The organism is Gordonia sp. IEGM753 (genome assembly GCF_050321825.1).
Classification (GTDB): domain Bacteria; phylum Pseudomonadota; class Gammaproteobacteria; order Pseudomonadales; family Pseudomonadaceae; genus Aquipseudomonas.
Map to the genome: position 1 here is coordinate 225298 of NZ_JBNQGB010000007.1, position 56709 is coordinate 282006.

Consider the following 56709-nt stretch of genomic DNA (forward strand, 5'->3'; position numbering starts at 1 on the left):
GGCGATGATCTGGACCGGCAGTGTCGTGGCGTTGTTCATCGTTGCGAGCCTGATGCGCATGTTCATGAACGCTGCAGGTTTAACCACCCACTGATCCCGTGATTCCCGTCCCGGTGATGGGTGCCGGGAATCAAACCCTCCTCGCTGGAGGGTTTTTTTTTGCGTTATTTGCGTGCTTTGAGAATGACGAACTTGGGCGTTGCCGCCACTTGCTCGACGCCACGGAACAGGCGCGCAAGCTTGCTGTGATAGCCCAGGTGACGATTGCCGACGATGTACAGTGCACCACCAATAACCAGTGCTTCGCGAGCCTGCTGGAACATGCGCCATGCCAGGAAATCGCCGACGACTTGCTGCTGATGGAACGGTGGATTGCACAGTACTACGTCTAGCGATTGCGCTTCCTGACCGGCCAGGCCATCGCCGGCCCGCAGGATCACTTCCCTGTCACCGAGCGCGGCTTGCCAGTTTTCGGCGGCCGATTGCACCGCCATGAACGACTCGTCCACGAGCGTGTAGTGCGCCTCGGGATTTTGCAGGGCGCTGGCGATGGCCAGCACGCCGTTGCCGCAACCCAGATCCGCTATTCGCGCGGCGCCAAGATTTCTCGGCAAGTGCGGCAAAAACGCTCGGGTACCGATATCCAATCCTTCGCGGCAGAACACATTGGCATGGTTAAGCAGTTCGATGGCCGGCTCGTCGAGCGTGTAGCGGGTCGGGTAAGGCGATGTGGCGGGCGTTTTGGGCTGCGCGGTAGCGATCAACAGCCGCGCCTTTTTCACGGCCAGGGAGGCCTGTACGGGACCGATATAGCGCTCCAGCAAATCACCGGCAGCACGCGGTAGATGCTTGACCATGGCGCCCGCGATCACTTGGGCGCCCGGTGCCAAATGACCTTGCAGACGAATCAGTTGCTCTTCGAGCAATGCCAGCGTCTTCGGCACGCGCACCAGAACCCGGTCGAAGAGACCGGCGAAGGTGTGATTGGCGGGCACGCCGGGCACGGCATCGAATGCCATGCCATTACGAATCAAATTCTTCTCCAACCCCTGAAATGCCAGGAACGAGTCGCCGCTGCTCGTCACTTGAACCTTGCCAGCCACGCTTGCAGCCAATGCGCCAAAGCTATCGTTGAGTACCAGCACTCGGCAGTCAGCGGCCGGTTGTTGTTCGGCCAGATAAGCGAGCAGGTACTCATCGGCCGCATCGAACGCCTGCAGCGGTTCGTTGGGCTGTTCGGGCTGGCGAATCAGGTCGAGGTGGGCGAAGGGCGTTTCGAGCAAAGGCATGGGGTGGGGCTCTGGGGTTATCAACAGGTATCCCGCAGCCATGAAGGCGTGCTAACGGGCGGGACCGACCGAGTGGATTGCATCGCGCGTGAGAGTTCACACATCCACACTCGGGAGGGACCGCAAATGTTACGTTTTTTTCTTTTGGATTACTCGCAGGTTTTCACATCAGGGAAAGATCAAGCCTGCTTTCATGGCAGCCATGACCGCAGAAGTCTTGTTATTGACCCCGAATTTCAAGATTGAGCTTTGCATATGAAAGCTGACCGTACGCGGGGTGACGTTGAGGATTATCGCTGTCTGCCCAGCAGTTTTACCGTCGGCTGCCAGCGTCAATACGTCGATTTCTCGTTGTGAAAGATGCGGAGGCCCCCTGCCGGCGGCGAGTTTGGGCTGTTGCTGTACATTCAACAGGTGCAGATGTCGCCCAATAAGTCCTGAAAATCCGAGGGTTTCATACAGCTCTATGGCCGTGATTGGACAATGGCTTCTCGCGAGGCTGAGGATGCTGCAAAAACCAGTGACCTCATCATGGATCGACTGTGACCACCCGTGCTGTAAACCTTGATTTTCCAGCGACTCCCATAACCATGGGGTCTTGGAAAAAAGCTCTCGATGCCACAGAACAGGCATCATGCTTTGATTGCATTGTGCTACTACTGGGTCGATTGAAATTGACTGCTTCTCTTCATATTCCTTGCTGAAAATCGCCGGGTAATTATTGAATTGCATTTTATTTAGCGGCGGTGAAATATTGATGAAACTTGTTGAGAAGGCGAAAAACTTGAAACCGATATTTTTCGCGAAACCTAATGATATTCGGTAGGCATTATTTATTTCCGTTGCGCACAGCAGTTGTTGAAGCTGGGTTTCTTTCCACCTTTCCATGGGGAACTCCAAATAAATGCTTGGGTGAAAAAATGACGACGGAATATGACGCAGTTTTATTGTAGGATTATTCTTACAGTCGCGTCAGACTTTTTAGCTTTGCACTCATAGTAAAAACACGATTAATATTTTAAAGAGATTGAAATTAAGGTCTCGGTTTTAAATGATGTATTAAATGTAATAAGTGATGTTTATTAACTGCATGGTTAGTTTTTGTTTGAGCTCTACAAACTGTTTTTCTTTCTTTGCTAATGGCATTACAAAACGTCGGTTTTTTATCCGCCAGCTTTGCGGGACACTGGGGCTCTGTTGAAGGGAGTGCCAAATGACCGCCAGTGCAGAAAAATTCACTCGCCAGACCTTGCTCGACGTCCAGCCGTTGACGCCCAATCTCTTTACCCTGCGCACAACCAGAGACCCCGGGTTCCGCTTTCGTGCAGGGCAATTCGCCCGTTTGGGCGTGGCTAAACAAGATGGCAACATCGTTTGGCGGGCTTATTCGATGGTTTCGTCGCCTTTTGACGAACATCTCGAGTTTTTCTCGATTGTGGTGCCGGGAGGCGAATTCACCAGTGAGCTAAGTCGCTTAGCCGTAGGCGATACGCTTTTCGTGGACCGCCAGGCGTTTGGTTACTTGACTCTTGATCGCTTCGTCGATGGCCGGGACCTATGGTTATTGTCCACCGGCACCGGTGTTGCGCCGTTTTTGTCGATCCTGCAGGACTTCGAGGTCTGGGAGAAATTCGAACGCATCATCCTGGTTTACAGCGTGCGTGAAGCGCGGGAGCTGGCGTATCAAGCGCTGATAGAGGGGCTAAAGCAGCGCGACTATTTAAGGGAGTACGCACACAAGCTGCAGTTTATTCCCACAGTCACTCGTGAGCAGCATCCGGGGGCCCTGAATGGTCGCATCACCACACTGATTGAGAGTGGAGAGCTGGAGGCGGCGGCGGGCGTGCCGCTCACAGCTGAACATTCGCGGGTGATGCTTTGCGGCAATCCAGAAATGATCGATGAAACGCGCAAACTGCTAAAAAATCGTGACATGAATCTAAGCCTCAGTCGCCGTCCAGGGCAGGTGGCAGTTGAGACCTACTGGTAAAAATAATGGCGCTCAAGGCGCCATTATTTATGATGCTACGTTTTCAGGGGCGAGTGTTCTGCGCCTTCAGAAGGTCGCGGATTTCGCCCAGTAATTCTTCTTCTTTGGTCGGAACCGGCGGCAGCGTAGGCGCCACGGCCTCTTCGCGCTTCAGGCGGTTGATGGCTTTGACGCCCATGAAGATCGCGAAAGCGACAATCAAAAAGTCGATTACGGTCTGGATGAATTTACCGTACGCCAGCACCACTGCTGGCACCGCGCCGTCGGCACTTTTGAGCGTTACGGCCAAATCGCTGAAGTCGACTCCGCCAATCAGCATGCCCAACGGCGGCATGACGATGTCGCCGACAAAGGACGAAACGATCTTGCCGAAAGCGGCCCCGATGATGATACCGACAGCCATGTCGACCACATTCCCTTTGACCGCGAAGGCCTTGAACTCACTTAGCACGCCCATAGGTTATTTCCTTGTTACAGATGAGGTTGGTGAAGGCAGTGTAAATCAGCAAAACGGATCTTGCTCGAAACACCTGCTTACAGCTCTTGCCTGCTGTCGACCTGATCAGCGAGGAAAAGTTTTCTGAAATGTCTAACCTCATCGCCGCACATTTGGCTGGAGATAGGGGAGGCAACCTCTGATGTGAAAGTATTTAGTTGCCGCTATTTTTGTTTGTTTTCTTGAGTTCTGAGGCGGTTGCATTGATTAAGTGGCGCGATTCGACATAGCTGCATTGGTAAAGTTTCATTTAGTTTTGAATATTTTTTAATATGAATGGAGTGTGGTGTTCCGAGGTGTCATTTAAAGTTTGATCGGGGTCGTTTTTTATTTTATAAAAAATTGTACAGTGTGTTGTCTCTGTACATTTATATTGAGTTAAATTGGTTTTTGTATAGCTTTTAGTGGTTTTCATTAACTCATAATCAATAAGTGCAGTTGAAAGTTATACGGGTTTCTTTATTGGTAATTCCGTATAGCCATTAGTTCTCGACATTAATATCGAAGGGCCATCAATCGACGACAAGGCTCTGATTCTTTCCAGCTGAGTTATCATGCGATCTTTTGCCGGGAGTACAAATGGCCAAGGCTAAACGCATGTATGGCTGCACCGAGTGCGGCTCGACGTTCCCGAAGTGGGCCGGCCAATGTGGTGAGTGCGGCGCCTGGAATACCCTGACCGAAACCATGGTCGAGAGCGGCGGTGCTGCGCCTCCCAGCGGCCGCACCGGCTGGACGGGGCAGCAAGCGCAAATCAGAACCCTGGCCGAAGTCAGTGTTGAAGAAATCCCGCGTTTTTCCACCGCCTCCAGCGAGCTCGACCGTGTGTTGGGCGGTGGTCTGGTCGACGGCTCGGTCGTGCTGATCGGCGGTGATCCTGGCATCGGTAAGTCGACCATTCTCCTGCAAACCCTGTGCAACCTCGCCAAGAGCATGCCGGCGCTCTATGTCACCGGTGAGGAATCTCAACAGCAAGTGGCCATGCGCGCCCGACGTCTGGGTTTGCCCCAGGACAAGCTGCGGGTAATGACCGAAACCTGTATCGAAACCATCATTGCCACGGCCCGGGTGGAAAAACCCAAGGTCATGGTGATCGACTCCATTCAAACGATTTTCACTGAGCAGCTGCAATCGGCGCCGGGCGGGGTATCCCAGGTCCGCGAGAGTGCAGCGTTGTTGGTGCGTTACGCCAAGCAAAGCGGCACAGCGATCTTCCTCGTAGGCCATGTCACTAAAGAAGGCGCGCTGGCCGGCCCACGCGTGCTGGAGCATATGGTCGACACCGTTTTGTACTTCGAAGGTGAGTCCGATGGGCGTTTGCGCTTGTTGCGCGCGGTGAAAAACCGTTTTGGCGCGGTCAATGAGCTGGGCGTATTCGGCATGACAGACAAGGGTTTGAAAGAAGTCTCCAACCCGTCGGCGATTTTTCTGACCCGTGCACAGGAAGAAGTGCCGGGCAGTGTGGTAATGGCTACCTGGGAAGGCACCCGGCCGATGCTGGTGGAGGTTCAAGCCCTGGTGGACGATAGCCACCTTGCCAACCCGCGTCGCGTAACCCTGGGCCTGGACCAAAACCGACTGGCGATGTTGTTGGCGGTGTTGCACCGTCACGGCGGCATTCCAACCCACGATCAAGACGTGTTTCTCAACGTGGTGGGCGGCGTCAAGGTGCTTGAAACCGCTTCCGACCTGGCATTGATGGCGGCGGTCATGTCCAGTTTGCGCAACCGGCCATTGCCTCACGATCTGTTGGTGTTTGGCGAAGTCGGGCTGTCTGGCGAGGTGCGTCCGGTGCCCAGCGGTCAGGAGCGCTTGAAGGAAGCGGCCAAGCATGGCTTCAAACGCGCAATCGTGCCCAAAGGCAATGCGCCTAAGGAGTCTCCGCCAGGGTTGCAGATTATTGCGGTGACGCGCCTGGAACAGGCCCTCGACGCGTTGTTTGAATAAGCCTGTGGAGCGCCTCGGTGGTCAAACTTCGATCAGCGCTCCCAGCTCTCTTTCGAGCGCCTGCGGGTCGCCGAGGTTGAGTTCGATCAACCGCCGCAGGCGCTCGATGGATTCAAGGCTTATGTGGCGGCACACGAATCCGAGCTGACCATGGTCTTCGTGAGCCAGTTGCACGTCCATCTTGATCTCGACCTCATCGCTTAAATGAATGTCGACGGAAAAATCCTTTCCCGCTTCTCCCAGCCACGGCTCGGGCCGTTCGATCAGTAAACCCTTCAGTGACAGGTCTATCAGTTTCACCGGCCAAATGAATTCGCCCTGGCTGAGCTCGGTTCGGGCATCGAACTCAATACGTTTAAAGCGACGTCTTTCGGCGGGGTGCTCGCTCATGGCGCAATCCTCGTTAGATTCGCTGACTATAGACCCGCATTGTCGCAGCCTGCCAGCACGGCCCAAGCCTCTAGACCAATGTCGGGGTATGGTCTTTGCCGTCAGGAGAGCTAAACTCGAGGTGGCTGTCTTTCTTGTCCACCCTGGCTGGAATAATAAAATGAAAAATAATAATAGCCTGCTACGCCACTTACCCTGGCTGTTGCTGGCAATCGTAGGAGCGTGCGCCCTTGGCGTAGTGGCATTGCGTCGAGGCGAGGCGATCAACGCCTTATGGATTGTGGTTGCCGCGGTGGCCATTTATCTGGTTGCTTACCGTTACTACAGTCTGTTCATCGCTAACCATGTGATGCAGCTCGACCCGCGACGGGCCACCCCCGCCGTCGTCAACAATGACGGTCTGGACTACGTTCCGACCAATAAACATATCCTTTTCGGACACCACTTCGCGGCCATCGCTGGCGCGGGGCCTTTGGTCGGTCCGGTATTGGCGGCGCAGATGGGCTACCTGCCGGGTACGCTCTGGCTGATTGCCGGCGTGGTACTGGCCGGTGCCGTTCAGGACTTCATGGTCCTGTTCATGTCCACCCGCCGCAATGGCCGTTCACTGGGCGACATGGTCCGTGAAGAAATGGGCCGCATTCCCGGCACCATCGCCTTGTTTGGCTGCTTCCTGATCATGATCATCATCCTCGCCGTGTTGGCGCTGATCGTGGTTAAAGCCCTGGCCGAAAGTCCGTGGGGTATTTTCACGGTGATGGCGACCATCCCGATCGCGATGTTCATGGGCATTTACATGCGCTACATCCGTCCGGGCCGCATCGGCGAGATTTCCGTCGTCGGCGTTTTACTGTTGCTGGGGTCGATCTGGCTCGGCGGGCAAATTGCTGCTGATCCGGTCTGGGCCAAAGCCTTCAGTTTTACCGGGATTCAAATTACCTGGATGCTGGTCGGTTACGGTTTTGTTGCCGCAGTATTGCCGGTATGGCTGATTCTGGCACCGCGTGATTACCTGTCGACCTTCCTCAAAATCGGCACCATCATCGCGCTGGCCATCGGCATTCTGTTCACCATGCCCGAGCTGAAAATGCCAGCGCTGACCCAGTTCATCGATGGCACAGGTCCGGTGTGGAAGGGCGGTCTGTTCCCGTTCCTGTTCATTACTATCGCCTGTGGCGCGGTATCGGGTTTCCACGCACTGATTGCTTCCGGCACCACGCCGAAATTGCTCGCCAGTGAGGGCCATGCCCGTTACATCGGTTACGGCGGCATGCTGATGGAATCTTTCGTGGCCATCATGGCAATGGTTGCCGCATCGGTGATCGAGCCAGGCGTGTACTTTGCCATGAACAGCCCGGCAGCTATCGTTGGCGGTGATGTCGTGCAAGTTGCGCAAACCGTCAGCAGCTGGGGTTTCGCAATTACCCCGGAAGCACTGCAAGCCGTCGCCCGGGATATCGGTGAAACCACCGTCCTGGCACGTGCCGGTGGTGCTCCAACGCTCGCGGTGGGTATCGCACAGATCCTGCACAGTGTTCTGCCGGGTGAAAACACCATGGCATTCTGGTACCACTTTGCGATCCTGTTCGAAGCGCTGTTTATCCTGACCGCTGTCGACGCCGGCACTCGAGCTGGACGTTTCATGCTGCAGGACCTGCTCGGGACGTTCGTGCCCGCGCTTAAACGGACCGAGTCCTGGACGGCCAACCTGATTGCGACGGCAGGGTGCGTGGCGATGTGGGGTTACTTGCTGTACCAGGGCGTGATCGATCCGCTGGGTGGCATCAACACCTTGTGGCCGCTGTTCGGCATCTCCAACCAGATGCTGGCCGGTATCGCGCTGATGCTCGCTACCGTTGTGCTGATCAAAATGAAGCGCCAACGCTACATCTGGGTCACCATGTTGCCGGCAGTCTGGCTGCTGATCTGCACCGTCACCGCAGGCTTCATCAAGCTGTTCGACGCTAATCCGGCGATCGGTTTCCTGTCGCTGGCCAAGAAATACAGCGATGCGCTGGCCAACGGCCAGATCCTCGCCCCGGCGAAGGACATCACGCAGATGCAGCACGTGATATTCAACGCCTACACCAACGCAACGCTGACAGCGCTGTTCCTGTTCGTGGTCTTCAGTATTCTGTTCTACGCGCTCAAAGTCGGCATTGCCGCTTGGGGCACTAAAGAACGTACGGATAAAGAAGCGCCATTCCAGGCCTTGCCAGACGCGTAAACGAGGATTGCAACCATGTTCAATGACCTGAGTCGCCTCGGTAAATACCTCGGTCAGGCTGCGCGCCTGATGGTCGGCATGCCCGACTACGACAACTACGTCGAGCATATGCAAACCAAACACCCGGACAAACCGATGATGTCCTACGAAATGTTCTTCCGGGAACGCCAAGAGGCTCGTTACGGTGGCAAGGGTGGGCCGAAGTGCTGTTGAACCGGTTGTCGGATTAGCCGGAATCCAGTGGGAGCTAGCCTGCTAGCGATGGCGGACTGTCAATCAACAGTGATGTTGAATGTTCAGCCGCCATCGCTGGCAGGCCAGCTCCCATATTTATTTTGGGTTGATACTTTAATTTTGTGAGTCAGGAGATCCAGTTTGTCCTCTCCCATCCCCGTCACGATCCTCAGCGGCTTCCTCGGTGCGGGCAAAACCACGCTCTTGCGCCATCTGCTTAAAGCCGAGCATGGCCTTAAAATCGCCGTGATCGAGAACGAATTCAGTGACGCCGGCATCGACACCCAACTATTGGGCGACGAGCCGGTGCAAGTCATGACGCTGTCCAATGGTTGCGTCTGCTGCACCATCCATACCGACCTGACCAAGGCCTTGTACCTGCTGCTGGAACGCCTGGACAGTGGTGAAATCGCCTTCGATAGACTGGTAATCGAGTGCACCGGTCTGGCCGATCCTGCTCCGGTGGCGCAAACCTTTTTCATTGATGAGGAACTGCGCGAGCGCTACATCCTCGACGGCATCATCACCTTGGTGGACGCCGCACACGCCGACATTCACCTGAGCCAGACCATTGCCCAGGCGCAGGTCGGTTTCGCCGACCGTTTGCTGGTGAGCAAGCGTGATCTGGTGGATGAGCCGACGTTCGCCGCGCTCAGTGAACGCCTTGCGCGCATCAACCGTCGTGCGCCCATTCGTGTGGTTGAACACGGCAAAATCGACCTGGCCGAATTGCTCGACGTACGCGGGTTCAACCTCAACGCCGACCTCGGCGGTGGTGTGAGTTTGCGTCCGGTCAGCAAAGCGCCTTCCATCGACCGCATTTCCAGTCTGGTGCTGCGCACCGACAAGCCGCTGGATATCGACAAGCTCAGCGAGTTCATGAATGAACTGCTGGAAGAGCATGGCAAGCAACTGCTGCGTTACAAAGGCGTGCTGAGCATTGCCGGCGAGCCACGGCGGATGGTGTTTCAGGGCGTTCTGAAGCTGTACGGCTTCGACTGGGACACGGAATGGGCCGAAGACGAAGCACGGGAAAGCGTGATCGTATTTATTGCCGATGATTTGCCGGAAGAGAAAATTCGCGAAGGGTTTGCGCGGGTGGCGGCGGAATAAGGGCACAAACCTTCAGCGTTTTCGAGGGCGCTGTCGCGAGTTCACGCCTGCTCCCACAGGGCGATGCATTGCCAAGTGTGGGAGTGGGCTTGCTCGTGAAAGCGACCTAACCGGCAACACTGTTTTTGCTGAATAGCGGCGCTGAGCTTATCAACACCGCTTGCACGTGATCCAAGTGAGCGCTTAACAAAGCTTCAGCCATGGTGGCATCTTGCCGGGCTACCGCGTCCAGAATCCTCTGGTGTGCCTGCCACACGCAATCCCCTTCCAACTGCGCTTCAAATTGCGCAATCGCCAACGAAGTTATTGTCACCAAGCTGCCGAGAAAATGCGCCAACGGGGAATTCCCAGCCATCTCGGCCAATCCTGAGTGGAATTCACCCGACAAGCGGATCGACGTGCCTCGCGCGCCGCAGTGGCGCTCGCTATCGATCAATTCACCCAGACGTTGTAATGCGCGCGGTCGAAGCTGCTGGCAGGCGAGTCGCACCAGTGTGATCTCGGTCAGGCGTCGCGCATGCAGCGTCTGCCGAACCTGCTCGGCATCAAGCAAAGCCACGCGCGGTCGATGATTGGAGCGCAGCACAATGACCTGCTGATGGGACAGTTGCGTCAGCACACCACGAATATCACTGCGTCGAGCGCCGAACATCTGCGCCAGGCTTTCTTCCGTAAAGCGACTCGTCGTGTCGATGCGCTGGTCGAGAATGGCGTCGAAAACCCGCGCGTACAAATCTTCCGTGGACGGAGAAAAGGGCAAGGCAACACGAGTCTGCAGTGAGGCGAAGCTGTTCATGGCCTGTCTCCGGTTTAAAAAATGTTCAACTGCCGAGGTTGTCGTCCGGGATGTTCAATTCAATGCCCATCCGCTGGCCTTCGCGAAGAATGTGCCGGCGCATTTCGGCGCTGGCCTGGGCGCTGTTCTTGCTGCGGATCGCGCGCACCACGGCTTCGTTTTCTTCAAGGCGCTCGGCCAAATGCTCGGGAGAGTTGCGCAGTACCTCGGCACTTTGCTTGAGTGCATTGCTGGTCTGTTGCACCACGCTTTGGAAGATCGGATTCGAGGTCAGCGTGAACAACTCTTCGTGGAACGCGATGTAGGCGTTGACCCCGGCCTCGGCGTCGTTGGCTTCCAGTGCCTCGCGCATGTCCATCAGGGTCAGGCGCAGTTGCCCGACTTCCTTGCTGCTGATCGACTGCGCCACCAGACCGACGATGAACGGCTCAAGCGTGTAGCGCAGTTGCAGCACGTCTTCCAGGCTGGCGCCGGCGACCGCACTGTCGTGGTGTTGGCTGTCGCTGAGGTTGGCATCCAGCACCACCACGCCTTTGCCCGGCATCGAGCGCACCAGGCCGAGGGTTTCCAGCACGATCACCGCTTCACGCAAGCTCGGGCGGCTGATGCCCAGTTGTTCGGCCAGATCACGCTGGCCCGGCAGCATTTCGCCGGAACGCCACTGACCACGGGCCAGTGCGGCCCGAAGGTTTTCTACGACTGAATTGACGACCGTTGAGGTGGTAATCACTGTTCGCTCCATGGATTGGGCGGGCCTGCCGTCTGGCAGGCTCGCGCACGATTCAAAATTCTTGCTGATGCGCCGGCGCGACCGGTTTTCTCGGCTGAAAGGTATAACCCTGCTGCCCGGAAAGCACCTTGTTTGCGCGCTGGATATCTATGTCCTTCTCCCAACGCGCAATGGCCACGGTGGCGACGCAGTTGCCGATCAGATTGGTCAGCGCCCGGCCGATGCCCATAAACCAGTCCACCGCCAACACCAGTACCAGACCGACCACCGGAATCGCCGGAATCGCGGTCAGCGTTGCCGCCAGAATCACCAGTGCCGAACCGGGAATCCCGTGGGCACCTTTGGAGGTGATCAGCGACACCAGCAGAATGGTCAGCAGGTCAGTCATGGCCAGCGGCGTGCCGGTGGCATTGGCGATAAACACGATGGCCAGGGTCAGGTAGATCGAGAAACCGTCGAGGTTGAACGAGTAGCCGGTAGGAATCACCAGGCCGACCGTCGAGCTGCCGATGCCCAGGTGTTCGAGTTTTCGCATGATTTGCGGCAGTACGGCGTCGGACGAAGCAGTGCCCATCACGATCAGCAGTTCTTCGCGCAGGTACTTGAGCAGCGGCCACATCCGCAGTCCGGACAAACGCATCACCAGGCCGAGAATCAACGACACGAACGCCGCACAGGTCAGGTAAAACAGGCCGACAAGGCTGCCCAGGTGCTGCAGCGAGTCCAGGCCATATTTACTGGTGGTAAAGGCGATGGCACCGAACACGCCAATCGGCGCCAGACGCACGATCATGCCCATGATGCGGAAGATGACGTGACTCAGTTCGTTGATCAGCCGCGAAATACCCGAGGCGGCTTCTCCGACGAGGTTCAACGCACTGCCGAACAGTACCGAAAACAGCAGCACTTGCAGGATGTTGTTCTCGGCGAAGGCGCCAATCACTGACGTCGGAATCAGGTCCATCAGGAACTGCGTGGTGGTGTGCATCTGCTGACCGCGCTGTGCCAGATCGCCCATGTCGGCTTTGGCCAGTTGATCCAGATGAATGTTCGCGCCGCTGCCGATGCCGGTGCTGAAGGCGAACACAAGGCCAATCACCAAGGCAATGGTGGTCAGCACTTCGAAATAGATCACCGATTTCAGGCCGATGCGTCCGACTTTCTTCAAGTCGCCGGCGCCGCTGATGCCGCTGACCACCACGCAGAACACGATAAGGCCGATGAGCATCTTGATCAGTTTGATGAAGCCGTCGCCGAGGGGTTTGAGCTGGGCAGAGTATTCGGGAAGGGTCAGCCCGCAGACGATGCCGAGCACCAGTCCGAGAACCACTTGAAGGAAGATTGAACGCGAGCACCATCTGAGCATGGGAGGAATCCTGGTCGGTGTCCTGGCTGCCGATGCTTCGAGGCATCAGATTCAGGACTTAATTATTGTGGTCTTACCGGTATGTCCAGTGCAGGCGCAGTCTAGGCGCTGTTTTTGGATGATCGCAAGTAAAAAATCATCCATTGGCATGACCGGTCTTACCAGTAGTGCCAACCCTGTAGAAACATGGCTGCCAGCGAAGGCGGCCTGATGATCAACAAAAAGCTCAAGGTCGCAGTCCCCAGCCCATCGGCTGTGGGGAAATCCGATCAATCAGTCAACTATTGTGCAGGCGAAAAAAAACCGGCCATGACTGGCCGGTTTTTCATGCTGCAGGTTTAGCGGTGCAATTAAGCGCCGTATACCGGCAGTTTTTTGCAGATGGCTTTGACCTTTTCACGAACGGCGTCGATCACCGCTTCGTTGTTCAAGTCTGCCAGGATGTCGCAGATCCAGCCGGCCAGTTCTTTGCACTCTGCTTCCTTGAAGCCACGAGTGGTGACTGCCGGAGTGCCGAAGCGCAGGCCGGAAGTCACGAACGGGGAGCGTGGGTCATTCGGTACGGAGTTCTTGTTCACGGTAATGAATGCTTTGCCCAGTGCGGCATCGGCGTCTTTACCGGAAATGTCCTGCTTGATCAGCGACAGCAGGAACAGGTGGTTTTCGGTACCACCGGAGACCACGTCAAAACCGCGCTCGATGAACACGCCGGCCATGGCCTTGGCGTTTTTCACCACTTGTTGCTGGTAGGTCTTGAACTCAGGCTGCAGCGCTTCCTTGAAGCAGATGGCTTTAGCGGCGATCACGTGTTCCAGCGGGCCACCTTGGGAGCCTGGGAATACGGCGGAGTTCAGCTTCTTCTCGATGTCGGCGTTGGCGCGAGCCAGGATCAAGCCGCCACGAGGACCGCGCAGGGTTTTGTGCGTGGTGGTGGTCACGACGTCAGCGAAAGGTACCGGGTTCGGGTAAACACCTGCGGCAACCAGACCGGCCACGTGGGCCATGTCGACGAACAGGTAAGCACCGACCTTGTCAGCGATTTCGCGAAAGCGCGGGAAGTCGAGGATCTGCGAGTAGGCAGAGAAACCTGCCACGATCATTTTTGGCTTGTGTTCAACGGCCAGGCGCTCGACTTCGTCGTAGTCGATCAGGCCATTGGTGTCGATGCCGTACTGAACGGCGTTGTACAACTTGCCGGACGAAGAAACGCTGGCACCGTGAGTCAGGTGACCGCCGTGCGCCAGGCTCATGCCCAGGATGGTGTCGCCAGCCGACAGCAAAGCCAGGTAAACGGCGCTGTTGGCTTGGGAACCAGCGTGTGGCTGAACGTTGGCGTAATCGGCGCCAAACAGTTCTTTTGCACGATCAATGGCCAGTTGTTCAACAACGTCGACGAACTCGCAACCGCCGTAGTAACGCTTGCCCGGGTAGCCTTCGGCGTACTTGTTGGTCAGTACCGAGCCTTGGGCTTCCATCACCGCAGGGCTGGTGTAGTTTTCCGAAGCGATCAGCTCAATGTGCTCTTCCTGGCGCTGAGCTTCTTGCTCCATGGCGGCAAAGAGATCGGCGTCGTACTTGGCAATAGTCAAATCACGGCTGAACATGGCGGTCCTCAAGGATCGGGGGCAGAAAAGGGGAGCATTCTAACCCAACGGGTTTTAGATGGCATATGAAAGGACATCATGTCGCGGACAAGTGGGCTTCATGACGGGATCAGCGGTGACTGTGGCGAGGGAGCAAGCTCCCTCGCCACAATGATTGCGCGTCAATCGAACATGAACAGCGCATCGTTGCTGAACTGCGCTTCAAATCGGCTCGCCGGCATCGGTCGACCGAACAGATAACCCTGAACCTCATCGCACCCGTGCTCGCGCAGGAAGTCGAGTTGTTCGTGGGTTTCCACGCCCTCGGCGATGACCGCCAGGTTGAGGCTGTGCGCCATGGCGATGATCGCGCGGGCGATTTGCGCATCCTGCTCACCCGAAGGCAGGCCGTCGACAAAGGTGCGGTCGATTTTCAGCACGTCGATCGGGAACTGCTTCAGGTAATTGAGCGATGAATAGCCGGTACCGAAATCGTCGACCGCAATGCTCAAGCCGAGGTTTTTCAGCCCGGCAAGAATCTGCATCGCTTCGCTGACTTCGCGCATCAGGATACTTTCAGTCAGCTCCAGTTCCAGGCAGGCCGGCGGCAGGCCGGTTTCCTTGAGAATGGTGGCGATCCGGGTTCCGAGTTGGCCATCGGAAAACTGTCGCGCTGAAATGTTCACCGAGACCTTAGGCACCCGAACCTTGGCCTGATGCCAGGTCTTGAGTTGACGACAGGCCTCGCTGATCACCCAATCGCCCACATCCACCACCAGGCCGAGTTCTTCGAGCACCGGAATGAAATCCCCGGGCGGCACCAGTCCACGTCGTGGATGACGCCAGCGCAACAAGGCTTCAGCGCCGGTCAAACGCTTGCCGTCGCCGCTGAATTGCGGTTGGTAATACAGCACGAATTCGTCTTGTTCCAAGGCATGACGCAAGTCACTTTCGAGTTCCAGGCGCTCCAGGGCGCTGGCGTTCATGTCGGCCTGATAGAACTGGAAGTTGTTCTTGCCACGCTCCTTGGCGTGGTACATCGCGGTATCAGCGTTTTTCATCAATTGGCTGAGTTCGTTGCCGTCCTGCGGGCTCAGGGCGATGCCGATACTGGCGGTCACGAAAAATTCCCGGCCTTCCAGCACGAACGGTTTCACCAGACTGGCGAGAATTTGCTCGGCCACGTGAATGGCCCGGTTCAGGGCTATTTCACGGTTCACCCGAGGCTGCAGCAACAAGGTGAATTCATCGCCGCCCATGCGTGCCACGGTGTCGTCGTCGTCCACACAGCCGAGCAGGCGCGTGGCCATTTCCTTGAGCATGCGGTCGCCAGCGGCGTGGCCCAGGGAGTCGTTGATCGGTTTGAAACGGTCCAGGTCGAGGAACATCAGCACCACCCACGACTTCTGCCGCTCGGCCGATTGCAACGCAGTGTGCAGTCGATCCTGGAACAACGTGCGGTTGGGCAGGTGCGTCAGTGCGTCGTAGTACGCGAGGCGGTGGATGCGCTGTTCACTCGCTTTGCGCTCGCTGATATCACTGAAGAAACACACATAACTGGCCAGATCGCCTTCGTCGTCAAGCACCGCGGTAATGCCGACCCATGCCGGGTAATGCTCGCCGTTGCGCCGTTTGAGCCACACTTCGCCTTCCCAGGTGTTGTTCTGGTTGAGCTGTTTGAGCACGTAACGCAGATGGGCTTCCTGCTGCGCATCGACGGTCAGCATGTTCGGTAATTGGTCGAGTACCTGCTCCACGGCGTAGCCGCTCACACGACTGAACGCTTCGTTGGCCTGAACAATGTAACCGGCCGGATCGGTGATCAGAATCGCTGAAGTCGAGTGTTCGAATACCGTGGCAGCCATGCGCAGGTCTTTCTCTGCACGGCGCTGCTGGCTGATGTCGCGACCGACGCCGAGCACGCCTTCGAATTCGCCGTGTTCGTCCCACACCAACACCAGGCGCAGCTCGATGGGGATCTTACGCCCGTCGGCGCGCAGGCAATCGAACAAAAACAATTGGGTTTGTACCTGGCTGCGCAGAAGCGCCATCTGCTCGGGTTTGCCCAAGGCTTTGCTGATGCGGTCCATCAAGCCGTAGACGCCCGACAATTGCTGCGGGTTGGCGATGATCGATTGCCAGCCATTCTCGAATACCCAACTGGCTTCGTAACCGAGTACGGCTTGCACCGATGGGCTGACGTAGTTGAGCGACATCTTTCTGTCGGTAGAGAAAATCACGTCACTGATGCTTTCAGCGAGCATCCGGTAACGCTGTTCGCTGTCGCGCAGCGATTCACTGGCCTCTATCTGCTCGGTAACGTCCTTGGCGACCCCAATGATACGGGTGACCTGATCATGTTTGTCCCGGGCCAAAGCTTGTTCGCGAATGTCGAAACGCCGCCATTTACCGTCCCGGTGACGAAAGCGCAGCTGACATTGCAGCAATTGGCTGTAACCACCTGCGCGCTGGGTTTGCCGCGAGCGGTGGTAATAGTCGGCGTCTTCGGGGTGCAGCAGGATTTCCCAGAAATACTCGCCCATCTGGTGCAGCTCGGTACGGTCGTAGCCGAGAGTCTGGCCCAAGTGGTGGTTACTGAAGATCATGCGTTGGCTGATGACATCCTGCACATACAGGTGATCGGGCACCGTGCGCACCACGTCCGACCAGAACCCTTCGCGCTCCAGCAGCGACAGCTCGACAAGCTTGCGGCTGGTGATGTCGGTGATGCTCAGGATGACCGCTTTGTAGTCGTCCTGGTCTTCCGGCAGGCGCAGCACGAGCCATACGTGCTGATCGCGGCCTTTAGCGTCCTGCAGCTTTATTTCCAGCTCCAGCTGCCTTTGTCCATTGAGCACCGCATCCAGCACCTGATCGCCTATGGCGGTGTTGTCCAGTGAATGGCCGTCGATCAACAGTTTCCAGGCCTGTTCGCAGGTGTCGACGTTAAGCAGTTGCAAGGCAACTTTATTGACCTCGGTGATGCGCAGTTCCTGGAGCAATTGCTGGCGCAGTTCCGGGTTCGCAAGCCAGGTGCCCAACTGCTCGCTGGTGTGCAATTGGGCCTTGTCGAAAGCGCTCTTGAGACCGGACATGTCGAGCACGCAAAGCGCAACGCCGGTGCCTTCGAAAATGTCCTGATAGCGCCGGCGACCCTCGTTCAACTGACGCTGACGACGGCGCATGTTCAGCAGGGCGATAAACGGCAGCAATGAGAGCGCCAGTCCCAGCAGGCATTTACCAATGAATGCCGGCAGCAGTTGTTCGATCACACGTTGCCGGTCGAACAGGCCGCGCATTTGCCAGTCGCTGTTGCTCAATGGAACGGTCAATACGCTGTTGGCCAGATCGTCCTGGGTCAAGGTTCCTTGCAGGGATAAAGGCGTTGCTTCATCGCGGCTGATGATCTGGTGATTGACCCGGTTCTCCACCAGCCACAGCGGACGAGCACCGGCCTCGTCCTGTTTGGTCAGGGCAGAGAAGAACGTCGGTGTCAGACGCAAGGCCCAATAGCCGCGGGTGCTTCCACTGGCCTGATGCAACAGCAAATGCACCACGGAGCCGTCATTGGCGTTGCTGAAATAATGAGCCTGGGCGCGGCTGCGGCGCACCAGCTCGCTTAGATAGTCGGCGTCGTCGCTATTGTCGGCGCTGTCGCTGAGGATTTTCCCCGATGGGCTGAGCAACGCCAGGCTGCGAAGCTCGGGCAGCGACTGTTGCAACGTGCGCAACAGCGCCTGCTGTTCGTCGGCGCTTTGCGGCTGTTCGACGATCGGTAGCAAATTAAGGGCGATCTGGGCGTTGAGCGCCATGTTCAGGCTCACCTGAGACGCGAGATCGGCGGTGTAGTCGATGGTGTATTGGCGCTGGTTTTTCTGGGTTTCGCCAAGCTGATCCAGCAACTGCCAGAACAGCAGTGCGAGCAGCAACAGGACCAATGTCGCCAGCGCACCCTTCAATGTTCCACGCATAGGCGAGCCGGACGCGGTGGTAGAGGCGCTCACGGGGGCGGGTGAAGTGGGATTGGGCAAACTGTAATCCTGCGGTTTGGCTGGACTGGCGCGACGTGCACTATAAGCCGGACGCCCGGAGGGCGGCTAGCATGCCTTGAGTTGTGGCAAAGTGCCAGCCCCGCTCGGCTGGACTGCCATCTGTCAATAAGGTAGCTTTGCCGGTTACGCGGGAGCGTTCCAGCTCCTAGACTCAGGCTTTTTCAGCGCGCACGCTTTGATACCCTCAAGCGGACGACGCGCACGGCCTGGCCGGGCATCGCCTGCGCTCCAACCATTCATCTGTCACTGACCCTAGGTTCTCCATGGCTCAATACGTCTTCACCATGCATCGGCTGGGCAAAGTTGTACCGCCGAAGCGGGAAATCCTGAAAAACATTTCGCTGTCGTTCTTCCCGGGCGCCAAGATCGGCGTACTCGGCCTCAACGGTTCGGGTAAGTCCACGCTGCTGAAAATCATGGCCGGCGTCGACACCGAGTTCGAGGGCGAAGCCCGTCCGATGCCAGACCTGAACATCGGTTACCTGCCGCAGGAACCGATCCTGGACCCCACCAAGACCGTGCGTGAAGTGGTCGAGGAAGCGGTCAGCGTGATCAAGAACGCCCAGGCTCGCCTGGACGAGGTCTACGCGGCTTACGCTGAAGAAGATGCCGACTTCGACAAACTGGCCGCCGAACAAGCCAAACTCGAAGCCATCCTGCAAGCCAGCGACGGTCACAACCTGGATCGCCAACTGGAAGTCGCCGCCGATGCGCTGCGTCTTCCGGCCTGGGATGCCAAGGTTGAATTCCTGTCCGGCGGTGAGAAGCGTCGCGTGGCCCTGTGCCGCCTGCTGCTGTCCGCCCCCGACATGCTGCTGCTCGACGAACCAACCAACCACCTGGACGCCGATTCCGTCGCCTGGCTGGAGCACTTCCTGCACGACTTCCCGGGCACCGTGGTCGCGATTACGCACGACCGTTACTTCCTGGACAACGTCGCAGGCTGGATCCTGGAACTCGACCGTGGCGCCGGCATCCCTTACGAGGGCAACTATTCGGGTTGGCTCGAAGCCAAATCCAATCGTCTGGCGGCTGAATCCAAGCAGCAGTCGGCCCACGAAAAAGCCATGAAGGAAGAACTGGAGTGGGTGCGCAAAGGCGCCAAGGCCCGCCAGTCCAAATCCAAGGCACGTTTGCAACGCTTCGAAGAAATGCAATCGCAGGAATTCCAGAAGCGCAGCGAAACCAACGAGATCTACATCCCGGCCGGTCCGCGCCTGGGTGACAAGGTCATCGAGTTCAAGAACGTTTCCAAAGGTTATGGCGACCGTGTACTGATCGACAACCTGTCGTTCTCCATGCCTAAAGGCGCCATCGTTGGCGTGATCGGTGGTAACGGTGCCGGTAAGTCGACCCTGTTCCGCATGTTGATGGGCAAGGAAACCCCGGATTCCGGCACCATCGAAGTGGGCGAAACCGTGCAATTGGCCTGCGTCGACCAGAGCCGCGAAGACCTGGATGGCAGCAAAACGGTGTTCCAGCAAATCTCCGACGGTTCGGATCAGATCCGCATCGGTAATTACGAGATTCCGTCGCGTACTTACGTGGGGCGCTTCAACTTCAAGGGTGGCGACCAGCAGAAGTTCGTCAAGGATCTGTCCGGTGGTGAGCGCGGTCGCTTGCACTTGGCTCTGACCCTTAAAGAGGGCGGCAACGTATTGCTGCTCGACGAACCGTCCAACGACCTCGACGTTGAAACATTGCGTTCGCTGGAAGAAGCGCTGCTGGACTTCCCGGGCGCAGCCATTGTGATCTCTCACGATCGGTGGTTCCTGGACCGCGTCGCCACGCACATCCTGGCGTACGAAGACGATTCGCAAGCGGTGTTCTTCGAAGGCAACTACACCGAATACGAAGCCGATCGCAAAAAGCGTCTTGGCGAAGCGGCTGCACAGCCACATCGCGTACGGCACAAAAAACTGGCCTGATATATCGGGTTGGTTGCATAAAAAAACGGAGCCTTCGGGGCTCCGTTTTTTTTTGCTCTTTCAGGGGAAGCGAGGTGCGACATTCGCGAGCAAGCCCGCTCCCACATTGGATCTTCACTGAACCTCGGATTTGTGTTCACCCTAGATTAAATGTGGGAGCGGGCTTGCTCGCGAAGGCGATCTCCAGGGCGGTGCAATCATCTCTATTTAAATCCCCATTCAGGTGCAAAAAGAGCCAAAAAGAAGGATAAATTTATATCCAGTGCACCATTTAATTTCACAAACGCGACATTTTGCTCTGTTCCTGTGCGCGATTCGTTTGTTAAAGTCTGGCTCAATCTCTTCCAACGACAATAAATTTGCCGAGACTTTTCCATGATTGAATCCGTCGAATCCTTCCTCGCCCGCCTGAAAAAACGTGACCCTGACCAGCCTGAATTCCACCAAGCCGTGGAGGAAGTATTGCGCAGTCTGTGGCCATTTCTTGAAGCCAATCCGCATTACCTGAACGCTGGCATCCTGGAGCGTATGTGCGAGCCGGAGCGAGCGGTGGTGTTCCGGGTTTCCTGGGTAGACGATCAGGGCAAAGTGCAGGTCAATCGCGGTTTTCGAGTGCAGATGAACAGCGCTATCGGTCCTTACAAGGGCGGCTTGCGTTTCCATCGTTCGGTGAACCTGGGCGTGTTGAAGTTTCTGGCGTTTGAACAGACCTTCAAAAACTCGCTGACCTCGTTGCCCATGGGCGGCGGCAAGGGCGGCTCGGACTTCGATCCCAAAGGCAAAAGCGATGCGGAAGTCATGCGTTTTTGCCAGGCCTTCATGAGCGAGTTGTACCGCCACATCGGTGCGGATGTTGATGTGCCGGCTGGCGATATCGGCGTCGGTGCCCGTGAAATCGGTTTCCTGTTCGGCCAATACAAGCGGCTCAGCAATCAGTTCACCAGCGTGCTGACCGGCAAAGGCCCGAGTTATGGCGGCAGTCTGATTCGTCCTGAAGCCACAGGCTTTGGTTGCGTGTACTTCGCTGAAGAAATGCTCAAGCGCAGCGCTGAAACCGTCGAAGGCAAACGCGTGGCCATCTCCGGTTCCGGCAACGTGGCGCAATACGCCGCGCGCAAAGTCATGGACCTGGGCGGCAAGGTGATCTCGCTGTCGGACTCCGAAGGCACGCTGTACTGCGAGGCCGGCCTGAGTGAAGAGCAATGGCTGGCGGTGCTGGAGCTGAAAAACGTCAAGCGCGGGCGAATCAGCGAATTGGCTGCACGGTTTGGGCTGGAATTTCGCGCCGGCCAATCGCCTTGGGATCTGGTGTGCGACATCGCGCTGCCCTGCGCGACGCAAAATGAACTCGACATCGAGGGCGCCCGCACGTTGTTGAGCAATGGCTGTATCTGTGTGGCTGAAGGCGCGAACATGCCAACCACGCTGGAAGCCGTTGACCTGTTTATCGAGGCCGGCATTTTGTTCGCCCCGGGCAAGGCGTCCAACGCCGGTGGCGTCGCGGTGAGTGGGCTGGAGATGTCGCAGAACGCCATGCGCCTGCTATGGAGCGGTGGTGAAGTGGACAGCAAGCTGCACACGATCATGCAGTCTATCCATCACGCTTGCGTGCATTACGGCGAAGAGAATGGAAAGGTCAACTACGTCAAAGGTGCAAACATCGCAGGCTTCGTCAAAGTCGCCGATGCAATGCTCGCCCAGGGCGTGGTTTAAGCCGGCTCGATACGGATGATCTCAATCTGCTGATCACCGGCCGGACGTTGCCACAGCACCTCATCACCGAGTTGCGCCCCCAGCAATGCCCGGCCCAGTGGTGAACCCCAGTTGATCAGGCCTGCCGCAGCGTTCGCCTGATCTTCACCCACCAGTTGTACGGTTTGTTCGGTACTGTGTTCATCGGCGAACGTCACGCGACTACCGATCTGCACCTTTTTCGTCGAGCTGGCGGCGGTGACCACTTGGGCACTTTGCAGGCGCAGGTTGAAATAGCGCAAGTCGCGTTCAAGGTCCGCCAGACGCTGCTTGTCTGCCTGCTCGCCGTTGGCCGACTGTTCGCTGTGCAGGTGTTGCAGCTCGGCGACCTTGGCCTGCAATTGCGCCAGGCCTGTGGGTGTCACGTAATTGGGCTGCGCACTGACCTGCCGTTCAACTGGCTGATCGGCTTGCGCAGCGGCGTTATCTTCGTTGACGAAGGCGCGACTCATGATTTTCTCCCGTCATAGGGTTTAGGCCATGGTCGCAGGCTTTTGGTTTCGGCGGATGTCCGCGAGCGACTCATTGCGAGCGATAAGCTCGCGCGGTGTCTTGGTCCTTTTGCTGTTGCCAGGCTTTCTCGCGGTCGTCCCAATGCTGGCTGTGATAATTCTCGCGATCCTGGTTTTCACGCATGGCCTGACATTGGTGCAAGCCATCGTCCCAGCCTTCTGCGTACTGTTTATCTTGCAAATAACGCGGAACGTTTTTACGAAACTCCCCGGTAATTGCCCCCGCCGCCTGCCGGCCACTGCTACAACCGTCATCGAAACCGTCGGCGAACGCCGGTGGATAACCCTTGGCAAGCAGGTCCTCGTGAGTCGTCTGGCACCCCGCGATCATCACCACCAACCCCATCAACGCCATACAACGCAACATCTCGGACTCCCGGGCCGTTCGATGGCCTACAGGGCAAGTCTAGAAGTGAATAGGTGAGTCGTGCGTAGAAGGCCTGTGAAAAATCCATTCAATTGCGCAAACCGCTCTGTGGGTATGGGCTTGCTCGCTCTATCAGAGGGTTCCTGAATCAATAGTGGTACCACTTCACCTCAAGCATCACTTCGTTCTCGGGCGTTGCAAGGTGACTGAATTCACGTTGTGCGCTCAGGCGTAGGCCAAGGTTGCGCGACAATTCCCATTGCTGATTCAGGCTCACGCTGCGTCGCACTTCGCCGTTGGTGAAGAAGTCGCCCTTGGTCTCCAGGCTGAAATTGCCCAACGGGTTTCTCCATAGCACACCGCTGTTGAAACCTGCCGCCGGAGCCACGAAACCGGCGAAATCGTTGTTGTGCTCGATGCGCACAGTACCCAAGGCAAAACCAAGCACGTCCTCGCCCAGTTGCCAGGTTCCGCCGGCGCCGCCGTTGACGTGGCTGACCAGCGTTTCGTCGTCGTGTTTGCCCGGCACTCGCTCCAGGCCGCCAGTAACCTGCCAGGAGAGCGGCTGCAGCAGCTCATTGCGTGGGGTGAGGGAACGGATAGTCGCGAGATCCAGTTGCTGCAATTGCCAATGATTGCCTTCGTACTGGCGCAGCTTCATTTGCAGGATTTCGATCTGCGCGCCCAGCGGGAAGCTCTCGGCGTTGTCGTTGAGATCGTGATAAGCCATGCGTAAGCCGTACTCGCCAAAGGCTTTGTCGCCTCGCGTACCTATCCCGGCTTGCCAGGTGCGGGACTCATGGCCATCTTCGGGCAGGCCGGGGCGAGGAATATCCAGGTCCGGCGCGGGGTTCTGGTTGATCGCGCGCAGCAGTTCGAAACTTCGCTGCGAGCGTTCAGGGTCACGTTCCTGGCCGTTAGCGCGATAGCGTTCCAAACGGTAAGCCGCATCGATAATCAGGGCTTGGCGGTCACGCGGCTGTGATTTGAAGGCAGGGGCCTGCAGTTGCTTTTGATCGGCGCTGACTTTCAGCACCCATTGCTGTTCTTCAGGATCCAGTGGCTGGGCCCGGCTCAGTAATTCACGCTCACGAGAGGGGCGATATTGTATGGATTCCACCAGCCCGGCTTCTTTCACGGCTTTGACGGTATCGGTCGGAATGGCGGTAAGCGGGAATTGTTCGGTCAGGCGCAGGCTCGGGCGAGCCACTTGCAACAGTTCAAGCAAGCGATAGGAGCAGTTTTCGTCGAAAAAGAAATAGTCGAACTGGATCTGTTTCAGCTCCCAGACGTGCTCGACCATACGCTCGGTCTCGGCTTGCGTCAGGTTCAGCCGGTATTCCCACAAATCACGGTTCTCGAGACTGCGGTATTCCGAGAGTTTTTCCTGGTAGGGCACCAGCGCAAACAAGCCTGGATAGCCGCCCATCAAACCTTTCCACGCGTAAAGAATGCTGTTGTCCGAGCCTTCGATATACGCGCCAAAGTTGATCGCATAGCTGAGCAGAGAGGTCTTGTCGCTTTGCACGTCTGCCTGATCGATGCGCAGCAGCGTGTGGCCAAACATCGACGACGGGCTATTAAGGTACGCCGCCGGGAAAATCATCACCGCACTGTGCGGCGAGACGTCCTTGAACCACTGTTTGAACTCTGCGCAGTCAAGCGTTGGCAGATCAGTCAGGTTGAGCTGGGCCTTCAGCCACCGCGTTCGTGCCGGATAAACGCATTGCGCGTGCTTTTCGCCGGCACTGGCAGGGGCGTATAGCGCTTGCACCGTCGCGGCCAGCTCATGGTCGGGATGTTCATTGCCATCCGGGGCGAGGAAAAACTTTTTATCGCTGACATAACTGCGCCATCCACCCAATTTGGCGGTTTCGTAGTGTCCCAGGGAAATCCAGAAAGGGTCGTTGGCCAGTTGCTGTAAACGTTGATTGTCGACGTGTGGCGCGGCGGACAGCGGGGCGCAGACACAGAGCGCCAGCCAGGCAAGGCGTTTGAGCATAGTGGGCAACTTAAGTCGAAAGAAACAAAGACCCAAGGAAGGGCAGGTCCAAAAAATAAAACCCGCTCCCCGAAAGGAACGGGCGGGTCGAGCTTAAGCTTGAGTAGCGTACTTGGCCAGACGAGGATCGCTTTTCAGTACAGCCAGGGTGTTGGTATGCACGTCATCAGCAGTCACGTCAGCCTTGCTGAAGATTTGCTGGAAGTGCTCGTGAGTCACAGCTGCAAAGTGCTCACGGTCTTCCGGCGCAACGCCCAGTACGACAGCGTAGGTAGTCAGCGCTTCGCCGTTACCTTTAGCCATGTCTTCGGACAGCTCGTTCATCATGCCATTCATGGCGAACCAGGATTTGCCGCCATACGTCAGCGACGCGTTGGTCGAGCAACCGTTGGTACCGGAGGTCATACCGAAGGTTGCGTTGCCGGAAGTGCCGTTGGTGGTGGAAGCCAGGAAGTGAGCCGGGGTGCCACGCTGACCTTCGAACAGCATGTTGCCCCAACCGCAATCCGGCCCGCCTGGCGCTTGTGCCATGGCGTTGAGGGATACAACGGTGAAGAGAGTACCGAGAAGAATCCGTTTCATAGCTATGTTCTCTTTATGTGCATACCAATGGACAGGGTCTGGCCCGATCTGGCGCCAGTGGGCCGGTTATTGTTCCAGCCGCGCAGTTTGGAGTTTAGGCACGATCCAAGGGTTCCGTAGATTTTTGCGAAATATTCGTGAAAAACATCGATTTGCCCCCGGCCGGGCTGGGGATTACGGTTTGGCTATGCTTTGGCGAAAGGCGCGCCTTGCAAGTGAGGTATGGGCAGCGCCAGAATGCCGTTATCTGCCCCGCCTGATGTAAGGAAGCCCGATGCCTGATCCTGTTGCTGCCAGCTTGCGTCTAGCGCCTGAAGCGCTGACCCGTCCGTTTTCCGCTGAACAGTTCAGCTTCTCTACCACCAATGATCTGGAGCCCTTTCGCGGTGTACTCGGCCAGGAACGCGCGGTCGAAGCCTTGCAGTTCGGTGTGGCCATGCCACGTCCCGGTTACAACGTATTTGTCATGGGTGAGCCCGGCACAGGCCGGTTTTCGTTCGTAAAACGCTACCTGAAGGCCGAAGGCAAACGCCTGCAGACTCCGGCCGACTGGGTCTACGTCAACAACTTTGATGAACCTCGCGAGCCTCGTGCACTGGAATTGCCGTCCGGCACCGCCGGCGCTTTTATTGGCGACATCAATGGCTTGATCGACAACTTGCTGGCGACGTTCCCGGCGGTCTTCGAACACCCGTCCTATCAGCAGAAGAAAAGCGCGATCGATCGCGCCTTCAACCAGCGTTATGACAAGGCGCTGGACGTCATCGAGCGTCTGGCCCTGGAAAAAGAAGTCGCGCTTTACCGCGACGCCAGCAACATTGCCTTCACCCCGATGAGCGAAGGCAAGGCGTTGGACGAGGCGGAGTTCGCCCAATTACCTGAGGCTGAGCGCGAACGTTTCCACGACGATATTTCGTGGCTAGAAGAGCGGCTGAACGAAGAGCTTGCCAGCCTGCCGCAATGGAAGCGTGAGTCGAGCAACCAACTGCGTCAGCTCAACGAAGAAACCATCACCCTCGCTTTGCAGCCCTTGCTTTCGCCGCTGTCTGAGAAATACGCAGAAAACGCCGCTGTGTGTGGCTATTTGCAAGCGGTGCAGGTTTACCTGTTGAAGACCGTGGTCGAGCAACTGGTGGATGACAGCAAGGTCGACGCCATCGCTCGCAAGATGCTGGAAGAGCAATACGCACCGAGCCTGGTTGTAGGTCATTCGGCCAGCGGCGGTGCGCCGGTGGTATTCGAGCCACATCCGACCTATGAAAACCTATTCGGGCGCATCGAGTACAGCACGGACCAAGGCGCGCTCTACACCACGTATCGTCAGTTGCGACCGGGTGCGCTGCACCGTGCCAACGGCGGTTTCCTGATTCTTGAAGCAGAAAAAATGCTCAGTGAACCGTTTGTTTGGGACGCGCTGAAACGTGCTCTGCAATCGCGCAAACTGAAAATGGAATCGCCGCTCGGTGAAATGGGTCGCTTGGCCACGGTTACCCTGACGCCGCAGCACATTCCGCTGCAGGTCAAGGTCATCATCATCGGTGCCCGTCAGTTGTATTACACGCTGCAAGACCTCGATCCGGACTTCCAGGAGATGTTCCGTGTCCTCGTGGATTTCGATGAAGACATCCCGATGGTCGACGAGAGCCTGGAGCAGTTCGCCCAGTTGCTGAAAACCCGAACGTCGGAAGAAGGCATGGCGCCGTTGACCGCTGATGCGGTGGCGCGTCTGGCGACCTATAGCGCGCGTCTGGCTGAGCACCAAGGTCGCTTGTCGGCACGTATCGGCGACCTGTTTCAACTGGTCAGCGAGGCAGATTTCATTCGTCACTTGGCCGGCGACGAGATGACCGATGCCGGACACATCGAACGCGCACTCAAGGCGAAAGCCACGCGTACCGGGCGTGTTTCGGCACGGATTCTCGATGACATGCTGGCCGGGATCATCCTGATCGACACCGATGGCGCTGCTGTCGGCAAGTGCAACGGACTGACCGTGCTGGAAGTCGGTGACTCGGCGTTTGGTGTGCCAGCGCGGATTTCCGCCACGGTGTATCCGGGTGGCAGCGGTATCGTCGACATCGAGCGAGAAGTGAATCTCGGGCAGCCGATTCACTCCAAGGGCGTGATGATCCTCACCGGTTATCTGGGCAGCCGTTACGCCCAGGAATTCCCGTTGGCGATCTCTGCAAGTATTGCCCTGGAGCAATCCTACGGATATGTGGATGGCGACAGCGCATCGTTGGGCGAGGCGTGCACCCTGATTTCGGCATTGTCGAAAACACCGCTCAAGCAGTGCTTTGCGATCACCGGCTCAATCAACCAGTTTGGTGAAGTGCAGGCAGTGGGCGGGGTCAACGAGAAAATTGAAGGCTTCTTCCGGCTCTGTGAGGCGCGTGGGCTGACAGGTGAACAGGGGGCGATCATTCCCCAGGCTAACGTAGCCACACTGATGCTGGACGAGAAGGTATTGGCGGCGGTCCGCGCCGGGCAATTCCATGTGTACGCCGTGCGCCAGGCTGACGAAGCCCTGAGCCTGCTGGTGGGCGAGCCGGCGGGTGCGCCGGATGAGAATGGCGAGTTCCCTGAGGGCAGCGTCAATGCGCGCGTCGTTGAGCGTCTGCGGGTGATCGCCGAAATGATCAGCGAAGACGATCTCAAAGAAGCCGAAAAAGAGCTGGCACAAGAAGCATTGCTGGAGGCCAAACCGGCCTGATTTGAAGGCTACACGTAACATTGTGGGAGCGAGCCTGCTCGCGATTGCGGACTTACAGCCTACAGAGATGTTGAATGTAAGCGCCTCAGCGCGAGCAGGCTTGCTCCCACATTTGTATTGGGTGAGTGATGAAAAAGTGCCATCACTCTGGCGTCAATATTCACACAATGACCGCTCGGCGCCTTCTGGTCTCAGTTGGCGTGCTAGGCAAACTTTTCTTCTATTCTCAGCTCAAGGATATCGACAGTAATCACTGGATCGAGACAGCCTTCCTGTGTGGGGGTTGAACACCGGATCTACCGAGGGTCGCCGCCATGTCGCGCAACCTCTGCCTCACCCGTCAGTGCTTGGGTCTTGTGACCCGTATCGAATGTGCCATCCGCCCATTGGCGGGAGATACCGGCATGTGGACCCTGCTTTTCGCCGCTGGAATGGCTGGCGAACAACCTTCTGCCATCAAGGCTCAAGGGCCGTTTCACGGGCCTTTCGTGGCTGAATCAATTCTCGACACCATCGTGGAAAGCCTGACGCTGCACGGCTATGAACTGGCCGACGATCCGCAAATCTGGTGCCTGCATCTGCAAGCCCAACTGCGGGAAATCAACGGTGGGCGCGGCCGCAACCCAGGTTTCGAGTTCCGGCCCGATCGCTGAGATTTATTGATCGAGTTGGGCCGGATCAGCCTTGTCCAGTTTCACCTCGAACCCATACTCGACGGTGTCGAGGTCGGTGCGCTGGTAAGTTTCCAGCTGAGTGGGTTGCCCGTAAAAATAATGCACGCCAAACAATGCGGGGCCTTGTGCACTGGCATCGTGGCTGACCGAGAGAATCTCTTTCAGATAGTTGCCGCTATCGTCCTTGGCAAAAAACCGCCAGTCCTGCGCGGGGAAGTCCTTCAGGTCGACTACTAACGCATTGCCTTTGAGCTCCAGGCCTTTGGGCAATTGTTTGGTGCTGAGGGTTTGCTTGGCGATCGTTGCAAGAAACATCGGCATCGAGCCAACGGCGTATGCCGGCATTTCCGGAAACAGGTTCAAATCGTAAGTAATGGTGCCGCGTAGTGGGTCGACCTGATAGGCCTCGGGCGGCAGTTCAATTGGTTCGCCGCGTTTGCCGCTGTCGTCTTGAGTGAAGAACGTCACCGGGCTGTCGCCGGGGCTGAACGAGGAGCCCAGCAGCTCATCATTGAACGAGCGGGTGTGATCGAACTCGATGCGTGCAGCGCTCGCGTCATCAACCGACTGGACAACACTCACACCGCTTTTCAGTTGATCCTCGCTCAAGGTCGCGCCTTTAAGCCAGTTGGCAGCCTGATCGTCGTACACCACTACTGGTGAGGGCAGCGCCTGGATGGTTTTCTCCGTGGTGCTCGGGTCAAACCTGAGAACCGGCAGTTGCAGTTCTTTGCGGGTGACGGTGGCTGCCGAGAAATCAAGGACGCTGACCTCAAGCACGTTTATGGGGCCGTTGAAGAAAACACGGGTGTAATGGCGATTCTGTTGCTGTTCAAACGTCTGCTGCTCATCTTTGAGCTGTTTCTCGAACGCATCGCTCCAGGCCTTTTGTGCCTGCATTTCGCCCAGCTGCTTTTCGTAGAACGCAATCTGCGCGGCGCTCTCGTTGATCGATCCCGAACGGGACAAGAAGCCTCCGGTGGTGTCCTTGGCCTGGACGATCAGCGGGTTGAGCTGTGTCTCGGTGACCTCCGGTATCAACGGCGCCGTGTTATTGAGTTCGAGCTCGGCCACGTTATTGTTCAGGCTCAGCAAGGTCACGCTGATGTTGTCATCAGTACGTGGCTTGCCCACATCCTTGTCGGTCAGCGTCAGCGTGAAGACCCGGCGCGGCGCGATAATTTCAGCCTTGCCTTTGAGCATTAACGGTTGCGGCTGTTTCTTGTTGTCGACCTCTATGCCCTCGATAAACGGGTAAGTCACCGTCAAGTCGTCCGGGTTGTCGACGTTGGAGCTGGAAGGGCTGAGCTGAATGCCGGGGTCGGTTTCGGACCACTCCGGTTGAAAAGGGATCACTTTTTTGTTGCTCAGCGTTACCGACTCCCATTCCAGCCCATGAGGGAACGGAAACTGCGCCGGCGGGTTGAAGCTGAAAGGGAAGATTGGCGATAGGTCGGTCAGGTAGTCGGAGCTGGAGGTCTTACGCAGCACAAACAGGCCATTGAGGTAAGTGTCGACCAACGCTTGTGGCGTTGGATAGTGCTTGAGCAAGACCATGGCATCGTCGCCGTACTCGGTTTCCACCGGTTTTGCCTTGAGCTTCTCTTCCGCCCGCTCCAGCAGCAGCAGGGAGCCACCGAGATCGGCAATTGCGCTTTTGAGCTGTGGATCGGTAACGGCGTCCAGGGATTTTTCAAACTGGGCGGTCCGTTCGTCGAGACTGACCGGTTTTTGTTCGTCGGCGGGAGAGCAGCCGATGGTCATCAGCATCGCGCCGATGACGGCACTCGTTAAGGGCAATCGCACATCCATTTTCCAGTTTTCCTGTCCGCTATCGCTGAGCATTCAATAGTCTGGACACTAGCAGAAAAACCTTGTCACACATGCGCAGGTGGCGGATTTTCGGACTGTTTCTGGGTGTGACGGGCGGCTGGTATACTCGCCGGCATTTCCAGCCCCTGTGTGAGATTCAATGGAACGCTTTATCGAAAATGCTATGTACGCTTCCCGCTGGCTGCTGGCGCCGATTTACTTCGGCCTGTCGCTGGGGCTGTTGGCCTTGGCGCTGAAATTCTTCCAGGAAGTTTTCCACGTCATCCCCAACGTCTTCTCGATGGCTGAGTCAGACTTGATCCTGGTGCTGCTGTCGCTGATCGACATGGCGCTGGTGGGCGGCTTGCTGGTGATGGTGATGATTTCCGGCTACGAGAACTTTGTTTCCCAGCTAGACATCGACGACAGCAAAGAGAAGCTCAACTGGCTGGGCACCATGGATTCCTCTTCACTGAAAATGAAGGTGGCGGCTTCCATCGTGGCCATTTCGTCGATTCACCTGCTGCGGATTTTCATGGACGCCAAGAACGTCGATCCTGAGCATTTGAAATGGTACGTGATCATTCATATGACCTTCGTGGTGTCGGCATTTGCCATGGGTTATCTGGATAAACTGACCAAACACTGACACCGTGCGGTTCAACCAGACGGGCGGTGCGGCGGGTGGCTTGTACTTTGGTGCTTCAAGGCATATGCCTGTAAGGGTCTTGGCTTGCCACTGTTCGAGGTGCGTTCATGAACCTGCAAGAGTTGAATGCTTACGCCATTGCCGGAAAAGTTGATGAGCTCAATCTGATTTCGCTGGAAGGCGGAATCTATGTGCTTGAAGCACGGATGCATGGCGCTGCTTTTCCGCTGCATGACGGGCATGGCAAAACTTTACATTTGCGCTCGGTGGAGCACGCGCGTGAAATGCTTCAAACCACGCCGAAACTGCCTTTCCATTTGATCCACACCTCGGTTCATGACGAGATGTGTGGGCTGGGGGCCAGTGCTGAAGAAAGTCTGAAGGTGCCGATCACCTTTCATTCGAGTTGGCAGGGCTGAGCTCCCTCTCATCAACCCAATGGCATCTGTGCTAGTCTGCTCGCCCTTTTAGTTCCGGGCGCTCCGGGACGCGCTGTGCACGCACGGCATGTTCCCCGGCCGCCCGCACAGCGGAGCAGTGTCATGTCCGAAGTAAATCTGTCCACCGACGAAACACGCGTCAGCTACGGTATCGGCCGTCAGTTGGGCGACCAACTGCGCGACAACCCGCCACCGGGCGTTAGCCTGGATGCAATCCTGGCTGGCCTGACTGATGCCTTCGCTGGCAAGGAAAGCCGTGTAGGCCAGGAAGAAATGTCCGCGAGCTTCAAGGTTATCCGCGAAATCATGCAAGCCGAAGCGGCTGCCAAGGCTGAAGCGGCTGCTGGCGAAGGCTTGGCATTCCTGGCTGAAAACGCCAAGCGTGACGGCATCACCACGTTGGCTTCCGGCCTGCAATTCGAAGTGCTGACTCAAGGTGAAGGCGCCAAGCCAACCCGTGAAGATCAAGTGCGTACCCACTACCACGGCACGCTGATCGACGGCACTGTGTTCGACAGCTCCTACGATCGTGGCCAGCCTGCAGAATTCCCGGTCGGCGGCGTGATTGCTGGCTGGACCGAAGCCCTGCAACTGATGAACGCCGGTAGCAAATGGCGTCTGTACGTGCCGAGCGAACTGGCTTACGGCGCTCAAGGCGTTGGCAGCATTCCGCCACACAGCGTACTGGTATTCGACGTCGAGCTGCTCGACGTTCTGTAAGACCTGAGTGTCGGAACGGGCTCGGTCATGTGGGCGCGGGTTTGCTCGCGAAGACGGTTTGTCATTCAACGATGATGTTGGATGTTATGGCCTCTTCGCGAGCACGCTCGCTTCCACAGGGCTCGCTCCTGCAGTCTCTTGCGGCGTTTCTCATAATTCGAGCTTATGGTGCAGTTCATTGGTCGGGCGCAACGCCCGGGCATAGCAGAACAGAAACAGATTGCGCACCAACTCCTTGAGCACCACAGGCTCACTGGAACTCAAGCCGTTGACGTCCAGATCACCTTGGTCCTGTAGCTCGTTCAGGGCTTCTTCCTCCAGCACCGCGCACACTTCGCCGGTTTCCCGATGCAGGATCCTGAGGTAGGGGTGCGGCCGGTCCAGCCAGGCATCGATCAAATAAGTCATGAGTCTCATCTCCATTGATTGGGATCAATGAGAATAATTCTTATTCATCAAATAGCAAGGACCTATTGGCGGTTTGTGATTTTTTCTGGGTAAAGATTGCGTAAGGTCAAAACGGCTGGCGTTTTGCTATTGCGAAAGGGTGTGTGGTGAAGTGGGGGAAGGGGCTGGCACCACCCCACGGCGAGCGCGGGATGGTGTAACGCAGATTCAGACTTTTCTGACGAACTCGGATTTGAGCTTCATCGGGCCGATGCCATCGATCTTGCAGTCGATGTCATGATCACCATCGCATAGGCGAATATTTTTGACCTTGGTGCCGACCTTGACCACCAGCGACGTGCCTTTGACCTTGAGGTCTTTGATCACGGTAATGGTGTCGCCATCCTGCAGAACATTGCCGACCGAATCCTTTTTGACCGTGTCATCGGACGCCACTTCAGCTTCGCCGCCGGCAGACCACTCGTGCGCACACTCGGGGCAAATCAGCTGTGCGCCGTCTTCATAGGTGTATTCGGAATTGCATTTTGGGCAGGGTGGCAACGTGCTCACTAAAGCTCCTTGAAATAGGGGGGGGCTAAAAGTCGCACATTATATAGGGTTTTAAGCGGGGTAGGCGAGGCGCCGCTCCCGCAAGGGATTGCTTTAGTGGGTGCGGGCTACCGCAAACTCGCTGAGTTCAGCCAGTGCATCCCGGTATTCACTGGCGGGCAGCGCATCGAGGCATTTGATTGCACGAGCGACGTAATCACGAGCCAGTTGCGCGGTGTATTCCAGCGAGCCGGAAGCTTCAACGGCTTCGCGGATGCTTTCCAGGTCTTCGATACCACCTTTCTGGATCGCCTGGCGCACCAATGCGGCTTGCTCAGGCGTGCCTTCACGCATGGTGTAGATCAACGGCAGCGTGGGCTTGCCTTCGGCCAGGTCGTCACCAACGTTCTTGCCCAAGGTTTCAGCGTCGCCTTTGTAGTCCAGCAAGTCATCGACCAATTGGAAAGCAACACCCAGGTGATCACCGAAGTTACGCAGGGCTTCACTCTGTTCCACTGTTGCACCGCACAGGGCTGCGGCGCTGTGGGTCGAAGCCTCGAAAAGCATCGCGGTTTTGCCGCGGATGACTTCCATGTAGGTTTCTTCGGTAGTGCTGGCGTCGCGCACCTTGGACAATTGCAACACTTCGCCTTCAGCGATGATGCGAGTCGCTTGCGAAAGGATTTTCATTACCGGCATGGAGCCCAGCTCGACCATCATTTCGAAAGAGCGCGAGTACAGGAAGTCGCCCACCAATACGCTGGGTGCGTTGCCCCACATGGCATTGGCAGTCGAGCGGCCACGGCGCATGCCGGACATGTCGACCACGTCGTCGTGCAGCAGGGTGGCGGTGTGCAGGAACTCGATGGTGGCGGCGAGCAGGCGCAGGTCGTCGCCCTCGCGGCCCAAGGCCTTGCCACACAGCAGCACTAATAAAGGACGCAGGCGTTTACCGCCGGCCGAGGTAATGTAGTCGCCGATTTTCGATACCAACGGCACTCGGGAAGTCAGCTGCTTCTTGATGATGCCGTCGACGGCAGTAAAATCGTCCGCCACCGCGCGGTAGAAAGCTTGGGGTTGCATCAGCGACAGTTGCTCCAGAAGGGTTGCGCGGCATGCTAGGACCCACGTCGGCGGGTGTCAAGGCGCGATGGACGGCCACTTGCATCGCTCAAGCAGCTTGCGTACAATCGCGCACCCTGAACTTCCTGGGCAGCACCTGCCTTACGCAATTGCAATCGGGCCTTCCAGCCTTATGCAGCCATGCCAGCCAATACCTCTTCTTATAAAGAGCTGGGTGAGCAGGATTATCGGAGAAATACCATGTCGTACGCAGTAATCGTTACTGGTGGCAAGCAGTACAAAGTCGCCCCAGGTGAATACCTGAAGATTGAAAAACTGGAAATCGCTACTGGCGAATCCGTTACTTTTGATCGCGTTCTGTTGGTCGCCAATGGCGACGACGTGAATATCGGCGCTCCAGTTGTTGCTGGCGCTACCGTTGTGGCTGAAGTGATCTCCCAAGGTCGTCACGATAAAGTCCGCATCATCAAGTTCCGTCGTCGTAAGCACCACATGAAGCGTATGGGCCACCGCCAGTGGTACACCGAGATCAAAATCACCGGTATTCAGGCTTAATTTCAGCCTAATTCCTCACTAGGAGAATTGAACTCATGGCACACAAAAAAGCTGGTGGTAGTACCCGTAACGGTCGCGACTCAGAAGCCAAACGCCTTGGCGTGAAGATGTATGGCGGCCAGGTTATCATTCCGGGCAACATCATCGTGCGTCAGCGCGGCACCCAATTCCACGCCGGTTACGGTGTTGGCATGGGCAAGGATCACACTCTGTTCGCTAAAATCGACGGCGTGATCAAGTTTGAAGTAAAAGGCGCTTTCAACCGCCGTTACGTGAGCATTGTCCCGAAGACTGACGTCGTCGCGGCATAATTACGTAGTTGCTGGAAAAGCCCTGTCTCGCGACGGGGCTTTTTCGTTTGTGGGGTGAGTCTCTTGCAAAGCTGTTTGTGATGGGCAAAAGCAGCTGGGTTTGAGGTAGTTGCTTGAGGTCGCTGCGCTCATTTTTGCAAGAGTCTTATGTCTAGGTTTTTTCGGCTCGTCCGTACGACGAGAGGCGTTTTGTTATGAAGTTTGTTGATGAAGTATCGATTCGAGTAAAGGCCGGTGACGGCGGCAACGGTTGCATGAGCTTCCGTCGCGAAAAATTCATTGAAAACGGCGGCCCTAACGGCGGTGATGGTGGTGATGGCGGGTCGGTCTACATGATCGCCGATGAAAACCTCAACACCCTGGTGGACTACCGTTACACCCGTCACTTCGATGCCGAGCGCGGTTCGAACGGCGGCAGCACTGACTGCACTGGCAAGAAGGGTGAGGAATTGGTGCTGCGTGTGCCGGTTGGCACCACAGTTATCGACTCTGCTACTCAGGAAGTCATCGGTGACCTGACCAAGGCTGGCCAGCGTCTGCTGGTGGCGCATGGCGGCTGGCACGGCCTGGGCAACACCCGTTTCAAATCCAGTACCAACCGTGCTCCGCGCCAGACCACGCCGGGTAAACCGGGTGAGGCGCGTGATCTCAAGCTGGAAATGAAAGTGTTGGCTGACGTGGGTCTGCTGGGCTTGCCGAACGCTGGTAAAAGTACCTTTATCCGCTCTGTGTCGGCCGCCAAGCCGAAAGTCGCCGACTACCCGTTCACCACGCTGGTGCCTAACCTGGGAGTGGTCAGCGTCGATCGCTGGAAAAGCTTCGTGGTTGCGGACATTCCGGGCCTGATCGAAGGCGCATCTGATGGTGCGGGCCTGGGGATTCGCTTCCTCAAGCACTTGTCGCGTACCCGTTTGCTGTTGCACCTCGTCGATATGGCGCCGCTGGATGACGCCAGTGCTCCGGATGCGGCTGAAGTGATTGTCAGCGAGCTGACCAAATTCAGCCCGTCCCTGGCTGAGCGCGATCGTTGGTTGGTGCTGAACAAGTGCGACCAGATCCTTGAAGAAGAGCACGAAGATCGCGTCAAGGAGATCGTTGATCGCCTTGAGTGGACCGGTCCGGTCTACGTGATCTCGGCCATCTCCAAGCTCGGTACCGAGCGTCTGTGCCACGACATCATGCGTTACATGGAAGATCGTGCCGATCGCCTGGCTAACGACCCGGCTTACAAGGAAGAGCTGGCTGATCTCGATCAGCGCATCGAAGATGAAGCCCGTGCGCAGTTGCAGGCGCTGGACGATCAGCGTGCCTTGCGTCGCAGTGGCGTCAAGTCGGTCCATGACATCGGCGACGATGATTGGGACGAAGAAGATGTGGATGACGAAGACGGTCCGGAAATCATTTACGTGCGTGACTGATTCGTTGCGATAAACTTAAACGCCGCTCTCTGGAGCGGCGTTTTAGTATCTGGAAATCGATCGTTGGTCACGAATAACCACGATTAACGTCACGGGCAGTGCCAGGTCGCGCTGTCCTCAAGCTAAGGTTGAAGATGATGCGGAGCAAGGTGACAGGTGCGCAGCGTTGGGTCGTGAAGATCGGCAGCGCTTTGCTGACGGCGGACGGCAAGGGCCTGGATCGCGCGGCAATGAGTGTCTGGGTTGAACAGATGGTGGCGCTGCATGAGGCGGGCGTCGAGCTGGTGCTGGTGTCCTCTGGGGCGGTAGCTGCGGGCATGAGTCGTCTGGGCTGGACGGTGCGACCCAGTGCGATGCACGAGTTGCAGGCGGCCGCCGCTATCGGTCAGATGGGTCTGGTGCAGGCCTGGGAGTCGAGCTTTGGTGTGCATGGCCGGCATACTGCGCAGATCCTGCTGACTCACGATGACTTGTCCGACCGCAAGCGCTATCTGAACGCTCGTAGCACCTTGCGCGCTCTGGTTGAGTTGAAGGTTATCCCGGTGATCAACGAAAACGACACTGTGGTCACCGACGAAATCCGTTTCGGCGACAACGACACGCTCGCGGCGCTGGTGGCCAATCTGGTCGAGGCTGATTTGCTGGTGATCCTTACCGATCGCGATGGCATGTTTGACGCTGACCCGCGCAATAACCCAGATGCCAACCTGATTTACGAAGCGCGCGCCGATGATCCGGCGCTGGATGCGGTGGCTGGTGGTACTGGCGGCGCATTGGGGCGTGGTGGCATGCAAACCAAGTTGCGTGCGGCGAGGCTGGCGGCGCGTTCCGGGGCGCACACCATCATTGTGGGTGGGCGTCTGGAGCGAGTGCTGGATCGGCTGAAGGCTGGTGAGCGCATTGGCACCTTGCTCTCGCCTGAGCGCGGCATGCTGGCCGCGCGCAAGCAGTGGCTGGCCGGGCATCTGCAAACCCGAGGCACGCTGGTGTTGGATGCGGGAGCTGTGGCTGCGTTATCCCAGGGCAATAAAAGCCTGCTGCCGGTCGGTGTCAAACTGGTTCAGGGCAGCTTTCGTCGCGGTGAAATGGTGGTATGCGTAGCACCGGACGGTCGTGAAATTGCTCGCGGCCTGGCCAACTACAGTGCGCTGGAAGCACAAAAAATCATTGGGCAGTCGTCTGAGGCGATTGTTGGTTTGTTGGGTTATATGGCGGAACCAGAACTGGTTCACCGCGATAACCTGATTCTGGTCTGAGGAATTACCTGAATGCGCGTGGCAAAGGGGTTGTTGGGTCTGCTATTGGCGATGCCGCTACTGGCTTCGGCTGAAGAGATTGGTCAGGTGTCGACGGTGTTCAAGTTTGTGGGGCCGAACGATCGTATTGTCGTCGAGGCATTTGATGATCCGAAAGTCGACGGTGTGACCTGCTATTTGTCGCGCGCCAAAACCGGTGGTGTGAAGGGTGGCTTGGGTTTGGCTGAAGATCGTGCGGAAGCGTCGATAGCATGTCGTCAGGTCGGGCCGATCAACTTCAAGGGTGAGTTGAAGGATGGCGACGAGGTGTTCAAGGAGCGCACGTCGCTGGTATTCAAGACCATGCAAGTGGTGCGGTTCCTCGACAAGAAGCGCAATACGCTGGTGTACCTGGTCTACAGCGACCGTTTGATTGAGGGCAGTCCGCAGAACGCGGTTACCGCGATCCCGATTTTGCCGTGGCCTCACGCCCAGTAAGCTAGCAAAGATCCAAATTGTGGGAGCGAGCCTGCTCGCGATAGCGGACTTTCAGTCAACAGAGGTGTTGAATGTTGGTCACTCATCGCGAGCAGGCTCGCTCCCACATTTTTTTGTGTGGTGTTTGTTAAATCGCAGGCAATAAAAAACCGACCCTGAGGTCGGTTTTTTAACAAGCTTATCGCTTATGCGGCAACAGCAAGGTTCAGAGCCTTGACGTGACCGTTCAGGCGGCTCTTATGACGAGCAGCCTTGTTCTTGTGGATGATGCCTTTATCGGCCATACGGTCGATAACTGGCACGGCCAGAACGTAAGCAGCTTGAGCTTTTTCAGCGTCTTTTGCGTCGATGGCCTTAACTACATTCTTGATGTAGGTACGAACCATGGAACGCAGGCTGGCGTTGTGGCTGCGACGCTTCTCAGCCTGTTTTGCACGTTTTTTGGCGGAAGGTGTGTTGGCCACCGTCGAGCTCCTCGAAAGACTTTTTAGGAAATAGCAAACAAAATAGGCCGCGAATCATGCCGATGAGTTGATGTCTTGTCAAGGGCGGTTGAGACGTTCCGCTAAGTGGTAGGTATAAAGAGGCGGGATATTTATTTCCGGCGCTTGACCTGTAAACTCGCGAGCTTTGGCTCTGTGCTGCTGCGGCGCGGAGTATCGCATAAGTAGGCGCTTTGTTCGCCTGCTGTTTATCGACAGGCACAAACTCTTTAAATGAATCTGCTCAAATCGTTGGCCGCCGTCAGCTCTATCACGATGCTCTCCCGGGTTCTGGGGTTTGTTCGTGACACCCTTATTGCGCGTACATTTGGCGCGGGGATGGCCACGGATGCCTTCTTTATCGCCTTCAAACTACCGAATCTGCTGCGACGGATCTTTGCCGAGGGTGCTTTTTCTCAAGCCTTTGTGCCGATTCTTGCCGAATATAAAAGCCAGAAGGGTGAGGAGGCGACGCGAACATTCATTGCCTATGTTTCTGGCCTGCTGACCCTCGTGCTGGCGCTGGTCACTGTATTGGGCATGATTGCCGCGCCTTGGGTGATCTGGGCAACGGCGCCAGGTTTTACCGACACGCCAGAAAAATTCGAGCTCACCTCCAGTCTCTTGAGGGTCACCTTTCCTTATATATTGCTGATCTCTCTTTCCTCGCTGGCCGGGGCGATCCTCAATACCTATAACCGCTTTTCGGTGCCGGCCTTCGTGCCAACCCTGCTGAACGTCAGCATGATTGTCTTTGCATTGTTCCTGACGCCGTATTTCAACCCGCCGGTCATGGCTTTGGGGTGGGCGGTTTTGGTGGGTGGACTGGCGCAATTGCTCTATCAGCTGCCACACCTGAAGAAGATCGGCATGCTGGTGCTGCCACGCCTGAATCTTCGCGATAGCGGTGTCTGGCGGGTGATGAGGCAGATGCTGCCGGCGATTCTCGGCGTTTCCGTCAGCCAGATTTCGCTGATCATCAACACTATTTTCGCCTCCTTCCTGGTCGCAGGCTCTGTGTCCTGGATGTATTACGCGGACCGCCTGATGGAGTTGCCCTCGGGTGTGCTGGGCGTGGCGCTGGGCACTATCTTGCTGCCAACGTTGGCCAAGACCTACGCCAGTAAAGATCGCCATGAGTATTCGCGCATCCTCGACTGGGGCCTGCGGCTGTGCTTCGTGCTGGTGTTGCCGTGTTCGCTGGCGTTGGGGATTCTGGCTGAGCCACTGACCGTTTCGCTGTTTCAGTACGGCCAGTTCAGTGCGTTTGATGCGTCCATGACCCAGCGTGCGCTGGTGGCGTATTCGGTTGGTTTGCTGGGGATAATCGTGATTAAAGTGCTGGCGCCGGGGTTTTATGCGCAACAGAACATCCGCACTCCGGTAAAAATCGCGATTTTCACATTGATCGTCACTCAACTGTTCAACCTGGTATTGATTGGCCCGCTGGCCCACGCCGGCCTGGCGCTGGCCATTAGCGCCGGTGCTTGTATCAATGCCGGGCTGTTGTTCTATCAACTGCGCAAGCAGCAGATGTATCAACCGCAGCCCGGCTGGGCCAAGTTCGGCTTGAAGCTGGTGATCGCGGTGTTGGTGATGTCCGCTGTACTGCTCGCGGGGATGCACTTCATGCCGCCGTGGGATCAGGGGCATATGCTTGAGCGCTTCATGCGATTGGGCGCTTTGGTGGTCGCTGGAGTGGTGTCTTATTTCGGCATGTTGGTGCTGATGGGCTTTCGCTTGAGAGACTTCAATAGAAAGGCCTTGAGCTAAGGCTCAGGCCTCGATAAATACGGGCGAGCCGGTGGTTTTGTCGGCTCGATCACTTTGGGTTACGGTGTTGCCTGTCGTCGGGCGCCGGGTGTGGTTATAATCGACCACTTTATGAGCAAGAAGCGCGTTATGCAGCTGGTTCGAGGCCTCCACAATCTGCGCCCCCAGCATCGGGGCTGCGTCGCCACTATTGGCAACTTTGACGGTGTTCACCGTGGCCACCAGGCTATCCTGGCGAGGCTGCGTGAGCGTGCGCTCGAGTTGGGCGTGCCCAGCTGCGTGGTGATTTTCGAGCCGCAGCCGCGCGAATTTTTCGCCCCTGAGACGGCACCAGCACGTCTTGCCCGGCTGCGGGACAAACTGCAGCTGTTGGCTGAAGAAGGTGTCGACCGGGTCTTGTGCCTGGCGTTCAACCAGCGCTTGAGCAAGCTTGGCGCCAGTGAATTTGTCGACACCATCCTCGTTGATGGCCTCGGTGTGCAACACCTGGAAGTCGGCGACGACTTCCGTTTTGGTTGCGATCGGGTAGGCGATTTCGATTTCCTGCAGCAGGCAGGTGTCGTTCAAGGATTTACCGTTGAAGCGGCGCAGACCGTCGAGATGGAAGGCATTCGTGTCAGCAGCACTCAGGTCCGTAACGCCCTGGCTGCCGCTGATTTTGCGTTGGCCGAGCGACTGCTCGGGCGCCCGTTCCGGATTGCCGGGCGGGTACTGCATGGTCAGAAACTGGCGCGCCAACTGGGTACGCCCACCGCCAACGTACAACTCAAGCGCCGTCGTGTGCCGCTGACCGGGGTTTACCTGGTCAATGTCGATATCGACGGCAAGACTTGGCCGGGCGTTGCCAATATCGGCGTGCGGCCTACGGTTCAAGGGGATGGCAAGGCCCACCTCGAAGTCCATCTTTTAGATTTTGCCGGCGATCTGTATGACCGGCGTTTGACGGTGGTTTTCCACCATAAGCTGCGTGAAGAGCAGCGTTTCGCCTCTCTGGAGGCGCTTAAGACGGCGATCAATGCGGATGTCGCCGCCGCCCGTGCCCTGTCGCACCTAGCGCCAATCGCTAATGAAGAGCCATAAATGACCGACTATAAAGCCACGCTAAACCTTCCGGACACCGCCTTCCCAATGAAGGCCGGCCTGCCTCAGCGCGAACCGCAGATTCTGCAGCGCTGGGACAGCATTGGCCTGTACGGTAAGTTGCGTGAAATTGGCAAGGATCGTCCGAAGTTCGTCCTTCACGATGGCCCTCCTTATGCCAACGGCACAATTCACATCGGTCATGCGCTGAACAAAATTCTGAAGGACATGATTATCCGTTCGAAAACCCTTTCGGGTTTCGACGCGCCTTACGTTCCAGGTTGGGATTGTCATGGCTTGCCGATCGAGCACAAGGTTGAAGTGACCCACGGTAAAAACCTGGGCGCGGATAAAACCCGCGAACTGTGCCGTGCCTACGCCGCCGAGCAGATCGAAGGGCAGAAATCGGAATTCATCCGTCTGGGCGTGTTAGGCGATTGGGCCAACCCGTACAAGACTATGAGCTTCAAGAACGAGGCCGGCGAAATCCGTGCCTTGGCCGAAATCGTCAAGGGCGGTTTTGTGTTCAAGGGCCTTAAGCCTGTGAACTGGTGTTTCGATTGCGGTTCGGCACTGGCTGAAGCCGAAGTCGAATACGAGAACAAAAAATCCTCGACCATCGACGTCGCGTTCCCGATTGCCGACGAAGCCAAACTGGCTGCCGCTTTCGGTCTCTCGTCGCTGGGCAAACCTGCCTTGATCGTGATCTGGACCACCACCCCGTGGACCATTCCGGCCAACCAGGCACTGAACGTTCACCCGGAATTCAACTACGCCCTGGTCGACGTCGGCGACAAATTGCTGGTGCTGGCCGAGGAGCTGGTTGAGTCGTGCCTGGCGCGCTACAAACTGGAAGGATCGGTCATCGCGACCACCACCGGTAAAGCGCTGGAGCTGATCAACTTCCGTCATCCGTTCTACGATCGCTTGTCGCCGGTTTACCTGGCCGAGTACGTCGAACTGGGCGCTGGCACCGGCGTGGTTCACTCCGCCCCGGCCTACGGCGTGGACGACTTCGTGACCTGCAAAGCGTATGGCATGGTCAACGACGACATCCTAAATCCGGTCCAGAGCAACGGCGTGTATGTACCGTCGCTTGAGTTCTTCGGTGGCCAGTTCATCTGGAAGGCCAATCCGGCCATCGTCGAAAAGTTGACTGAAGTCGGTGCGCTACTCGACACCACTGTTATCGAACACAGCTACATGCACTGCTGGCGCCACAAGACTCCGCTGATCTACCGCGCCACCGCGCAGTGGTTCATCGGCATGGACAAGGAACCAACCAGCGGTGAAACCCTGCGCAAGCGGGCGATCAAAGCCATTGAAGAAACAAAATTCGTTCCGGCCTGGGGCCAGGCACGTTTGCATTCGATGATCGCCAACCGTCCGGACTGGTGCATCTCCCGCCAGCGTAACTGGGGCGTGCCGATCCCGTTTTTCCTGAACAAGGAAAGCGGCGAACTGCACCCGCGCACCGCTGAACTGATGGAAGAAGTTGCCAAGCGCGTCGAAGTCGAAGGCATCGAAGCCTGGTTCAAAATGGACGCGGCCGAGTTGCTGGGTGATGAAGCGCCGCAGTACGACAAGATCAGCGACACGCTGGATGTGTGGTTCGATTCCGGCACTACGCATTGGCACGTGCTGCGTGGTTCGCACCCGATGGGTCATGAAACCGGCCCGCGTGCCGACCTGTACCTGGAAGGCTCGGACCAACACCGTGGCTGGTTCCACTCGTCGCTGCTGACCGGTTGCGCCATCGACAACCACGCGCCTTATCGCGAGTTGCTGACTCACGGCTTCACCGTTGATGAGGCCGGTCGCAAGATGTCCAAGTCGCTGGGCAACGTCATCGCTCCGCAAAAGGTCAATGACACCTTGGGCGCCGACATCATGCGTTTGTGGGTCGCGTCTACCGATTACTCGGGCGAAATGGCCGTTTCCGATCAGATCCTGCAGCGCAGTGCCGACGCTTACCGTCGTATTCGTAACACGGCGCGCTTCCTGCTCTCCAACCTGACCGGTTTCAACCCGGCCACCGACATCCTGCCGGCCGAAGAAATGCTGGCGCTGGACCGTTGGGCCGTGGATCGCACCCTGTTGCTGCAACGCGAGTTGCAGGAGCATTACGGTGAATACCGTTTCTGGAACGTGTACTCGAAGATCCACAACTTCTGCGTGCAGGAACTGGGCGGTTTCTACCTCGATATCATCAAGGACCGTCAGTACACCACTGGCGCCAACAGCAAGGCGCGGCGTTCGGCGCAGACTGCGCTGTACCACATCTCTGAAGCGCTGGTGCGCTGGATCGCGCCGATCCTGGCCTTCACCGCCGACGAGCTGTGGGAATACCTGCCGGGCGAGCGTAACGAGTCGGTGATGCTCAACACCTGGTACGAAGGCCTGACCGAACTGCCAGACAACGTCGAACTGGGCCGCGCCTATTGGGAGCGGATCATGGCGGTGAAGGTGGCAGTCAACAAGGAAATGGAAATCCAGCGCGCAGCCAAAGCCGTCGGTGGCAACCTGCAAGCCGAAGTGACGCTGTTTGCCGAAGAAGCGCTGAGCGCCGATCTGGCCAAGCTGAGCAACGAGTTGCGTTTTGTGCTGATCACCTCGACCGCCACCGTTGCACCTTTCGTGCAAGCGCCGGCCGATGCCGTGGTTACCGAAGTCAGCGGGCTGAAGCTGAAAATCGTCAAGTCGGCCTTCGCCAAGTGCGCCCGTTGCTGGCACTGCCGTGAAGATGTTGGCGTGAACCCGGAACATCCGGAAATTTGCGGTCGTTGCGTCGACAACATCAGCGGCGCTGGAGAGGTTCGTCACTATGCCTAATGGCGTTGGTCGTTTCGGACGGCTGAGTTGGCTTTGGTTGAGTTTGCTGGTCCTGGTCATTGACCAGGTCAGCAAAGCCTACTTCGAAGGCTCGCTGAACATGTACCAGCAAATCGTGGTGATCCCCGATTATTTCAGCTGGACCCTGGCGTACAACACCGGCGCAGCGTTCAGCTTCCTGGCCGACAGCTCCGGCTGGCAGCGCTGGTTGTTCGCCCTGATTGCGGTCGTGGTCAGCGCCGTGCTGGTGGTTTGGCTGAAGCGTCTGGGGCGCGATGAAACCTGGCTGGCAGTGGCGTTGGCCCTGGTGCTCGGTGGCGCGCTAGGCAATTTGTATGACCGCATTGCCTTGGGACATGTGATCGATTTCATTCTGGTGCATTGGCAACATCGCTGGTATTTCCCGGCGTTCAACTTCGCTGACAGTGCAATCACTGTCGGCGCCGTGATGCTTGCACTGGATATGTTCAAAAGTAAGAAGACCGGAGAAACCGTTCATGACTGAACAGGTATTGGCTGAGCAACGCATCCGCCAGAACACGGAAGTCACCTTGCACTTTGCTTTGCGCCTGGAGAACGGCGACACCGTCGACAGCACCTTCGACAAAGCCCCGGCGACCTTTCAGGTCGGCGACGGTAACCTGTTGCCAGGTTTTGAAGCTGCATTGTTCGGCTTCAAGGCTGGCGACAAGCGTACGCTGACCATCGCGCCGGAAAACGCGTTTGGTCAGCCGAATCCGCAGAACGTACAGATCATCCCGCGTTCGCAGTTCAAGGACATGGAGCTGTCAGCGGGTTTGCTGGTTATCTTCAACGACGCGGCGAATACTGAACTGCCTGGCGTGGTGAAAGAATTCGATGATGAGCAAGTCACCATCGACTTCAACCATCCGCTAGCGGGCAAGATACTGACCTTTGACGTCGAGATTATCAGCGTCAAATCGCTGTAACTGACCCAATGCGGGCAAATGTGGGAGCCTGCTCCCACATTAGGTTTTTCACTGTTTTCGCTATTTCTTGCGCGCAAGACACGAGGCACAGCATGCAAATCAAACTCGCCAATCCCCGTGGCTTCTGCGCCGGTGTGGACCGGGCGATCGAAATCGTCAACCGCGCCCTGGAAGTCTTCGGGCCGCCTATCTATGTGCGCCATGAAGTGGTGCACAACAAATTCGTCGTTGAAGACCTGCGTGCTCGCGGGGCAATCTTCGTCGAGGAGCTGGATCAGGTGCCGGACGACGTTATCGTGATCTTCAGTGCCCATGGTGTATCCCAAGCGGTGCGTACCGAAGCGGCAGGCCGTGGCCTGAAAGTGTTCGATGCCACGTGCCCGCTGGTGACCAAGGTGCATATCGAAGTGGCGCGCTACAGTCGCGACGGTCGTGAATGCATCCTCATCGGTCACGCCGGTCACCCGGAAGTCGAAGGCACCATGGGGCAGTACGATGCCAGTAATGGTGGCGCGATCTACCTGGTGGAAGATGAGAAAGACGTCGCCGCATTGCAGGTAAACAATCCTGAGAAATTGGCGTTCGTGACTCAGACAACGTTGTCGATGGACGATACCAGCCGTGTCATCGACGCGCTGCGGGCGCGTTTCCCGGCAATCGGTGGTCCGCGCAAGGACGACATCTGCTACGCCACGCAAAACCGCCAGGACGCGGTTAAGCAACTGGCGGATGAATGCGATGTGGTGTTGGTGGTGGGCAGCCCCAACAGCTCCAACTCCAATCGCTTGCGTGAGCTCGCCGAACGCATGGCCACGCCAGCCTATTTGATCGACGGTGCCGAAGACCTGCAAAAAAGCTGGTTTGATGGTGTCGAGCGCATTGGCATTACGGCGGGTGCCTCCGCCCCAGAAGTTCTGGTGCGTGGCGTGATCCAGCAGTTACAGGCGTGGGGTGCGACCGGTGCCGACGAACTGGCAGGTCGTGAAGAGAACATCACGTTCTCCATGCCTAAAGAGCTGCGTGTGCGCTCGCTGCTTTAAGTTTTTTCCCTCTCTCGCATAACGCCTGTGCAGTTTTTTTGCTGCGCAGGCTGACGCGACCGCTAGCCGCCAGTACTACCTGCAATTCACTCACCGGCCCGCGTGTTGCACAAACGTGCAGCGTCCCCGCTCGAAAGCCTCCTTCGTCTAATAGCGGTTTGCCCAGATGGTTGAACCGTATAGCGGTTTTTACCGGGCCGTTGCCGAAAATCGGTACTTGAGTATTGCTTTGGCGTTCGAGCAGCAGTGGGTTGTCACTGTCTTCATGTCCCTTGCCACTGACGTCCGCAATCATCCGCCAACCCTGACTCCAATCGTCATTGGTCGCGTGAATCACAATGGTCTGGTTGCGCGTAATCGCCTCGCTTCTGGCGCTGCGTATTCCACTGACGATTGACCATGCTGCTTCCTCGCGATGGTTGGATTCAGTCAACGCGGCGAACGCCGGGGTGGCCAGGTGTAGAACAATCGCGGCAATCGCCAGTCCCATAAGCAGTTCGATCAGGCTGAAACCTTGCTGACGCATGATATCTCCCTCCCTGGAGTGGTGCGGAACGCGCAATCCTTGCGCAACTAATGGCAAAACAACTCACATCTACCGCTCGAATGTTCTAGCGTGTAGAGGCAGGTATAGCCGACGGCATCGGAGGGCACTGATGGATCATCGTACAAAAGGTTTCACGCTGATCGAGGTATTGATCACGCTCGCTGTCTTTTTGATTTTGATCACCTTGGCCGTTCCGATGTTTACCCGTTCGGTGCAGGGAACCCGCGCCGACACCGAGATTGGCGACTTGCAGCGTGGCCTTAATTTCGCTCGGCTTGAAGCCATCGACCGTGGCATTACTACCCGGGTTCGCCCTACGGTGGCGGGCGGGGCCTGGACCGGAGAAATCTCGGTGTATGACGGTACTGGCAATCTGGCCAATGTATTGCGGGTTGTTCCCGCGATGAGCAGCGGTGCGACTCTGGCGCTAACCTCAGGAGTGGCCCCCATTGATTTCAATAACCTGGGCGGCTTGTTGGCTCCGTCGACGGCGGTGGTTATCAGCTACGTGCTGGGGTCGCAAAGCAGGACGCTGAATGTGTGTTTGAACGGTCGAATTTTACTGGGCGGTAGTTGCGGATGAGGCAAGGAAGCAAGCGGGTACAGAAGGGCATGACTCTGATCGAGGTGCTGGTTGCGTTGTTGATTCTGACTGTGGGGCTGTTGGGGGCAGCGGCGATTCAACTTAATGCGCTGAAATATACCGACAGTTCACGGATGACCAGTCAGGCCAGTTTTATCGCTTACGACATGATGGACCGTATCCGTGCGAACTCCGGAGCCGATTACACCGTCACGCCGCCCACCGCCGGTAACCTGAACGTTGCGCGCGATCAGGACCTCTACGACTTCACGACCAACATCGTCGCCTTCGGCGGAGCTACCGCGACAGGCAGCATTACCCTCAATCAGCGGGTGTACACCATCACCATCAATTGGGATGACTCGCGAGCCGCCAACGCCGCGAATACTCGTCGCAGCTTTGTGCTGAGCAGTCGCGCCACAGTCGATCCGGTGACCACACCATGAGCCGGTCCAACAAAGGGTTTGGCCTGATCGAGTTATTGATCGCACTGGCGCTGAGTCTGGTGGTGGTGCTGGGTGTGGCGCAGATTTTCATCGCGGCCAAAAATACCTACGTCAGTCAAAACACAGCCGCCGGCATGCAGGAAGATGCGCGGTTTGTACTGAGCAAGTTGATTCAGGAAATTCGCATGGTGGGCATGTTCGGATGTCTTGGGACCATCACCGATGCCAGTGCGGGGTCAAGTTTTGGTGCGATTCAGGCAACGCCTATCAGTTGGGACAATTCCAACCTGCAATTGACGCTGGTCACCGCTGATGTGGGCGCCAATGGGGGAGTGCCGACCTGGACTGTCATCTCCGATTGCCGAAACACAGCGACCGCTTATTCAAACCTGGCCGCTCCCGCGGCCGGGCAACTGGCGTTTCCGATCCGGCGGCTGGTCTACGTCTTGAAGAACGGTCAACTGACCATGGGCACCGGTATTGGTACGCCCCCCCAGTACGTGCTGGTGGACAACGTGAAGTACTTTAACGTGAGTTTTGGGCTCGCCACCTCGGCCACTGATGTCGCGGCGTCCACCTACAGCACGAATCCGGCTGACCCATCCCGAATTCGCAGCGTGCGGTTGAGCCTGACGCTCACCGATCCGAACCTGCGTGTCAGTGATCAAACCTTCAACGTAGTTGCCGCTTTGCGCAACCGATTGCAATGAGAGGAGAGCCGATGAACCGTTCTCCCGTGACCTCTCGTTCCCAGCGCGGAATGGCGCTATTGGTCAGCCTGGTATTTCTTCTTTTGCTAACGCTGATCGGCATTTCATCCATGCAAAATGCGACCCTGCAGGAAAAAATGGCCGGCAGTGTGAGCCTGCGTAATCAGTCTTTTCAACTCGCCGAGGCGACCTTGCGCATGGGCGAGAGTGCGGTGCAGTTGTCTGGCTACACGCTGACTATTTGCGGGTCCACGGCTCAATGTGCGCCGCCGGCCGAGTCGTCTACGGTCACCAGTGCCGGGTTGAACGCTACGTCCGGTGTCAACTGGATCGCGGCCGGTGGCGGGTTTTACGGTGTGCAGAACATCGGCACCACGCTAACGGCGGTCAACGTGCCGAGCAATACCTCGGCGACGCTTTACAGGGTCACGGCCGTGGGTGTGGTGGGTAACAATGTTCGCAGTGTGGTGGAGAGCATCTATGCCAAATATTGATGCTCGCAGTGGCTGGCGCCGCCGTTTGGCGCAGGCCGTGATGGGCGCATTGCTGATGTTGTATCTGTCGGCACCGGCCTATGCCTTTACGCCCTCGGATTCACCGTTGCTGAGCGCCGCTGCCGTGCCGCCGAACGTGATGTTGCTGATCGACGACTCCGGCAGCATGAACACCATCATCTTTGCATCCGGGTTCGATCCGACCGTTAACGGGCGCACACCGGCCCGGCAATGCAACGCGCTGTTGGGGTTGTGCCTGAGTTATTCGAATATCGTCGGCGACTCGATCTTCCTTTCCAGCCTGCCCACGTCCGGGTGCTCAAGTGGCAGCTATGCGTTTTACAACAACAGTATTGTCCCGCAATGCTTGAAACTCCCCGATCCCGTCGGCAACGGCAACACGCGCTACACGGACGACTATCTGTCGTACCTCGTTGGGCTCGCCAATGGCAGTAACCGCGACTTCACGACCGGCTCAATCCCCACCGATTACCGCATTAACGTGGCGCGCAACGTGTCCACCGCATTGGTGACCAGCAACCGAAGTTTGCGCATCGGTCTTTCGACCTTCAATCCGCCGACCAACAATAACTCTGGTAATGGCGGATACATCGCGCGCTCCATCAGCGATTTGGCCGTGGTCTCGGGCAGCGTGACCCAGGCTCAGGCCGATACCAACTACAACGCATTGATCAACGCAATCAACGGTTTGAGTGCTGTTGCCAACACACCGCTGGCCGAAACCTACTACGAGATCACCCGTTATTTGCGCGGCATGGCGCCGTACTACAACTCGACGCCGACCACTTACACTAGCCCGATCCAATACCGCTGCCAGAAAAACTATGGCGTGGTGATTACCGATGGCTTGCCGACCTTCGACCGCACGTTTCCCACTAACGATCCGTTGGGCGGCACCCGGTTGCCCAACTGGGACGGGGTCAACAACGACGGTAACAATCTGAACGGTGATAACGAGGGCGATACGCTGTACCTGGATGACATCGCAAAATTCGCCTTCGACATCGACATGCGTTCAACCGGCACCGACGCTGCCGGTAAAAGTTGGGACGCCGCAGATTTTCCCAAACAGAACATGAACACCTACACGGTGGGTTTCACCGCCACCAACCAGATGCTGTCGGATGCCGCCGCTTATGGCCAAGGTTTGTACTATCAGGCCAACGACGCTGCCGGGCTTAATACGGCCTTGTCCTCGGCACTGAGCAACATCACCTCCAAAGCAGGGTCCGGTGGTGCTGGTGCGGTCAGTGGCACTGCGTTGAACAGTAGTTCCAGTTTCTTTCAGACCAGCTACGACCCCAAGGATTGGCGAGGGACCATCAAAGCTTTCGGCTTCACCTCGACTGGAAATGTGAACACCGCTGCCACGCTATGGACCACCGACACGGCTATTGTGCCCAGTGCCACCGCGCCAACTTATCAATCGTGGAACACCCTGACCAACGCTGCTATCACGCTGGCCTACACCAATTTCTCTCCCGCTCAGCAAACGTCCCTGAGCCAGAGCCTGCCCACTGGCATCGTCGGTAACGATCTGGTGGAGTGGAGCAAGGGCACCAATAAAACCGGGTTGAAAGTACGCAGCGTGTTGTTGGGCGATATCATCAATTCGCCGCTCGCACTGGCCTCACCTACTGATCAGACTGCTTCGGATCTGGTGGGTGACAGCACTTACACCGCCTACCTGGCGACCAAGTCAGCGAACATGAGCGCCAGCCTTGTGGTGAATGCCAATGACGGATTTCTCAACGTCATCAATGCGGCTAACGGTGCGCGACGTTATGCGTACATGCCTTCTAGCGTGTTGCCATCGTTGCGCTACATAGCCGACCCCACTTACATCAACGGCGTCAGCCACAAGTTTCTTGTCGACGGTCAGGTTGGAGTCTTTGACGCGCAACTCAACAGTGCCTGGAAAACCGTGGCCCTTGGTGGCGTCGGCGCGGGCGGCAAGACGTTTTACGCCGTGCAGTTGTTCGACGCATCGGCGGGGAACGTGTTCAAGGCGTTATGGGAAATCAGCGCACCGACCACGGCGAGTACAGCAAACGTTTTCAATGATCTGGGTTATGCCTATGCCCGGCCAGAGGTGGCACGCTTGTCTGACGGCCGATGGGCAGCCTTTATCTCAAACGGCTACGGAAGCAATTCCGGGGTGGCGGCGTTGTACGTGGTCGATATCCGTGATGGCTCGTTGATCAAGAAAATCGTCATCGACAGCACTGAAACCACCAACGGCCTGTCTTCGGTGAAGCTCAAGGTCAATTCGCAGAATGTGGTGCAAGCGGCCTATGGCGGCGACTTGAAAGGGCGAATGTGGAAGTTTGACTTGAGTGGTACCACTACCGACACGTGGGGCGTAGCGTTTTCCGGCAAACCTTTGTTCACAACGCCTGGCGGTGCCACTCAGCCGATTACCGCGCAGCCACTGCTGGCCGATAATTCACTGGGTGGCAAAGAGGTATTTTTCGGGACCGGTAAGTTCAACGAGACCGCCGACAAAACCAACAAGGACCTGCAGGGGTTTTATGCGGTGTGGGATGCCGATGGTGGTTCCGGCCAGATCACGGTGTCGAGTTTGCAGGCCCAGGCGGTTACGGGGGTGTTCACCGGTGGTGCCGGCGGCCAGTTCATTACCACGACTCAAAATGAAACCACCTATCCGGCAGAAAAGGGTTGGTACTTACCTTTGGTTTACAACAATGCGCTCACTGGCGAGCGTGTGATCAACCAGGCCAGCCTGGTGCTGGGCCGAATCGTGTTCACTACGGCCAGCGTAGACACCACGGACCCATGCTCGAGTTTCGGCACCGGCAAATTGGTCGAACTGGATGCGTTCAGCGGTAAGATGCTCAACTATGCGGTGCTCGATACCAATGGCGATGGCGTGGTCGATAGCAATGACAGTATTTCCAGTGGGGTCATTTTTACGGGGGGTATTCCGACCCTGAACGCCATCGCCAATGGTGGAACCGACAAGTACGTGACCGACAGCAGTTCGGCCACTACCAGGTTGAAAGAAAAAGGTGGCGGCGGCGGTCGTCGCATCATGTGGCGACAAATACAGTAAAGCGAGAGTTGAGGCATGCGCAGATCCAACCGAGGTTTTACCCTGATCGAAATGTTGATCGTGATTGCGATCATCGGGATCATCATCACCATTGGCTATCCTAGCCTCACCGAATACTTGAACAAGGGGCGCCGCACTGAAGTGGTGGGTACGTTGTCCGAGCAGGCGCAAATTCTCGAACGGTTCTACTCGAAGAATAATGTCTACACCGGTATCACCGGCCTGAGTGCCGGCACCAGCTATTACACCATCACGCCAACCATCACGGACCAGACCTTCCTGCTGACGGCGGTGCGCAAACCCGGCGCAATGGCAACGGACAAGTGCGGGGATTTCACCCTCACTAACACGGGTGTCAGAAGCATGGTCAATGCCACGGCCGGGTTGGCCACCAAGGACTGTTGGGGCCGCTGAGTTTATTTTTCGGACGCCTTTTGCGTTCGCTGTCTATTTATTGGTTGGGTCAGAGCATGAGCACGCAACAGCAAGTGGTGATCGTCGGCGGTGGTGTTATTGGCCTGATGACGGCATTCAATCTCGCGTCAGAAGTACAAAGCGTTGTACTGCTGGATCGTTCCTGTGTCGGTCAGGAATCTTCCTGGGCTGGCGGCGGTATCGTTTCGCCGCTCTACCCTTGGCGTTATAGCCCAGCTGTCACCGCGCTGGCGCATTGGTCGCAAGATTTTTATCCACAATTGGGCGAGCGGTTGTTTGCGGCGACCGGGGTCGATCCTGAAGTGCACACTACCGGTTTGTATTGGCTCGACCTGGACGATGAGGCCGAGGCTCTTGAATGGGCAAAGCGCGAAAACCGTCCGTTGCGGGCCGTAGATATTTATGCGGCGCACGACGCGGTACCGGTATTGGGCGCAGGTTTTTCGCGGGCGATCTACATGGCCGATGTTGCCAACGTGCGTAATCCGCGCTTGGTGAAATCTCTGAAAGCCGCATTGTTGGCGCTGCCCAACGTAACCATTCATGAGCAATGCGAAGTCAGCGGGTTTGTTCGTGACGGCGATCAAGTGGTCGGCGTGCACACTTCTGCGGGCGATATTCGTGGTGATCAGGTTGTGCTGACGGCGGGTGCCTGGAGTGGTGACCTGCTCAAAACCCTGGGGCTCGAACTGCCAGTGGAGCCTGTGAAAGGGCAAATGATTCTTTACAAGTGTGCGGCAGACTTCCTGCCGAGTATGGTCCTGGCCAAGGGCCGATACGCGATTCCTCGACGCGACGGGCACATTCTGATTGGCAGCACGCTGGAACACGAAGGGTTCGATAAAACACCCACCGAGCCTGCACTGGATAGCCTCAAGGCTTCGGCAGTCGAGTTGATTCCAGCGTTGGCGGAGGCGGAAGTGGTAGGGCATTGGGCCGGATTGCGCCCTGGCTCGCCTGAAGGCATTCCCTACATTGGTCAGGTGCCGGGTTTCGAAGGGCTGTGGCTCAATTGCGGGCACTACCGTAACGGCCTGGTATTGGCACCAGCGTCCTGTCAGTTGTTTGCCGATGTGATGCTCGGGCGGGCGCCGATTATTGACCCGGCACCGTATGCGCCGACCGGGCGACTTTAATCCAGCCCCAGTTTCTTGAGTCTGTAGCGCATTGATCGAAACGAAAGATTCAACCGCTGAGCCGCCGCCGTGCGGTTCCAGCGGGTTTCTTCCAATGCTTGAAGAATGAGTTTGCGTTCGACGTTTTCCAGATAGTCTTCCAAGTTGTCGATCTGCGTCAGATCAGGAAGGCCACCGTCAGCGGCGCAGTTTCCCTCAGCCAATCGCAAGTCACTGGCTTCGATCTGTTTGTTTTCACACAGCGTATGAGCCCGTTCCAGCATGTTCTCCAGTTCTCGTACGTTGCCAGGAAAGCGATAGCTTTTCAGCGCCTCCAGAGCGTGCGGATGGAGTTTGGTGGCAGGTTGGCCGCTGCCCGCCGCCAGGCGTTTCAGCACATGACTGACCAACGACTCGATGTCGTCACGGCGCTCGCGTAATGGCGGCACCCGCAGTTCGATCACATTCAGCCGATAGTACAAATCCTGACGGAAGCGTTCGGCGGCGACCTCGGCATCCAGGTCTTTGTGCGTGGCACACAGAATGCGCACATCCACCACGGTTTCCTGTTGGCCGCCAACACTGCGCACGGCTTTTTCCTGGATGGCTCGCAGTAGTTTTACCTGCATCGCCAGCGGTAGATCTGCCACTTCGTCGAGAAACAGGGTGCCGCCATTGGCAGCCTGGAACAAACCGGGTTTGTCTTCGATGGCACCGCTGAAACTCCCTTTACGGTGGCCGAAAAATTCGCTTTCCATCAACTCGGATGGAATCGCGCCGCAGTTCACCGGGATAAACGGCTGGCGCGTGCGGGGGCCTTGTTCGTGAATCAGTCGCGCGACCAGTTCCTTGCCGCTGCCGGACTCACCGCTGATGTACACCGGCGCCTGACTGCGCGCGAGCTTGTCGATTTGCTTGCGTAGATTACGCATCGGCAACGAATCACCCAGCAGGCGTCGATCGATGGCGGTGGTGGCGTCAACGTGTGCGGGCAGGAGCAGGGCAGTGGTGACCAACTCCCGGAGTCGGGTGAGGTCGACCGGTTTGGTCAGGAAGTCAAAGGCGCCAGCCTTGAGGGCGTTGATCGCTGTCTCCAGGCTGCCGTAAGCCGTGATCATGGCCACGGGTATTTGTGGGTAGCGTTGCTGGATGTGTTGCACCAGATCAAGGCCCGTACCATCGGGCAAACGCATGTCTGTCAGGCACAGGTCGAACGTTTCTCGAGACAGCAACGCCTGGGCTTCGCCGAGGTTGCGGGCGCTGAAGGTGTCGAGTTTCATTCGGCCCAGAGTGATCTCCAGGAGTTCGCGGATATCAGGTTCGTCGTCAACTATCAGAATTTTTTGCCGTGGGCTCATGTTCAACTTTGTTTCCGTCCGTGAGCAAAAGTGATGCGAAAGCAAGCGCCGCCTTGGCGTGGCTTGAAGTCTAGGCGCGCCTGGTTGCTTTCGCACAGTTCACGGGACAGATAAAGTCCAAGACCTGTGCCTTGAGTGCTGGTTGTGTAGAACGGCTCGAATAAATGCACCCGCGACTCCGGCGCAACGCCTGGGCCATCGTCCTGCACTTCAAGGGTGGGTAGTTGGCTGTCGGGGTCTATCCGTAACTCAAGCCAGACCTGTGCCTGTGCATGGAGTTGGGCGCTGTGGCGCCAAGCGTTGCGCAGCAAATTATCGAGGATTTGTGTCAGCTGGTTCGGGTCCATCAACGTTTTGAAGTCGCCGGGGGCGATACGCAAATGAACCTTCTTGTCCGGCGAGCCTTCGCGCGATTCATCGACGAACTGTTCCAGCCACGGCTTCAAATCAAGCCGTTGCGGCGCGCTTTGCTGACGGCGGGACAATTGCAGAACGTTTTCGATGACCCGGTTCATACGCTGGGAATGATCTTGAATAATCTGCGTCAGACGTCGATCCGCGCCGTTCAGTTCCTCTGACTCCTGCAGCAGCTGCGCGGCGTGACTGATGGCACCCAATGGGTTGCGGATTTCGTGCGAGATGCTGGCGGTCAGTCGGCCCAGTGCCACCAGTTTCAGTTGCTGCGCCTGCTGGGCGATTTGCGCGAGGTCTTCCAGGAACACCAGCGTCTGCTGATGCGGGATCTGCTCCAGCGCAATGAAACTGGGCTGCAGTTCCAGACTATTGCTGCCGACATTGATGCTCTGAGGGCGCAGCGTCGGGTTGTTCAGCCATAGTTGCAGGCGTTCGACCAATGCGGGCGAATGGTTGTCGATCAATTGACCTTCGAGGCCTTCATGGCCCAGTAAAACCTGCGCGCTGTGATTGGCCAGTTGCACGCGACGCTGGTCGTCGAGCACCAGGATACCGGTGCGCATGCGCTGTAGGATCAGTGCATTGAGTGCCTCGAGGCCAACGACTTCACTGGCCCTTTGTTCCGCCAGGGTTTCACTGTCATCCAGGCGTTGAATGAGCCCTTGTACCAGCAACGCCGCAGCAAAACACAGGGCGCCGAGGGTGCCGACTTGCAGGTAATCATTAGCGTTGGTCGAGTGACTGAAACCGAGCACAAAACTCGACCCGACAATACCGAGAGCTGCAACTGCAGCGATCAACAGCCCTATACGGCCTCGCAACAAGGTATTGCTGATAGCGACTGAAACAATCAGCAAGTTGCCGATGGCGCTGGCCACGCCGCCCGCCGCGTAGAACAAACCGCACAAGAGCAATACATCGACCAGTGCCAGGCTGAACAATTGTGTCTGGCGCCG

Annotated in this window: 53 protein-coding genes (2 of these 53 cut by a window edge); 31 read left to right on the forward strand and 22 right to left on the reverse strand. The window is 57.2% G+C overall.

The window, feature by feature from the left end:
* Positions 1–94, forward strand: partial view of a DUF2474 family protein gene (locus ACQR3R_RS26690; RefSeq protein WP_428277027.1) — the 3' portion only. It extends 77 nt beyond the left edge of the window; only the last 94 of its 171 coding nucleotides appear in the window; its start codon lies off the left edge, out of view; its stop codon occupies positions 92–94.
* 70 nt (positions 95–164) lie between these two features.
* On the opposite strand, the gene ACQR3R_RS26695 is transcribed toward ACQR3R_RS26690, so the two are convergent.
* Positions 165–1289 carry a methyltransferase gene (locus ACQR3R_RS26695; RefSeq protein ID WP_428277029.1) on the reverse strand — a complete coding sequence of 375 codons (1125 nt, stop codon included), beginning with the start codon at positions 1287–1289 and terminating at the stop codon, positions 165–167.
* 168 nt (positions 1290–1457) lie between these two features.
* Positions 1458–2177 (reverse strand): autoinducer binding domain-containing protein, encoded by a 720-nt coding sequence (locus ACQR3R_RS26700; protein WP_428277031.1) that lies wholly within the window; start codon positions 2175–2177, stop codon positions 1458–1460.
* Positions 2178–2502: 325 nt separating this feature from the next.
* Between ACQR3R_RS26700 and ACQR3R_RS26705 the strand changes: the two genes are divergently transcribed.
* Positions 2503–3279 carry an FAD-binding oxidoreductase gene (locus ACQR3R_RS26705; protein ID WP_428277033.1) on the forward strand — a complete coding sequence of 259 codons (777 nt, stop codon included), beginning with the start codon at positions 2503–2505 and terminating at the stop codon, positions 3277–3279.
* 43 nt (positions 3280–3322) lie between these two features.
* Here the strand turns inward: ACQR3R_RS26705 and mscL are convergent, their stop codons facing one another.
* Positions 3323–3736 (reverse strand): large-conductance mechanosensitive channel protein MscL, encoded by a 414-nt coding sequence (mscL, locus tag ACQR3R_RS26710; protein WP_428277035.1) that lies wholly within the window; start codon positions 3734–3736, stop codon positions 3323–3325.
* Between the two features lie 618 nt (positions 3737–4354).
* On the opposite strand from mscL, the gene radA reads away from it, so the two are divergent.
* Positions 4355–5722, forward strand: coding sequence for a DNA repair protein RadA (radA, locus tag ACQR3R_RS26715; protein ID WP_428277037.1), 1368 nt, complete (start codon positions 4355–4357; stop codon positions 5720–5722).
* A gap of 21 nt (positions 5723–5743) precedes the next feature.
* On the opposite strand, the gene ACQR3R_RS26720 is transcribed toward radA, so the two are convergent.
* Positions 5744–6112, reverse strand: coding sequence for a PilZ domain-containing protein (locus ACQR3R_RS26720; protein ID WP_428277039.1), 369 nt, complete (start codon positions 6110–6112; stop codon positions 5744–5746).
* 160 nt (positions 6113–6272) lie between these two features.
* On the opposite strand from ACQR3R_RS26720, the gene ACQR3R_RS26725 reads away from it, so the two are divergent.
* The 3 genes from ACQR3R_RS26725 to yjiA all read left to right on the forward strand — a co-directional run bounded on the left by ACQR3R_RS26725 (position 6273) and on the right by yjiA (position 9686).
* On the forward strand, positions 6273–8339 hold the full coding sequence (locus ACQR3R_RS26725; protein WP_428277041.1) for a carbon starvation CstA family protein: 2067 nt from the start codon (positions 6273–6275) through the stop codon (positions 8337–8339).
* Between the two features lie 15 nt (positions 8340–8354).
* Positions 8355–8552 (forward strand): YbdD/YjiX family protein, encoded by a 198-nt coding sequence (locus tag ACQR3R_RS26730; protein ID WP_010467494.1) that lies wholly within the window; start codon positions 8355–8357, stop codon positions 8550–8552.
* Positions 8553–8714: 162 nt separating this feature from the next.
* On the forward strand, positions 8715–9686 hold the full coding sequence (yjiA, locus tag ACQR3R_RS26735; RefSeq protein WP_428277043.1) for a GTPase: 972 nt from the start codon (positions 8715–8717) through the stop codon (positions 9684–9686).
* 106 nt (positions 9687–9792) lie between these two features.
* On the opposite strand, the gene ACQR3R_RS26740 is transcribed toward yjiA, so the two are convergent.
* The 5 genes from ACQR3R_RS26740 to ACQR3R_RS26760 form a co-directional block, all read right to left on the reverse strand.
* Positions 9793–10482: an FCD domain-containing protein gene (locus ACQR3R_RS26740; protein WP_428277045.1), complete on the reverse strand. Its 690-nt coding sequence runs from the start codon at positions 10480–10482 to the stop codon at positions 9793–9795.
* 25 nt (positions 10483–10507) lie between these two features.
* Positions 10508–11212 carry an FCD domain-containing protein gene (locus tag ACQR3R_RS26745; protein WP_428277047.1) on the reverse strand — a complete coding sequence of 235 codons (705 nt, stop codon included), beginning with the start codon at positions 11210–11212 and terminating at the stop codon, positions 10508–10510.
* 52 nt (positions 11213–11264) lie between these two features.
* On the reverse strand, positions 11265–12578 hold the full coding sequence (locus ACQR3R_RS26750) for a C4-dicarboxylate transporter DctA (RefSeq protein WP_428277049.1): 1314 nt from the start codon (positions 12576–12578) through the stop codon (positions 11265–11267).
* A gap of 350 nt (positions 12579–12928) precedes the next feature.
* A complete protein-coding gene (gene glyA / locus ACQR3R_RS26755; protein ID WP_428277051.1) occupies positions 12929–14182 on the reverse strand; it encodes a serine hydroxymethyltransferase in 1254 nt (417 codons plus the stop codon).
* A 161-nt stretch (positions 14183–14343) separates the two neighbouring features.
* Positions 14344–18192 (reverse strand): EAL domain-containing protein, encoded by a 3849-nt coding sequence (locus ACQR3R_RS26760; protein ID WP_428277053.1) that lies wholly within the window; start codon positions 18190–18192, stop codon positions 14344–14346.
* Between the two features lie 284 nt (positions 18193–18476).
* On the opposite strand from ACQR3R_RS26760, the gene ettA reads away from it, so the two are divergent.
* Positions 18477–20141, forward strand: a complete 1665-nt coding sequence (gene ettA, locus ACQR3R_RS26765) for an energy-dependent translational throttle protein EttA (RefSeq protein ID WP_428277055.1) — start codon at positions 18477–18479, stop codon at positions 20139–20141.
* A 203-nt stretch (positions 20142–20344) separates the two neighbouring features.
* On the opposite strand, the gene ACQR3R_RS26770 is transcribed toward ettA, so the two are convergent.
* Positions 20345–20518, reverse strand: coding sequence for a hypothetical protein (locus ACQR3R_RS26770; protein ID WP_428277057.1), 174 nt, complete (start codon positions 20516–20518; stop codon positions 20345–20347).
* Here ACQR3R_RS26770 and gdhA point away from each other — a divergent pair.
* The gene (gene gdhA / locus ACQR3R_RS26775; RefSeq protein ID WP_428277059.1) at positions 20517–21854 is read left to right on the forward strand and encodes an NADP-specific glutamate dehydrogenase; all 1338 of its coding nucleotides are present in this window, start codon (positions 20517–20519) and stop codon (positions 21852–21854) included. The genes ACQR3R_RS26770 and gdhA overlap by 2 nt on opposite strands.
* Here the strand turns inward: gdhA and ACQR3R_RS26780 are convergent.
* The 4 genes from ACQR3R_RS26780 to ACQR3R_RS26795 form a co-directional block, all read right to left on the reverse strand.
* Positions 21851–22345, reverse strand: a complete 495-nt coding sequence (locus tag ACQR3R_RS26780; protein ID WP_428277061.1) for a GreA/GreB family elongation factor — start codon at positions 22343–22345, stop codon at positions 21851–21853. The genes gdhA and ACQR3R_RS26780 overlap by 4 nt on opposite strands.
* A 70-nt stretch (positions 22346–22415) precedes the next feature.
* Positions 22416–22772, reverse strand: a complete 357-nt coding sequence (locus tag ACQR3R_RS26785) for a hypothetical protein (protein ID WP_428277063.1) — start codon at positions 22770–22772, stop codon at positions 22416–22418.
* 148 nt (positions 22773–22920) lie between these two features.
* Positions 22921–24774, reverse strand: a complete 1854-nt coding sequence (locus ACQR3R_RS26790; RefSeq protein WP_428277065.1) for a DUF7840 domain-containing protein — start codon at positions 24772–24774, stop codon at positions 22921–22923.
* A 93-nt stretch (positions 24775–24867) separates the two neighbouring features.
* The gene (locus tag ACQR3R_RS26795) at positions 24868–25356 is read right to left on the reverse strand and encodes a DUF3015 family protein (protein ID WP_428277067.1); all 489 of its coding nucleotides are present in this window, start codon (positions 25354–25356) and stop codon (positions 24868–24870) included.
* 274 nt (positions 25357–25630) lie between these two features.
* Between ACQR3R_RS26795 and ACQR3R_RS26800 the strand changes: the two genes are divergently transcribed.
* Together ACQR3R_RS26800 and ACQR3R_RS26805 are read left to right on the forward strand one after the other, a co-directional pair.
* Entirely contained in the window at positions 25631–28069 is a 2439-nt protein-coding gene (locus ACQR3R_RS26800; protein ID WP_428277069.1) for an AAA family ATPase, read from the forward strand.
* Between the two features lie 314 nt (positions 28070–28383).
* A complete protein-coding gene (locus ACQR3R_RS26805) occupies positions 28384–28722 on the forward strand; it encodes a PA4575 family protein (RefSeq protein ID WP_428277071.1) in 339 nt (112 codons plus the stop codon).
* 3 nt (positions 28723–28725) lie between these two features.
* Here the strand turns inward: ACQR3R_RS26805 and ACQR3R_RS26810 are convergent, their stop codons facing one another.
* Positions 28726–30555: a hypothetical protein gene (locus ACQR3R_RS26810; RefSeq protein ID WP_428277073.1), complete on the reverse strand. Its 1830-nt coding sequence runs from the start codon at positions 30553–30555 to the stop codon at positions 28726–28728.
* A 160-nt stretch (positions 30556–30715) separates the two neighbouring features.
* Between ACQR3R_RS26810 and ACQR3R_RS26815 the strand changes: the two genes are divergently transcribed.
* From ACQR3R_RS26815 to ACQR3R_RS26825, 3 genes are all read left to right on the forward strand, one after another.
* Positions 30716–31204, forward strand: coding sequence for a TIGR00645 family protein (locus tag ACQR3R_RS26815; RefSeq protein ID WP_007943976.1), 489 nt, complete (start codon positions 30716–30718; stop codon positions 31202–31204).
* A 107-nt stretch (positions 31205–31311) separates the two neighbouring features.
* Complete coding sequence (locus ACQR3R_RS26820) at positions 31312–31623, forward strand: DUF6482 family protein (RefSeq protein WP_428277075.1); 312 nt, start codon at positions 31312–31314, stop codon at positions 31621–31623.
* Positions 31624–31746: 123 nt separating this feature from the next.
* Entirely contained in the window at positions 31747–32364 is a 618-nt protein-coding gene (locus ACQR3R_RS26825) for a BamJ family beta-barrel-assembly machinery protein (RefSeq protein ID WP_046048787.1), read from the forward strand.
* A gap of 150 nt (positions 32365–32514) precedes the next feature.
* Here the strand turns inward: ACQR3R_RS26825 and ACQR3R_RS26830 are convergent, their stop codons facing one another.
* The 3 genes from ACQR3R_RS26830 to ACQR3R_RS26840 form a co-directional block, all read right to left on the reverse strand.
* Positions 32515–32772: a PA4570 family protein gene (locus ACQR3R_RS26830; protein ID WP_428277077.1), complete on the reverse strand. Its 258-nt coding sequence runs from the start codon at positions 32770–32772 to the stop codon at positions 32515–32517.
* 207 nt (positions 32773–32979) lie between these two features.
* The gene (locus tag ACQR3R_RS26835) at positions 32980–33321 is read right to left on the reverse strand and encodes a zinc ribbon domain-containing protein YjdM (RefSeq protein ID WP_201116276.1); all 342 of its coding nucleotides are present in this window, start codon (positions 33319–33321) and stop codon (positions 32980–32982) included.
* 93 nt (positions 33322–33414) lie between these two features.
* Complete coding sequence (locus ACQR3R_RS26840) at positions 33415–34383, reverse strand: polyprenyl synthetase family protein (protein ID WP_428277080.1); 969 nt, start codon at positions 34381–34383, stop codon at positions 33415–33417.
* A 240-nt stretch (positions 34384–34623) separates the two neighbouring features.
* On the opposite strand from ACQR3R_RS26840, the gene rplU reads away from it, so the two are divergent.
* From rplU to ACQR3R_RS26865, 5 genes are all read left to right on the forward strand, one after another.
* Positions 34624–34938, forward strand: coding sequence for a 50S ribosomal protein L21 (rplU, locus tag ACQR3R_RS26845; protein WP_003176051.1), 315 nt, complete (start codon positions 34624–34626; stop codon positions 34936–34938).
* Between the two features lie 35 nt (positions 34939–34973).
* On the forward strand, positions 34974–35249 hold the full coding sequence (gene rpmA, locus ACQR3R_RS26850) for a 50S ribosomal protein L27 (RefSeq protein WP_007943982.1): 276 nt from the start codon (positions 34974–34976) through the stop codon (positions 35247–35249).
* 194 nt (positions 35250–35443) lie between these two features.
* A complete protein-coding gene (gene cgtA / locus ACQR3R_RS26855) occupies positions 35444–36667 on the forward strand; it encodes an Obg family GTPase CgtA (protein ID WP_428277083.1) in 1224 nt (407 codons plus the stop codon).
* Positions 36668–36801: 134 nt separating this feature from the next.
* Positions 36802–37923, forward strand: coding sequence for a glutamate 5-kinase (gene proB, locus ACQR3R_RS26860; RefSeq protein ID WP_428277086.1), 1122 nt, complete (start codon positions 36802–36804; stop codon positions 37921–37923).
* A 12-nt stretch (positions 37924–37935) separates the two neighbouring features.
* Entirely contained in the window at positions 37936–38400 is a 465-nt protein-coding gene (locus tag ACQR3R_RS26865; RefSeq protein ID WP_428277088.1) for a CreA family protein, read from the forward strand.
* A gap of 185 nt (positions 38401–38585) precedes the next feature.
* Here ACQR3R_RS26865 and rpsT read toward each other — a convergent pair whose 3' ends face one another.
* On the reverse strand, positions 38586–38864 hold the full coding sequence (gene rpsT, locus ACQR3R_RS26870; protein ID WP_008154937.1) for a 30S ribosomal protein S20: 279 nt from the start codon (positions 38862–38864) through the stop codon (positions 38586–38588).
* A gap of 252 nt (positions 38865–39116) precedes the next feature.
* Between rpsT and murJ the strand changes: the two genes are divergently transcribed.
* From murJ to ispH, 6 genes are all read left to right on the forward strand, one after another.
* The gene (murJ, locus tag ACQR3R_RS26875; RefSeq protein WP_428277091.1) at positions 39117–40655 is read left to right on the forward strand and encodes a murein biosynthesis integral membrane protein MurJ; all 1539 of its coding nucleotides are present in this window, start codon (positions 39117–39119) and stop codon (positions 40653–40655) included.
* Positions 40656–40784: 129 nt separating this feature from the next.
* Positions 40785–41735 carry a bifunctional riboflavin kinase/FAD synthetase gene (gene ribF / locus ACQR3R_RS26880; RefSeq protein ID WP_428277093.1) on the forward strand — a complete coding sequence of 317 codons (951 nt, stop codon included), beginning with the start codon at positions 40785–40787 and terminating at the stop codon, positions 41733–41735.
* Entirely contained in the window at positions 41736–44567 is a 2832-nt protein-coding gene (gene ileS, locus ACQR3R_RS26885) for an isoleucine--tRNA ligase (protein WP_428277095.1), read from the forward strand.
* Positions 44560–45072: a signal peptidase II gene (gene lspA, locus ACQR3R_RS26890; protein ID WP_428277097.1), complete on the forward strand. Its 513-nt coding sequence runs from the start codon at positions 44560–44562 to the stop codon at positions 45070–45072. The genes ileS and lspA overlap by 8 nt, the downstream gene beginning before the upstream one ends.
* Entirely contained in the window at positions 45065–45517 is a 453-nt protein-coding gene (gene fkpB, locus ACQR3R_RS26895) for an FKBP-type peptidyl-prolyl cis-trans isomerase (RefSeq protein ID WP_428277099.1), read from the forward strand. Before lspA ends, fkpB begins: the two co-directional genes overlap by 8 nt.
* 92 nt (positions 45518–45609) lie before the next feature.
* A complete protein-coding gene (ispH, locus tag ACQR3R_RS26900) occupies positions 45610–46557 on the forward strand; it encodes a 4-hydroxy-3-methylbut-2-enyl diphosphate reductase (RefSeq protein WP_428277101.1) in 948 nt (315 codons plus the stop codon).
* On the opposite strand, the gene ACQR3R_RS26905 is transcribed toward ispH, so the two are convergent.
* Positions 46526–47083, reverse strand: a complete 558-nt coding sequence (locus tag ACQR3R_RS26905) for a GspH/FimT family pseudopilin (RefSeq protein WP_428277103.1) — start codon at positions 47081–47083, stop codon at positions 46526–46528. The genes ispH and ACQR3R_RS26905 overlap by 32 nt on opposite strands.
* Before the next feature lie 130 nt (positions 47084–47213).
* Between ACQR3R_RS26905 and ACQR3R_RS26910 the strand changes: the two genes are divergently transcribed.
* Genes ACQR3R_RS26910 through thiO form a run of 7 tightly spaced genes read left to right on the forward strand, consistent with a single transcriptional unit; the run spans position 47214 to position 54002 of the window.
* The gene (locus tag ACQR3R_RS26910) at positions 47214–47687 is read left to right on the forward strand and encodes a GspH/FimT family pseudopilin (RefSeq protein WP_428277105.1); all 474 of its coding nucleotides are present in this window, start codon (positions 47214–47216) and stop codon (positions 47685–47687) included.
* The gene (pilV, locus tag ACQR3R_RS26915) at positions 47684–48133 is read left to right on the forward strand and encodes a type IV pilus modification protein PilV (protein WP_428277107.1); all 450 of its coding nucleotides are present in this window, start codon (positions 47684–47686) and stop codon (positions 48131–48133) included. The genes ACQR3R_RS26910 and pilV overlap by 4 nt, the downstream gene beginning before the upstream one ends.
* A complete protein-coding gene (locus ACQR3R_RS26920; RefSeq protein ID WP_428277109.1) occupies positions 48130–48843 on the forward strand; it encodes a prepilin-type N-terminal cleavage/methylation domain-containing protein in 714 nt (237 codons plus the stop codon). Before pilV ends, ACQR3R_RS26920 begins: the two co-directional genes overlap by 4 nt.
* A gap of 11 nt (positions 48844–48854) precedes the next feature.
* Positions 48855–49337 carry a PilX N-terminal domain-containing pilus assembly protein gene (locus ACQR3R_RS26925; protein ID WP_428277111.1) on the forward strand — a complete coding sequence of 161 codons (483 nt, stop codon included), beginning with the start codon at positions 48855–48857 and terminating at the stop codon, positions 49335–49337.
* Positions 49324–52431, forward strand: coding sequence for a PilC/PilY family type IV pilus protein (locus ACQR3R_RS26930; RefSeq protein ID WP_428277113.1), 3108 nt, complete (start codon positions 49324–49326; stop codon positions 52429–52431). Before ACQR3R_RS26925 ends, ACQR3R_RS26930 begins: the two co-directional genes overlap by 14 nt.
* A gap of 15 nt (positions 52432–52446) precedes the next feature.
* Entirely contained in the window at positions 52447–52845 is a 399-nt protein-coding gene (locus ACQR3R_RS26935) for a type IV pilin protein (protein ID WP_428277115.1), read from the forward strand.
* A gap of 56 nt (positions 52846–52901) precedes the next feature.
* Positions 52902–54002, forward strand: a complete 1101-nt coding sequence (gene thiO, locus ACQR3R_RS26940) for a glycine oxidase ThiO (protein ID WP_428277117.1) — start codon at positions 52902–52904, stop codon at positions 54000–54002.
* Here thiO and ACQR3R_RS26945 read toward each other — a convergent pair.
* Both ACQR3R_RS26945 and ACQR3R_RS26950 read right to left on the reverse strand, forming a co-directional pair.
* Positions 53999–55339: a sigma 54-interacting transcriptional regulator gene (locus ACQR3R_RS26945; protein WP_428277119.1), complete on the reverse strand. Its 1341-nt coding sequence runs from the start codon at positions 55337–55339 to the stop codon at positions 53999–54001. The two genes, thiO and ACQR3R_RS26945, sit on opposite strands and share 4 nt — an antisense overlap.
* A gap of 2 nt (positions 55340–55341) precedes the next feature.
* Positions 55342–56709, reverse strand: partial view of an ATP-binding protein gene (locus ACQR3R_RS26950; RefSeq protein ID WP_428277121.1) — the 3' portion only. 219 nt of this gene lie beyond the right edge of the window; 1368 of the gene's 1587 nt are visible here — the last part of the coding sequence; the start codon falls outside the window, past its right edge — the gene reads right to left on this strand; its stop codon occupies positions 55342–55344.

Bases quoted from the DNA above. Each gene is read 5' to 3' on its own strand.
- glyA (WP_428277051.1), bottom strand. From the start codon at position 14,182: ATGTTCAGCCGTGATTTGACTATTGCCAAGTACGACGCCGATCTCTTT.
- ACQR3R_RS26730 (WP_010467494.1), top strand. From the start codon at position 8,355: ATGTTCAATGACCTGAGTCGCCTCGGTAAATACCTCGGTCAGGCTGCG.
- ACQR3R_RS26800 (WP_428277069.1), top strand. From the start codon at position 25,631: ATGCCTGATCCTGTTGCTGCCAGCTTGCGTCTAGCGCCTGAAGCGCTG.
- ACQR3R_RS26805 (WP_428277071.1), top strand. From the start codon at position 28,384: ATGTCGCGCAACCTCTGCCTCACCCGTCAGTGCTTGGGTCTTGTGACC.
- ACQR3R_RS26695 (WP_428277029.1), bottom strand. From the start codon at position 1,289: ATGCCTTTGCTCGAAACGCCCTTCGCCCACCTCGACCTGATTCGCCAG.
- fkpB (WP_428277099.1), top strand. From the start codon at position 45,065: ATGACTGAACAGGTATTGGCTGAGCAACGCATCCGCCAGAACACGGAA.
- rpmA (WP_007943982.1), top strand. From the start codon at position 34,974: ATGGCACACAAAAAAGCTGGTGGTAGTACCCGTAACGGTCGCGACTCA.
- ACQR3R_RS26930 (WP_428277113.1), top strand. From the start codon at position 49,324: ATGCCAAATATTGATGCTCGCAGTGGCTGGCGCCGCCGTTTGGCGCAG.
- ACQR3R_RS26840 (WP_428277080.1), bottom strand. From the start codon at position 34,383: ATGCAACCCCAAGCTTTCTACCGCGCGGTGGCGGACGATTTTACTGCC.
- ACQR3R_RS26935 (WP_428277115.1), top strand. From the start codon at position 52,447: ATGCGCAGATCCAACCGAGGTTTTACCCTGATCGAAATGTTGATCGTG.
- ACQR3R_RS26865 (WP_428277088.1), top strand. From the start codon at position 37,936: ATGCGCGTGGCAAAGGGGTTGTTGGGTCTGCTATTGGCGATGCCGCTA.
- ettA (WP_428277055.1), top strand. From the start codon at position 18,477: ATGGCTCAATACGTCTTCACCATGCATCGGCTGGGCAAAGTTGTACCG.
- radA (WP_428277037.1), top strand. From the start codon at position 4,355: ATGGCCAAGGCTAAACGCATGTATGGCTGCACCGAGTGCGGCTCGACG.
- ACQR3R_RS26815 (WP_007943976.1), top strand. From the start codon at position 30,716: ATGGAACGCTTTATCGAAAATGCTATGTACGCTTCCCGCTGGCTGCTG.
- ACQR3R_RS26825 (WP_046048787.1), top strand. From the start codon at position 31,747: ATGTCCGAAGTAAATCTGTCCACCGACGAAACACGCGTCAGCTACGGT.
- pilV (WP_428277107.1), top strand. From the start codon at position 47,684: ATGAGGCAAGGAAGCAAGCGGGTACAGAAGGGCATGACTCTGATCGAG.
- ispH (WP_428277101.1), top strand. From the start codon at position 45,610: ATGCAAATCAAACTCGCCAATCCCCGTGGCTTCTGCGCCGGTGTGGAC.
- murJ (WP_428277091.1), top strand. From the start codon at position 39,117: ATGAATCTGCTCAAATCGTTGGCCGCCGTCAGCTCTATCACGATGCTC.
- ACQR3R_RS26740 (WP_428277045.1), bottom strand. From the start codon at position 10,482: ATGAACAGCTTCGCCTCACTGCAGACTCGTGTTGCCTTGCCCTTTTCT.
- mscL (WP_428277035.1), bottom strand. From the start codon at position 3,736: ATGGGCGTGCTAAGTGAGTTCAAGGCCTTCGCGGTCAAAGGGAATGTG.
- ACQR3R_RS26925 (WP_428277111.1), top strand. From the start codon at position 48,855: ATGAACCGTTCTCCCGTGACCTCTCGTTCCCAGCGCGGAATGGCGCTA.
- ribF (WP_428277093.1), top strand. From the start codon at position 40,785: ATGCAGCTGGTTCGAGGCCTCCACAATCTGCGCCCCCAGCATCGGGGC.
- ACQR3R_RS26720 (WP_428277039.1), bottom strand. From the start codon at position 6,112: ATGAGCGAGCACCCCGCCGAAAGACGTCGCTTTAAACGTATTGAGTTC.
- proB (WP_428277086.1), top strand. From the start codon at position 36,802: ATGATGCGGAGCAAGGTGACAGGTGCGCAGCGTTGGGTCGTGAAGATC.
- rplU (WP_003176051.1), top strand. From the start codon at position 34,624: ATGTCGTACGCAGTAATCGTTACTGGTGGCAAGCAGTACAAAGTCGCC.
- thiO (WP_428277117.1), top strand. From the start codon at position 52,902: ATGAGCACGCAACAGCAAGTGGTGATCGTCGGCGGTGGTGTTATTGGC.
- ACQR3R_RS26920 (WP_428277109.1), top strand. From the start codon at position 48,130: ATGAGCCGGTCCAACAAAGGGTTTGGCCTGATCGAGTTATTGATCGCA.
- ACQR3R_RS26750 (WP_428277049.1), bottom strand. From the start codon at position 12,578: ATGCTCAGATGGTGCTCGCGTTCAATCTTCCTTCAAGTGGTTCTCGGA.
- ACQR3R_RS26790 (WP_428277065.1), bottom strand. From the start codon at position 24,774: ATGCTCAAACGCCTTGCCTGGCTGGCGCTCTGTGTCTGCGCCCCGCTG.
- ACQR3R_RS26830 (WP_428277077.1), bottom strand. From the start codon at position 32,772: ATGACTTATTTGATCGATGCCTGGCTGGACCGGCCGCACCCCTACCTC.
- ACQR3R_RS26810 (WP_428277073.1), bottom strand. From the start codon at position 30,555: ATGGATGTGCGATTGCCCTTAACGAGTGCCGTCATCGGCGCGATGCTG.
- gdhA (WP_428277059.1), top strand. From the start codon at position 20,517: ATGATTGAATCCGTCGAATCCTTCCTCGCCCGCCTGAAAAAACGTGAC.
- ileS (WP_428277095.1), top strand. From the start codon at position 41,736: ATGACCGACTATAAAGCCACGCTAAACCTTCCGGACACCGCCTTCCCA.
- ACQR3R_RS26780 (WP_428277061.1), bottom strand. From the start codon at position 22,345: ATGAGTCGCGCCTTCGTCAACGAAGATAACGCCGCTGCGCAAGCCGAT.
- ACQR3R_RS26820 (WP_428277075.1), top strand. From the start codon at position 31,312: ATGAACCTGCAAGAGTTGAATGCTTACGCCATTGCCGGAAAAGTTGAT.
- ACQR3R_RS26910 (WP_428277105.1), top strand. From the start codon at position 47,214: ATGGATCATCGTACAAAAGGTTTCACGCTGATCGAGGTATTGATCACG.
- ACQR3R_RS26725 (WP_428277041.1), top strand. From the start codon at position 6,273: ATGAAAAATAATAATAGCCTGCTACGCCACTTACCCTGGCTGTTGCTG.
- cgtA (WP_428277083.1), top strand. From the start codon at position 35,444: ATGAAGTTTGTTGATGAAGTATCGATTCGAGTAAAGGCCGGTGACGGC.
- ACQR3R_RS26945 (WP_428277119.1), bottom strand. From the start codon at position 55,339: ATGAGCCCACGGCAAAAAATTCTGATAGTTGACGACGAACCTGATATC.
- ACQR3R_RS26905 (WP_428277103.1), bottom strand. From the start codon at position 47,083: ATGCGTCAGCAAGGTTTCAGCCTGATCGAACTGCTTATGGGACTGGCG.
- ACQR3R_RS26795 (WP_428277067.1), bottom strand. From the start codon at position 25,356: ATGAAACGGATTCTTCTCGGTACTCTCTTCACCGTTGTATCCCTCAAC.
- lspA (WP_428277097.1), top strand. From the start codon at position 44,560: ATGCCTAATGGCGTTGGTCGTTTCGGACGGCTGAGTTGGCTTTGGTTG.
- ACQR3R_RS26770 (WP_428277057.1), bottom strand. From the start codon at position 20,518: ATGGAAAAGTCTCGGCAAATTTATTGTCGTTGGAAGAGATTGAGCCAG.
- ACQR3R_RS26705 (WP_428277033.1), top strand. From the start codon at position 2,503: ATGACCGCCAGTGCAGAAAAATTCACTCGCCAGACCTTGCTCGACGTC.
- ACQR3R_RS26785 (WP_428277063.1), bottom strand. From the start codon at position 22,772: ATGTTGCGTTGTATGGCGTTGATGGGGTTGGTGGTGATGATCGCGGGG.
- ACQR3R_RS26700 (WP_428277031.1), bottom strand. From the start codon at position 2,177: ATGGAAAGGTGGAAAGAAACCCAGCTTCAACAACTGCTGTGCGCAACG.